Annotated in this window: 46 protein-coding genes (1 of these 46 running past the window's edge); 19 read left to right on the top strand and 27 right to left on the bottom strand. The window is 68.2% G+C overall.

What is annotated here, in order from left to right; all coding sequences use genetic code 11:
- Positions 1-74 precede the first annotated feature (74 nt).
- Complete coding sequence (locus tag U4Z31_RS25985) at positions 75-1,499, top strand: DHA2 family efflux MFS transporter permease subunit (RefSeq protein ID WP_257775311.1); 1,425 nt, start codon at positions 75-77, stop codon at positions 1,497-1,499.
- 255 nt (positions 1,500-1,754) lie between these two features.
- Here the strand turns inward: U4Z31_RS25985 and U4Z31_RS25990 are convergent, their stop codons facing one another.
- From U4Z31_RS25990 to U4Z31_RS26000, 3 genes are all read right to left on the bottom strand, one after another.
- The gene (locus U4Z31_RS25990) at positions 1,755-2,498 is read right to left on the bottom strand and encodes a 2OG-Fe(II) oxygenase (RefSeq protein ID WP_321811804.1); all 744 of its coding nucleotides are present in this window, start codon (positions 2,496-2,498) and stop codon (positions 1,755-1,757) included.
- Between the two features lie 327 nt (positions 2,499-2,825).
- Positions 2,826-4,418, bottom strand: a complete 1,593-nt coding sequence (locus tag U4Z31_RS25995; RefSeq protein WP_321811769.1) for an inorganic phosphate transporter — start codon at positions 4,416-4,418, stop codon at positions 2,826-2,828.
- Positions 4,419-4,638: 220 nt separating this feature from the next.
- On the bottom strand, positions 4,639-5,547 hold the full coding sequence (locus U4Z31_RS26000; protein WP_124488697.1) for a LysR family transcriptional regulator: 909 nt from the start codon (positions 5,545-5,547) through the stop codon (positions 4,639-4,641).
- 127 nt (positions 5,548-5,674) lie between these two features.
- Between U4Z31_RS26000 and metE the strand changes: the two genes are divergently transcribed.
- Positions 5,675-7,969, top strand: coding sequence for a 5-methyltetrahydropteroyltriglutamate--homocysteine S-methyltransferase (metE, locus tag U4Z31_RS26005; RefSeq protein WP_321811770.1), 2,295 nt, complete (start codon positions 5,675-5,677; stop codon positions 7,967-7,969).
- Between the two features lie 173 nt (positions 7,970-8,142).
- On the opposite strand, the gene U4Z31_RS26010 is transcribed toward metE, so the two are convergent.
- Together U4Z31_RS26010 and speB are read right to left on the bottom strand one after the other, a co-directional pair.
- Positions 8,143-9,468, bottom strand: a complete 1,326-nt coding sequence (locus U4Z31_RS26010) for an MFS transporter (RefSeq protein ID WP_124523335.1) — start codon at positions 9,466-9,468, stop codon at positions 8,143-8,145.
- 53 nt (positions 9,469-9,521) lie between these two features.
- Complete coding sequence (gene speB / locus U4Z31_RS26015; RefSeq protein ID WP_257775306.1) at positions 9,522-10,478, bottom strand: agmatinase; 957 nt, start codon at positions 10,476-10,478, stop codon at positions 9,522-9,524.
- A gap of 149 nt (positions 10,479-10,627) precedes the next feature.
- Here speB and U4Z31_RS26020 point away from each other — a divergent pair, with 149 nt between their 5' ends.
- Entirely contained in the window at positions 10,628-11,539 is a 912-nt protein-coding gene (locus tag U4Z31_RS26020) for a LysR family transcriptional regulator (protein WP_044848789.1), read from the top strand.
- Between the two features lie 67 nt (positions 11,540-11,606).
- Here U4Z31_RS26020 and U4Z31_RS26025 read toward each other — a convergent pair whose 3' ends face one another.
- A complete protein-coding gene (locus tag U4Z31_RS26025) occupies positions 11,607-12,071 on the bottom strand; it encodes an Lrp/AsnC family transcriptional regulator (protein WP_044848788.1) in 465 nt (154 codons plus the stop codon).
- Positions 12,072-12,205: 134 nt separating this feature from the next.
- On the opposite strand from U4Z31_RS26025, the gene U4Z31_RS26030 reads away from it, so the two are divergent.
- From U4Z31_RS26030 to U4Z31_RS26040, 3 genes are all read left to right on the top strand, one after another.
- Positions 12,206-12,829 (top strand): LysE family translocator, encoded by a 624-nt coding sequence (locus U4Z31_RS26030; protein WP_044848787.1) that lies wholly within the window; start codon positions 12,206-12,208, stop codon positions 12,827-12,829.
- A 230-nt stretch (positions 12,830-13,059) separates the two neighbouring features.
- Positions 13,060-14,673, top strand: a complete 1,614-nt coding sequence (locus U4Z31_RS26035) for a S53 family peptidase (RefSeq protein ID WP_321811771.1) — start codon at positions 13,060-13,062, stop codon at positions 14,671-14,673.
- Between the two features lie 73 nt (positions 14,674-14,746).
- Positions 14,747-16,423, top strand: a complete 1,677-nt coding sequence (locus U4Z31_RS26040; protein ID WP_321811772.1) for a S10 family serine carboxypeptidase-like protein — start codon at positions 14,747-14,749, stop codon at positions 16,421-16,423.
- Positions 16,424-16,498: 75 nt separating this feature from the next.
- Here the strand turns inward: U4Z31_RS26040 and nadE are convergent, their stop codons facing one another.
- From nadE to U4Z31_RS26055, 3 genes are all read right to left on the bottom strand, one after another.
- Complete coding sequence (gene nadE / locus U4Z31_RS26045; protein ID WP_124667892.1) at positions 16,499-17,347, bottom strand: ammonia-dependent NAD(+) synthetase; 849 nt, start codon at positions 17,345-17,347, stop codon at positions 16,499-16,501.
- Positions 17,348-17,626: 279 nt separating this feature from the next.
- A complete protein-coding gene (locus U4Z31_RS26050) occupies positions 17,627-18,496 on the bottom strand; it encodes a DMT family transporter (RefSeq protein WP_124488688.1) in 870 nt (289 codons plus the stop codon).
- A 253-nt stretch (positions 18,497-18,749) separates the two neighbouring features.
- Positions 18,750-18,935: a hypothetical protein gene (locus U4Z31_RS26055; protein WP_006752380.1), complete on the bottom strand. Its 186-nt coding sequence runs from the start codon at positions 18,933-18,935 to the stop codon at positions 18,750-18,752.
- A gap of 205 nt (positions 18,936-19,140) precedes the next feature.
- Between U4Z31_RS26055 and U4Z31_RS26060 the strand changes: the two genes are divergently transcribed.
- Both U4Z31_RS26060 and U4Z31_RS26065 read left to right on the top strand, forming a co-directional pair.
- Positions 19,141-19,899, top strand: coding sequence for a DeoR/GlpR family DNA-binding transcription regulator (locus U4Z31_RS26060; protein ID WP_044848782.1), 759 nt, complete (start codon positions 19,141-19,143; stop codon positions 19,897-19,899).
- Between the two features lie 104 nt (positions 19,900-20,003).
- A complete protein-coding gene (locus U4Z31_RS26065) occupies positions 20,004-21,827 on the top strand; it encodes a phospholipase D-like domain-containing protein (RefSeq protein ID WP_321811773.1) in 1,824 nt (607 codons plus the stop codon).
- A 139-nt stretch (positions 21,828-21,966) separates the two neighbouring features.
- Here the strand turns inward: U4Z31_RS26065 and U4Z31_RS26070 are convergent, their stop codons facing one another.
- The 3 genes from U4Z31_RS26070 to U4Z31_RS26080 form a co-directional block, all read right to left on the bottom strand.
- Positions 21,967-22,641: a TetR family transcriptional regulator gene (locus U4Z31_RS26070; protein WP_044848780.1), complete on the bottom strand. Its 675-nt coding sequence runs from the start codon at positions 22,639-22,641 to the stop codon at positions 21,967-21,969.
- A gap of 115 nt (positions 22,642-22,756) precedes the next feature.
- Entirely contained in the window at positions 22,757-24,025 is a 1,269-nt protein-coding gene (locus U4Z31_RS26075; RefSeq protein ID WP_124488686.1) for an NAD(P)/FAD-dependent oxidoreductase, read from the bottom strand.
- Between the two features lie 136 nt (positions 24,026-24,161).
- Positions 24,162-25,742, bottom strand: coding sequence for an amino acid permease (locus U4Z31_RS26080; RefSeq protein ID WP_415750302.1), 1,581 nt, complete (start codon positions 25,740-25,742; stop codon positions 24,162-24,164).
- A 642-nt stretch (positions 25,743-26,384) separates the two neighbouring features.
- On the opposite strand from U4Z31_RS26080, the gene U4Z31_RS26085 reads away from it, so the two are divergent.
- On the top strand, positions 26,385-27,896 hold the full coding sequence (locus U4Z31_RS26085; protein ID WP_321803353.1) for an aldehyde dehydrogenase family protein: 1,512 nt from the start codon (positions 26,385-26,387) through the stop codon (positions 27,894-27,896).
- A gap of 142 nt (positions 27,897-28,038) precedes the next feature.
- On the opposite strand, the gene U4Z31_RS26090 is transcribed toward U4Z31_RS26085, so the two are convergent.
- Positions 28,039-30,498 (bottom strand): DUF3772 domain-containing protein, encoded by a 2,460-nt coding sequence (locus tag U4Z31_RS26090; RefSeq protein ID WP_124488684.1) that lies wholly within the window; start codon positions 30,496-30,498, stop codon positions 28,039-28,041.
- Between the two features lie 422 nt (positions 30,499-30,920).
- Here U4Z31_RS26090 and U4Z31_RS26095 point away from each other — a divergent pair, with 422 nt between their 5' ends.
- Together U4Z31_RS26095 and U4Z31_RS26100 are read left to right on the top strand one after the other, a co-directional pair.
- Positions 30,921-32,339, top strand: coding sequence for an MFS transporter (locus U4Z31_RS26095; protein ID WP_044848774.1), 1,419 nt, complete (start codon positions 30,921-30,923; stop codon positions 32,337-32,339).
- A gap of 329 nt (positions 32,340-32,668) precedes the next feature.
- Positions 32,669-34,030: a hypothetical protein gene (locus U4Z31_RS26100; protein ID WP_321811774.1), complete on the top strand. Its 1,362-nt coding sequence runs from the start codon at positions 32,669-32,671 to the stop codon at positions 34,028-34,030.
- Positions 34,031-34,150: 120 nt separating this feature from the next.
- Here the strand turns inward: U4Z31_RS26100 and U4Z31_RS26105 are convergent, their stop codons facing one another.
- The 3 genes from U4Z31_RS26105 to U4Z31_RS26115 all read right to left on the bottom strand — a co-directional run bounded on the left by U4Z31_RS26105 (position 34,151) and on the right by U4Z31_RS26115 (position 38,554).
- Positions 34,151-34,597, bottom strand: a complete 447-nt coding sequence (locus U4Z31_RS26105; RefSeq protein ID WP_321811775.1) for a nuclear transport factor 2 family protein — start codon at positions 34,595-34,597, stop codon at positions 34,151-34,153.
- A gap of 98 nt (positions 34,598-34,695) precedes the next feature.
- On the bottom strand, positions 34,696-36,894 hold the full coding sequence (locus U4Z31_RS26110) for a penicillin-binding protein 1A (RefSeq protein WP_321811776.1): 2,199 nt from the start codon (positions 36,892-36,894) through the stop codon (positions 34,696-34,698).
- 97 nt (positions 36,895-36,991) lie between these two features.
- Entirely contained in the window at positions 36,992-38,554 is a 1,563-nt protein-coding gene (locus U4Z31_RS26115) for a PLP-dependent aminotransferase family protein (RefSeq protein ID WP_321811777.1), read from the bottom strand.
- Positions 38,555-38,680: 126 nt separating this feature from the next.
- Between U4Z31_RS26115 and U4Z31_RS26120 the strand changes: the two genes are divergently transcribed.
- Entirely contained in the window at positions 38,681-39,319 is a 639-nt protein-coding gene (locus U4Z31_RS26120; protein ID WP_321811778.1) for an FMN-binding negative transcriptional regulator, read from the top strand.
- A gap of 49 nt (positions 39,320-39,368) precedes the next feature.
- On the opposite strand, the gene U4Z31_RS26125 is transcribed toward U4Z31_RS26120, so the two are convergent.
- A complete protein-coding gene (locus U4Z31_RS26125; RefSeq protein WP_044847430.1) occupies positions 39,369-39,959 on the bottom strand; it encodes a thioredoxin family protein in 591 nt (196 codons plus the stop codon).
- 227 nt (positions 39,960-40,186) lie between these two features.
- On the opposite strand from U4Z31_RS26125, the gene U4Z31_RS26130 reads away from it, so the two are divergent.
- The gene (locus U4Z31_RS26130; RefSeq protein WP_044847429.1) at positions 40,187-40,927 is read left to right on the top strand and encodes a response regulator; all 741 of its coding nucleotides are present in this window, start codon (positions 40,187-40,189) and stop codon (positions 40,925-40,927) included.
- On the top strand, positions 40,924-42,246 hold the full coding sequence (locus U4Z31_RS26135; RefSeq protein ID WP_321811779.1) for an ATP-binding protein: 1,323 nt from the start codon (positions 40,924-40,926) through the stop codon (positions 42,244-42,246). Before U4Z31_RS26130 ends, U4Z31_RS26135 begins: the two co-directional genes overlap by 4 nt.
- A 61-nt stretch (positions 42,247-42,307) precedes the next feature.
- On the opposite strand, the gene U4Z31_RS26140 is transcribed toward U4Z31_RS26135, so the two are convergent.
- From U4Z31_RS26140 to U4Z31_RS26155, 4 genes are all read right to left on the bottom strand, one after another.
- Positions 42,308-42,919, bottom strand: a complete 612-nt coding sequence (locus U4Z31_RS26140; protein WP_044847427.1) for an alpha/beta fold hydrolase — start codon at positions 42,917-42,919, stop codon at positions 42,308-42,310.
- 52 nt (positions 42,920-42,971) lie between these two features.
- Entirely contained in the window at positions 42,972-43,706 is a 735-nt protein-coding gene (locus tag U4Z31_RS26145; protein WP_321811780.1) for a metallophosphoesterase family protein, read from the bottom strand.
- Positions 43,707-43,805: 99 nt separating this feature from the next.
- Entirely contained in the window at positions 43,806-44,342 is a 537-nt protein-coding gene (locus tag U4Z31_RS26150; protein ID WP_321811781.1) for a GNAT family protein, read from the bottom strand.
- Positions 44,343-44,456: 114 nt separating this feature from the next.
- The gene (locus U4Z31_RS26155) at positions 44,457-45,089 is read right to left on the bottom strand and encodes a LysE family translocator (protein ID WP_321811782.1); all 633 of its coding nucleotides are present in this window, start codon (positions 45,087-45,089) and stop codon (positions 44,457-44,459) included.
- Between the two features lie 317 nt (positions 45,090-45,406).
- On the opposite strand from U4Z31_RS26155, the gene U4Z31_RS26160 reads away from it, so the two are divergent.
- The 3 genes from U4Z31_RS26160 to U4Z31_RS26170 all read left to right on the top strand — a co-directional run bounded on the left by U4Z31_RS26160 (position 45,407) and on the right by U4Z31_RS26170 (position 49,181).
- Positions 45,407-46,600 (top strand): porin, encoded by a 1,194-nt coding sequence (locus U4Z31_RS26160; protein ID WP_044847424.1) that lies wholly within the window; start codon positions 45,407-45,409, stop codon positions 46,598-46,600.
- 4 nt (positions 46,601-46,604) lie between these two features.
- Positions 46,605-46,961, top strand: a complete 357-nt coding sequence (locus tag U4Z31_RS26165; RefSeq protein WP_321811783.1) for a hypothetical protein — start codon at positions 46,605-46,607, stop codon at positions 46,959-46,961.
- A 297-nt stretch (positions 46,962-47,258) separates the two neighbouring features.
- Entirely contained in the window at positions 47,259-49,181 is a 1,923-nt protein-coding gene (locus U4Z31_RS26170) for an SMP-30/gluconolactonase/LRE family protein (protein WP_321811784.1), read from the top strand.
- A 34-nt stretch (positions 49,182-49,215) separates the two neighbouring features.
- Here the strand turns inward: U4Z31_RS26170 and U4Z31_RS26175 are convergent, their stop codons facing one another.
- From U4Z31_RS26175 to U4Z31_RS26200, 6 genes are all read right to left on the bottom strand, one after another.
- The gene (locus tag U4Z31_RS26175) at positions 49,216-50,142 is read right to left on the bottom strand and encodes a c-type cytochrome (protein ID WP_415750303.1); all 927 of its coding nucleotides are present in this window, start codon (positions 50,140-50,142) and stop codon (positions 49,216-49,218) included.
- An 11-nt stretch (positions 50,143-50,153) separates the two neighbouring features.
- Complete coding sequence (locus tag U4Z31_RS26180) at positions 50,154-50,840, bottom strand: c-type cytochrome (RefSeq protein ID WP_321811786.1); 687 nt, start codon at positions 50,838-50,840, stop codon at positions 50,154-50,156.
- 46 nt (positions 50,841-50,886) lie between these two features.
- Positions 50,887-51,939: a substrate-binding domain-containing protein gene (locus U4Z31_RS26185; RefSeq protein WP_321811787.1), complete on the bottom strand. Its 1,053-nt coding sequence runs from the start codon at positions 51,937-51,939 to the stop codon at positions 50,887-50,889.
- 8 nt (positions 51,940-51,947) lie between these two features.
- Entirely contained in the window at positions 51,948-52,739 is a 792-nt protein-coding gene (locus U4Z31_RS26190) for a transcriptional initiation protein Tat (protein WP_321811788.1), read from the bottom strand.
- A gap of 201 nt (positions 52,740-52,940) precedes the next feature.
- Entirely contained in the window at positions 52,941-54,236 is a 1,296-nt protein-coding gene (locus tag U4Z31_RS26195; RefSeq protein ID WP_124488660.1) for an MFS transporter, read from the bottom strand.
- A gap of 135 nt (positions 54,237-54,371) precedes the next feature.
- Positions 54,372-55,835 (bottom strand): mannitol dehydrogenase family protein, encoded by a 1,464-nt coding sequence (locus U4Z31_RS26200; RefSeq protein ID WP_321811789.1) that lies wholly within the window; start codon positions 55,833-55,835, stop codon positions 54,372-54,374.
- Positions 55,836-55,992: 157 nt separating this feature from the next.
- On the opposite strand from U4Z31_RS26200, the gene U4Z31_RS26205 reads away from it, so the two are divergent.
- A complete protein-coding gene (locus U4Z31_RS26205; protein ID WP_257775278.1) occupies positions 55,993-56,724 on the top strand; it encodes a GntR family transcriptional regulator in 732 nt (243 codons plus the stop codon).
- A gap of 21 nt (positions 56,725-56,745) precedes the next feature.
- A protein-coding gene (gene manD, locus U4Z31_RS26210; protein WP_321803313.1) for a D-mannonate dehydratase ManD crosses the window boundary here: on the top strand, positions 56,746-57,671 show its 5' portion. It continues 283 nt past the right edge of the window; 926 of the gene's 1,209 nt are visible here — the first part of the coding sequence; its start codon is at positions 56,746-56,748; its stop codon lies beyond the right edge, outside the window.

The following is a 57,671-nucleotide window of genomic DNA, read 5'->3' on the forward strand; positions in this document are numbered from 1 at the left end:
ACTCGTCCCGATTACCGGCCTCGTCTGCACCTGCTGGAACTCGGCATCCTCGTATTCCGTCTCCTGTACCGTTCATGACTGACAGCCCTGCCCAAGGTGGTCGGACGACCGACTTCCTGCCGTACCTCGTCGCCGCAACGTTCTTCATGGAGTATCTCGACACGACCGTGATCGCGACCGCGTTGCCGCAGATGGCGCGCTCGTTCGGCGTCGGGCCGAACGCGTTGAGCCTCGGGATGACAGCCTACATGCTGGCGCTCGCGGTGTTCATCCCGATCAGCGGCTGGATCGCGGATCGCTATGGCTCGCGTACGGTGTTCGCCACGGCCATCTTCGTCTTTACCGGTGCGTCGGTGCTGTGCGGGCTGTCCGAGGGCGTGGTGACGTTCACGGCCGCGCGACTGCTGCAGGGTGTCGGCGGGGCGATGATGGTGCCGGTCGGACGGATGATCGTCGTGCGCAGCACCGAGAAGGCCAGGCTGATGCGTGCGATCGCGACGATTACGTGGCCGGGCATCGTCGCGCCGGTCGTCGGGCCGCCGATCGGTGGCTTCATCACGACCTACGCGTCATGGCGATGGATCTTCCTGTTGAATGTCCCGTTCGGCATCGCCGCGCTCGTCTGTACCTGGCTGATCGTCCGGAATACACGGGCCGATGAGCAACGGCCGCTTGACTGGGTCGGGTTCGTGCTGGCCGGCGGAGCGTTGACCTGTCTGCTGATCGGTACCGAAGCGGCCGGCCAGCAGGACGTCGACTTCGCGCGCGCGGGCATTCTGGTGGGGGCGAGCGTGCTGTTCGGCATCGCCGCGTGGATGCACGCGCAACGCTGCGCCCACCCGCTGCTCGATTTCACGACGCTGAAGGTGCCGACGTTCTCGGTGACGGTGATCACCGGCTCGATCACGCGGATGGCGATCAACGCCGTGCCATATCTGCTGCCGCTGCTGTTCCAGATCGGCTTCGGGCTGTCGCCGTTCCAGTCCGGCCTGCTGCTGCTCGCGAGCGCGCTCGGCAATCTCGGGATGAAGGCGGGAACGTCGTGGATCCTCGACCGCTTCGGTTTCCGGCGCGTTGCGCTCGTCGACGTGACGATCGTCGGAATTTTCACGATCGCGTGCGGCTGGCTGACCGCGTCGACGCCGCTGGCGATCACGCTGTTCGTCGTATTCGTCTACGGGCTCACGCGGTCGATGCAGTTCACGACGCTCGCGACGCTGGCGTATGCGGATATCCCGGCCCGGCAGACGAGCGCGGCCAGCACGCTGTGGAGCGCCGCGCAGCAGATGACGATCGGGATGGGGATCGCATTCGGTGCGTTGTCGCTGCGGCTCGCGGCGTTGGTACGTGGCGACGCGGCCGGCGTGCACTACGTACTCGACGATTTTCGCTGGGCGTTCGTTGCGGCGGGCGTGCTCGCGCTGCTGACGTTGCCGGGCTATGCGCGGCTGGCTTCCGATGCTGGCGACCGCCTGCGGGCAAATGTGGCCCGAGGGTAGGCCGGATCTCGCGTTGCCTTGGCGTCGCGACAGGTGAGGGCCGTGGCTTTTCGTTGCTCACCTGAAACATCGATCGGTCGAGGCGACGATGGTCCGAAGGGCGGCACAACCCGTTTTCCGTTACCGCGGGTGATGAGCGGACCGTACGGCGACGCCACGGTGCAACGAGCCTCGAGCACCGACGTGCGGTGCCGGTTGCACGACCCCGTCCGCGGGCCGAATGGCGCGACAGCGTCATGTTCGTTCCGCGGGCCGTCACTGTGCGTCATGGAAGATGATGCCGACCGTGTGGCGGTGGCCGCTTCGAATTCTGCTCACTCCATGGCGCAAGTTGACGCGGTAGACGCCGCGCGTTCCCTGCACGGGCCTGCCGTGCACGGCGAAGATCACCGCGTCGCCTTGCATGAGCGGCACCACTTCCGCGCGTGACTGCATGCGTGGCCGCTGTTCCGTCAGCACGAACTCGCCGCCCGTGAAATCCCGCCCGGGTGCCGACAACAGGATCGCGACCTGGAGCGGAAAGACATGCTCGCCATACAGGTCTTGATGGAGACAGTTGTAGTCGTCCGGCCCGTATTGCAGGATCAGCGGCGTCGGGCGTGTCTGCCCCGCCGCGTGGCAGCGATCGAGGAAGGTCCGGTGCTCTTTCGGATAGCGGACGTCGATCCCGAGTGCCTGGTTCCAGCGATTCGCGATCGGCGCGAGATGCGGATAGAGCGTCGCACGCAACTCGGCGACGACCGCGGGCAGCGGGTACGCGAAGTATTTGTATTCGCCGCGCCCGAACCCGTGCCGTGCCATCACGACGCGTGAACGGTAGAGCGCATCCCGCGCATAGAGCGAGGCAAGCGCATCGCACTCGCTTGTGGAAATCAGACCCGGTACCCGCGCACATCCGTAGCGATCGAGCTCGACATCGACGGTCGACCAGTCGATTGCGTCGACGCGTTGCGCGATGTCCGTCGATTCGACGGCAGGTTGCAGATCGGCGATATTCACGGGCATCCCTCGGTTCGTCAGCAGTGTGGCGCCGTACGGTCGCGCGAAATACTCGCCAGCGTCGCGTGCACGGTTGAAGCCACGATGAAAGTCGATGAACCCAGTCTAGCGGCGTCCGCGTGCTGGCGCGCTCCAGATCTTGCGCTTCAATTCGGAAGGGAGGGGAGGGGAGGAGAGAAAGTTGGGAGCGCGGCGCGGACACATCGGATGCCGCGATGTGTCGGAGCGGAGAAGCGCAGAAGCGCAGAAGCGCAGAAGCAGAGAAGCGACTGAGGAACCTTCCACGGCAGGCGACCGGTTTTCACCGGCCACGCGCCGCTTCCCCGATCAAGCCACCGACCGGAACAACCAGTAGAGCCCGCCAGCCAGTACGATCGACGCGGGCAACGTCAGCACCCACGCGAGCACGAGGCTGCGGACCGTGCTCCACTGCAACCCGGATCCGTTCGCCGCCATCGTGCCCGCGACACCCGACGACAGCACGTGCGTCGTCGACACGGGCAGCCCGTACACGTCGGCGGCGCCGATCGTCAGCATCGCGACGAGTTCGGCCGACGCGCCCTGCCCATACGTCAAATGCTGCTTGCCGATTTTCTCGCCGACGGTCACGACGATCCGTTTCCAGCCGACCATCGTGCCGAGGCCCAGTGCGATCGCGACAGCCACCTTCACCCACGTCGGAATGAACTTGGTCGCGTGGTCGAGCTGCTTGCGATAGTTGTCGATCGCGAGCTTGTCGTCGGCGGCGAACGCGGGCTGCCCCGACTTCTCGATCAGGCGAATGGCTTCGGACACCAGATACATCGTGTTGCGCACGTTGTCGACGTCGCGTTGCGGCACCGCCGCCATCGACCCCGACGCGCCGACCGCGTTCGCGAGCGACGCGGACAGCTGCTGCACGGCCGGCAGCACCGCGGGCGTCAGTTCACGATGCTGCACGTAGTGTTCGATGTCGGCACGCGGGTTCGCGGACGGCGCGACGCCGTTCGTGTACTTCCCGAACGTCGCGGCAGCCTGGTTCGCGACGGCGACGAAGGTCTGCGTTTCGGCCGGCGTGACGGCCTTGTTCAGCGCATACGCGGTCGGCACCGTGCCGATCAGGATCAGCATGATGAGGCCCATCCCTTTCTGCCCGTCGTTCGACCCGTGCGCGAACGACACGCCCGTGCAGGTCAGGATCAGCAGGCAGCGAATCCAGAACGGCGGCGGCTGATCCTTCGGCGGCTCCTTGTACAACTCCGGAACCCGCACGAGCGCCTTCAGCACGAGAAGCAGCAGTGCCGCGCACAGGAAGCCGATGATCGGCGAGAACAGCAGCGACTTGCCGACGCCGAGCGCCTGGGCCCAGTCGACACCGCTCGTGCCCGAAGGCCCGTGCATCAGCTGGTTCATCAGACCGACGCCGATGATCGACCCGATCAGCGTATGCGAGCTCGACGACGGCAATCCGAAATACCAGGTCGCGAGGTTCCACACGATCGCGGCGATCAGCAGCGCGAACACCATCGCGAAGCCTGCGCCGCTGCCGACTTGCAGGATCAGCTCGACCGGCAGCAACTGCAGGATGCCGAACGCGACGGCGCCGCTCGAGACCAGCACGCCGAGGAAGTTCCACATGCCGGACCAGATCACCGCGACGTTCGGCGTCAGCGAGTGCGTATAGATCACGGTGGCGACCGCGTTGGCCGTGTCGTGGAAGCCGTTGACGAATTCGAAGCCGAGCGCGATCAGCAGCGCGGCGCCGAGCATCAGGTACGGAAACAGCGAGCCTTCGCGGACCGGCGACAGGTCGGCGATCAGGTGCGTGGCGATATAGAGGGCGCCGAACGCGAGCACCAGCAGAAAGACGGCATAGCCGACCTGCCTGGTGCGTTCGACGGAACCCGAATTGTTCGGTGCGGACGAAGCAGGTTGATTCATGACGGCATCTCGTAAGGGAACCGCGTCCGATCCTAGCTTTCGCTACCAGTCAGTTTGATGACAGTCGGGACGTCGAATCATCGTCTTACGGATGTGTAAGGGGAGGGTGCCGTGACGTCGAATTGCGACATGTCGTGCCGGTTCGCGTCGTCATCCATTTCGTGAACAGGCCCGCGCACCGGCATGCGGGCCGCGGGAAGCGCGCACGGCGCGAGCGCCGCTAGCGCAGCATGCGCGGCGCGCTCCATGTCGATTCACGCGCCAGCGCGACGAATGCGGCCAGATAGTCGATCGACGCATCCGCCTCGCGGATGCCGAGGAAGATCTGTTTCGCGATCCCTTTCTTGCCGAGCTTGACCGGCACGACCGGCATCCGGTCCGCGTATTCGTCTGCAAGCCATCTTGGCAGCGCGGCCACGCCGCGCCCGCTCGCCACCATCTGCAGCATGATGTCGGTCGTCTCGATCGACTTGTGACGCCGCGGCACGATGCCGGCCGGCGTCAGGAACTGGTTGTAGATGTCGAGCCGGTCGGTCTCGACCGGGTAGGTGATCAGGATCTCGTCGGTCAGCTGCTCGGGCGTCACGTAGTCGGCGTTCGCGAAACGGTGCGCGTCCGCGACCACCAGCACCTGTTCGTAATCGAACACGGGATCGAAGCGCAGGCCCGGCTTGTTCAGCGGGTCGGGCGTCACGAGCACGTCGATGTCATGGCCGAACAGCGCACCGATGCCGCCGAACTGGAAGCGCTGCTTCACGTCGACGTCGACGTCCGGCCAGCGCGACAGGTACGGCGACACGACCTTCAGTAGCCACTGGTAGCACGGATGGCACTCCATCCCGATGCGCAGCGTGCCGCGCTCGCCCTTCGCGTACTGCTTCATGCGCTCCTCGGCGAGCTCGAACTGCGGCAGCAGCCGGTTCGCCAGCTTCAGCAGATACTGCCCGCCCTGCGTGAGCCGCAGGCCGCGGCCTTCGCGGTCCCAGATCGGCGTGCCGAGTTGCTGCTCGATTTTCCGGACGGTATGGCTGAGCGCCGATTGCGTGAGATGCAGCGCGTTGGCGGCCGCGGTCAACGAGCCCTGGCGCTCGACTTCGCGGATCACGACGAGATGGAATCGTTCCAGCATGGGTATCGCTTGCCCGACAGATACATGAACATATTTAATGGATGAATGAAATAATGCCATTTTATTTCATGGGATGAAATCCCTATGATGGCTGCCGGATCGACTATTTCTTCAGGACGGCAGCTTCATGGTTACGACCCACAACCTCGGTTTTCCGCGCATCGGCGCGAAGCGCGAACTCAAGTTCGGTCTCGAACGCTACTGGAAGGGCGAGTCGTCGCGCGACGCGCTGAAGGCGCTCGGCGCCGAACTTCGCCAGCGCCACTGGAACGACCAGCGCGACCTCGATCTCGTGCCGATCGGCGATTTCGCGTTCTACGATCAGGTGCTCGACATGAGCTTCACGCTCGGCAACCTGCCGAAACGCGTGCAGGACTTCCATGGCGATGCGCTCGACAACTATTTCCGCGTCGCGCGCGGCCGCTCGGCGCAGTCGGCGGAAGCACACGCGGCTTGCTGCGGCGGAGTCGCGGCCGGTGAAATGACGAAGTGGTTCGACACGAACTATCACTACATCGTCCCGGAATTCCATGCGGATACGAACTTCTCGCTCGATCCGTCGCGCCTGCTCCAGCAACTGGCGGAAGCGCAGGCGCAAGGCGTCGCCGCGAAGCCGGTGATCCTCGGCCCCGTCACGTATCTGTGGCTCGGCAAGGCGAAGGACGATTCCGATCGTCTCGCGCTGCTGCCGAAGCTGCTGCCGGTATATGGCGCGCTGCTCGACACGCTGACCGCGCAAGGCGTCGAATGGGTGCAGATCGACGAGCCGATCCTCGTGACCGAGCTCGACGCCGCATGGCGCCAGGCGCTGCGCACGGCATACGACGCGCTCGAGACGCGCCGCATCAAGCTGCTGCTCGCGACGTATTTCGGCCAGCTGCAGGACAACCTGGCGCTCGCGGCTTCGCTGCCGGTCGACGGGCTGCATGTCGACGCGATCAACGCCCGCGACGAAATCGACGCACTCGTGCGCGAACTGCCGGCCGGGCGCGTGCTGTCGGTCGGCGCGATCAACGGACGCAACATCTGGAAGACGGACCTGAACGCAGCGCTCGACTGGCTCGAGCCGCTCGCGAAGCAACTGGGCGAGCGCCTGTGGCTCGCGCCGTCGTGCTCGCTGTTGCACGTGCCGGTCGATCTCGCGAGCGAGGAGACGCTCGACGAGGAGATCCACTCGTGGCTCGCGTTCGCGCTGCAGAAGCTCGACGAACTGAAGCTGCTCGCGACCGCGCTGAACGAAGGCCGCGACGAGGTGGCCGACGTGCTCGCCGCGAACGCGGCCGCGATCGGCTCGCGCCGCCGCTCGCCGCGCGTGAACAACCCGGCGGTGAAGGCCGCGATCGCGCGCATCGACGCGCAGCTCGGCAACCGTGCGAGCCCGTACCCGCAGCGTGCGCCGAAGCAGTCGGCGCGCCTGAACCTGCCGGCCTTCCCGACGACGACGATCGGCTCGTTCCCGCAGACTGCCGAGATCCGCCAGGCGCGCAGCCGGTTCAAGGCCGGCGCGCTGGATGAAGCCGGCTACCGCGCAGCGATGCAGGCGGAAATCGCGCGCAGCGTGCGCGAACAGGAATCGCTCGAGCTCGACGTGCTCGTGCACGGCGAAGCCGAACGCAACGACATGGTCGAATACTTCGGCGAGCAGCTCGACGGCTACGCATTCAGCCAGTTCGGCTGGGTGCAGTCGTACGGTTCGCGCTGCGTGAAGCCGCCGATCCTGTTCGGCGACATCAGCCGCCCGAAGGCGATGACGGTCGAATGGATCACGTACGCGCAGTCGCTGACGAACAAGCCGATGAAGGGCATGCTGACCGGCCCGGTGACGATCCTGAACTGGTCGTTCGTGCGCGACGACCAGCCGCGTTCGGTGTCGTGCCATCAGCTCGCGCTCGCGATCCGCGACGAAGTGCTGGATCTCGAGCAGGCCGGCGTGCGCGTGATCCAGATCGACGAGGCCGCGCTGCGCGAAGGGCTGCCGCTGCGTCGCGCGCAATGGGGCGCGTACCTGAAGTGGGCGGTCGAGTCGTTCCGCATCGCCGCGAACGGTGTGCGGGACGATACGCAGATTCATACGCACATGTGCTATTCGGAGTTCAACGACATCATCGCGTCGATCGCCGACATGGATGCGGACGTGATCACGATCGAGACGTCGCGCTCGGACATGGAGCTGCTCGACGCGTTCGACAGCTTCAGGTATCCGAACGAGATCGGGCCGGGCGTGTACGACATCCATTCGCCGAACATCCCGACGCAGGATCACATCGTCGGCATGATGAAGAAGGCGGCGGAGCGGATTCCGGCGGAGCGCCTGTGGGTGAACCCGGACTGCGGGCTGAAGACGCGTCAGTGGGCGGAAGTGCTTCCGGCGCTGACGAACATGGTCGCCGCGGCGAAGACGCTGCGCAGCCAGGCGCAATGACGCGCGAACGCTGCGCGCCGGCCGTCCCGATCGACGATCGGGCGGCAAACAAGCGGCCCGCATGGGCGGGCCGTTTGTCGTAGTGAATGTTCGGGGCGAGGCGGGGGTAGCGGCGTATCGCCCGACGCCCGATGCAAACGGGCAGGCGATGTCGCCTGCCCGTTTGCGTGAGGTTACGCGGTACGCGCACCGCGCGGCAGCGCTTCGTCCGCCCTGCCGGGCGCGCCGGCATCGTCGATGCTGACGCGGCGCGAGATCAGCCACACGCATACCGACGACAGCACGGCGGCGCTCGTGTACTGGATCGCGAGCGGCCACCATTGCGGCGCAGTGTTCTGCGCGATCAGCGTGGCGACGAGCGGCGTGAGACCGCCGGCGAGCGCGCCGCACACCTGGTACGCGATCGAGATCGCCGTATAGCGGATGCGCGCGATGAAGATGCCGCTGACGAAACCCGCGACCACCGAGTAGTAGCCCGATTCGGCGAGCGTCGCGAGGCCGACGCCGACCGTGATCGACAGCGGCGTGCCCAGGTGCACGAGCGGCAGCATCACGAACGGCACGATCGCGGCCCATGCGCCGGTGATCAGCAGCACGCGCGTCGTGCCGAAGCGCTGCGCGAGGAACGCGGCGGCGAGTTGCACGACGAACTGCAGCACCGCGACGATCGTCATGCAATGCAGCACCATCGACCGGTCGAGCGACAGGAACTGCGTCGCGTAGCTGATCATGAAGATGTTGCTGAAATACACGCCGGCGATCCCGTACACGTTCGCGCCGATCGCGAGCAGCAGCAGCGGCCAGTACTTGAGTGCTTCACGCAGCGGCTTTTGCGCGATGTTGCCGCTCTTCCTGACTTCCTCGAACTCGGGCGACTCGGATACGCTCGCGCGGATCACGAAGCCGACCGCCAGCAGCACGGCGCTCGCGAGGAACGGCACGCGCCAGCCCCAGCTCATCATGTCGTCCTTCGACAGCGTGCTGATCGCGCCGAACGCGAGCATCGACAGGATCAGGCCGCTCGCGCTGCCGAGCTGCGCGAACGACGCGAAGAACGTGCGCTTGCCTTCGGGCGCATGCTCGCCGGCGAGCAGCACCGCGCCGCCCCATTCGCCGCCGACCGCGATGCCTTGCAGCACGCGCATCAGTACCAGCAGGATCGGCGCGATCACACCGGCCTGCGCATGGGTCGGCAGCAGGCCGATCGCGACCGTCGACACGGCCATCAGCATCAGCGTCGCGAGCAGCGAGCGCTTGCGGCCGAAGCGGTCGCCGAGATAGCCGAACATCACGCCGCCGAGCGGCCGCGCGAAGAAGCCGACCGCGAACGAGCCGAACGACGCGAGCAGGCTGACGAAACGGCTTTCACCGGGGAAGAACAGCGGCCCGAACACGATGGCGGCGGCGGTCGCGTAGCTATAGAAGTCGTACCACTCGATCGTGGTGCCGACGAACGAAGCGAGCGCCGCCCGCTTCGGTTGCTTGATGGCAGTCCCCATCTGTTATGTGCTCCTCTGGAATCCTCTGATTTGGAATAGGTCGTGTGCCGGAATCAGTCGCGATAGGCGACGCCGGGCAGCACGCACAGCAGCTCGTACGCGAGGTTCGCGCCGAGCAGGGCCGTGGTGCCGAACGGGTCGTACGGCGGCGCCACTTCGACGAGATCGCAGCCGACGATGTTCAGCCCCTTCGCGCCGCGGATGATCTCGAGCGCCTGCGGCACCGTGAGGCCCGCGATTTCCGGCGTGCCGGTGCCCGGCGCGTAGGCCGGGTCGATGCCGTCGATGTCGAAGCTGATGTAGACGGGCGTATCGCCGATGCGCGCGCGCACTTCTTCCATCAGCGGCGCGAGCGACTTGTTCCAGCATTCCTCGGCCTGGACCACGCGGAAGCCCTGCTCGCGGCACCAGTCGAAATCCTCGGCCGCGTAGCCGGTGCCGCGCAGGCCGATCTGCGTGACCTTGTCGCCGTGCAGCAGGCCTTCCTCGACCGCGCGGCGGAACGGCGTGCCGTGCGCGATCTTTTCGCCCATCATCGTGTCATTCACGTCGGCGTGTGCATCGACGTGGATCAATGCAACCTTGCCGTGCTTGCGGTGGATCGCGCGCAGGATCGGCAGCGCGATCGTATGGTCGCCGCCGAGCGTGATCGGCTTGCAGTCGTGCTCGAGAATCGCGTCGTATGCAGCCTCGATGCGCGCGATCGAATCGTGCAGGTTGTACGGGTTGATCGCGACGTCGCCGATATCGGCAACCTGCAGCGAATCGAAGGGCGCGGCGCGCGTGGCCATGTTGTACGGGCGCAGCAGCACGGATTCCGTGCGGATCTGGCGCGGGCCGAAGCGCGCGCCGGTGCGGTTGGAGGTGCCGAGGTCGAACGGCACGCCGACGAAACAGGCGTCGAGGCCGGCTGCGCTCGCCACGTGCGGCAGGCGCATCATCGTCGCGATGCCGCCGCTGCGCGGCATTTCATTGCCGCCGAGCGGCTGGAAATGGGTGTGGTCGTTCATGGGCTTGTCTCTTCCGATGTGGGGTTGCCGTATCATTCGACGCGGCCTGGCACATAGTTTTACGCGTCCGGCCGGAAAGAAGAATGCGAAGATATCGACGTAAACATCGATTTCCATCGATGTATGGAAGGGAACAAAAGGGGAATAGCGTGCTGGGGAATCTGTCGACCCTCGATCTGCGGTTGATCCGCGTGTTTCTCGCGGTCACGGACGCGGGCGGCGTGTCGGCCGCGCAGGCGATCCTGAACGTCGGCCAGTCGACGATCAGCGCGCAGCTGTCGTCGCTCGAGACACGGCTCGGCTACCGGCTCTGCGAGCGCGGCCGCAGCGGCTTCCGGCTCACGCCGAAAGGCGAGCGGTTCCACGCGATGAGCCGCAAGCTGCTCGCCGCGCTCGACGAATTCGGGATCGCGGCGCGGCACATGGACCGCCAGCTGGTCGGCACGTTGCACATCGGCCTGATCGGCCATACGCCGGTCAGCCAGAACGCACGGATCGCCGAGGCGATCGCCGCGTTCCGCACGCGCGACGAGGCCGTGCGCTTCTCGATCTCGGTGCGCGCGCCGGGCGATCTCGAGGAAAAGCTGCTGAGCAACGAGATCCAGATCGCGGTCGGCTATTTCTGGCACCGCGTGCCGTCGCTGCACTACACGCCGCTGTTCATCGAGCGGCAGGTGGCGTACTGCGGGCGCGGCCATCCACTGTTCGAACGCGCCGGCGCGCTGACGCCGGCCGACGTCGCGGGATTCGAATGGGCGTGGCGCTCGTATCCGCTGCCGGAGGCGCAGATGTCGACGACGCCCGATCGCGTGACGGCGACCGCCGACAACATGGAGGCCGTCGCGCTGCTGATCCTGTCAGGCCATCATCTCGGCTATCTGCCGCAGCACTTTGCGGCGCCGTATGTCGCGCAGGGGCTGCTTGCGCCGCTCAATCCGGACCAGCTGCACTACGACGTCACGTTCCACATGGTCGTGGCGCGCGACGGGCGCGGTGATCCGCTCGTCGAAGCGTTTCTCGAGGATCTCGAGCGCGCGCATCAATCGCCCGATGTCGTGTGAGGTCGCGTGAGGTCGCCTGAGGGCGGCAACGTGAACGAATGTCACGCCGGAGAGGGTCACTGCCGCGTCACGGCACCGGCAACCCCGCATCGTGCTTCACCTCGCGCAACGACAACGCCGATTCGATCGACGTGACGCCCGGCAGCATCCGCAGCGAGTCGCGCAGGAACGTACCGTAGTCGTCGAGATCGCGCGCGACCACCTGCAGCAGGTAGTCGGCCGTGCCCGCGACGTTGTGGCACGCGAGGATCCGCTCGATGCCGAGCACTTCCCGTTCGAACCGGTCGGCGACCTTGCGGTCGTGCGTCGCGAACCGCACGAGCACGAATGCGACGACGCCGAAACCGAGCGCCTGGCGCGACAGCTGCGCGCGGTAGCGCTCGATGTAGCCGTCGTTTTCGAGACGCTTCAGGCGCCGTGCGCACGGCGTCTCGGACAGGCCGACGGAATCGGCGAGACGCGCGATCGGCAGGCGGCCGTCGCGCTGCACCGCGGCGAGGATCGCGCGGTCGGTTTTGTCGAGTTCGGTCATGTTGGCGGAATCCTTGTCTGGATTCCGTGATTGTGGCGGATTCCGCTATGTAGCGCCAATTTCGAGCCAAAGATGGCCAATAATCGCTCTCCCTTCAGCGGCAACATATCGTCACTGAAGAACGGGGGCAGACCATGATTTCCACGCATTTGCTGTTGATTTATCTCGCCGCGCTGGCGGCCATCTACGCGGTGCCCGGGCCCGACATGGCGCTCGTGCTGCAGACCAGCATCGGCCGCGGCGTGCGCCCGGGCATGGCGGCGGCGGCCGGCCTGTCGCTGTCGCGCACCGCGCACGTGACGCTGTCCGCCTGCGGCGTCGCGGCGCTGATCCGCAGCGCGCCGTGGCTGTACGAAGTGATCCGCTACGGCGGCGCGCTTTATCTCGCTTACGTCGCGATCCAGGTGTTCCGCTCGCCGGTGTTCGCGCTGGGCGACGGCGATGCGGCGGCGCCGGGCGAACTGCGGCAGTCGTTCTTCAAGGGGCTGCTGACGAACCTGCTGAATCCGAAGGCACTGCTGTTCTGCTCGGTGCTGCTGCCGCAGTTCGTGCGCCCCGAGGCAGGGCCCGTCGTGTGGCAGATGTTCGAGCTCGGCGCGCTGCTCGTCGCGGCCGGCGTGTGTTTCGACCTCGCATGCGTGTTCGGCGCGTCGCGCATCGCGGCGTGGATGCGCGCGCATCCGCTTGCGCAGACGGTCCAGCGCTGGACGTTTTCCGCGGCGCTGATCGGGTTCGCGCTGCGCCTGTCGATGGATTGAGCCGCTGCATCGCAGCACGGCCGTGATGCGCTGCCGAACGCGGGTCGTGCGCCCTGCCGGGGCTTCGCGCGCATGCCTTGGGGCGGAAGGGCGCGCGCGTAAATCATCTGACTGATCTAAACTCCGTTTAACTTCGCGCTTTCGCGAACCGACTGACCGAACGGAACCGACTTCCGCCGGCTATGTCCGATTTCCTGGCTGTGCAACGCGGTACCAAGGAGGGTCTGAACATGGCAAGGCATCTTCACGCCGACCGTGAACCCCGGATCGTCGCCGAGTCGAAGTGTCTCGGCCCCTGCGATCCGGCAGAACGTATCCACGTCACGATCATGTTGCGGCGGCAGGAAGAAGGGCAACTCGACACGTTGGTCCAGCAGCTCGCCACCGGCGACGCACAGGCGAAACCGCTGTCGCGCGAAGCGTTCGCGCAGCGTTTCTCCGCCAATCCCGACGACATTCGCAAGACCGAGGACTTCGCGCGCCGTCACCAGCTCACGGTCGATCGCGTCGATCCGGTCGAAAGCGTCGTCGTGCTGTCCGGCTCGATCCAGCAGTTCGAAGCGGCATTCAGCGTGAAGCTCGAGCGTTTCGAGCATCGTGCGATCGGCCAGTACCGCGGCCGCTCGGGACCGATCGCGCTGCCGGACGAGCTCGGCGATGCCGTCACGGCCGTGCTCGGCCTCGACAGCCGTCCGCAGGCGCGGCCGCACTTCCGGCTGCGTCCGCCGTTCCAGCCCGCGCGCGGTGCGCCCGCCGTCACGTTCACGCCGATCCAGCTCGCGTCGCTGTACGGCTTTCCGGCCGGCGACGGTGCAGGGCAATGCATCGCGATCGTCGAACTCGGCGGCGGCTATCGCGCGGCCGATATCCAGCAGTATTTCCGCGGGCTCGGCATCAAGACGCCGCCGACGCTCGTCGACGTGAACGTCGGCACCGGCCGCAATGCGCCGACCGGCGAGGCGAACGGCCCGGACGGCGAAGTCGCGCTCGACATCGAGATCGCCGGTGCGATCGCGCCCGCCGCGAAGCTCGCCGTCTATTTCGCGCCGAACAGCGACGCGGGCTTCATCCAGGCCGTCAACGCGGCCGTCACCGACAAGACCAACCGGCCGTCGGTGATCTCGATCAGCTGGGGCGGGCCGGAAGCGATCTGGCAGGCGCAGTCGGCGCATGCGTTCAACCGCGTGCTGCAGGCGGCCGCCGCGCAGGGGATCACGGTGTGCGCGGCGTCGGGCGACAGCGGCTCGGGCGACGGGCTGCAGGACGGCACGGATCACGTCGACTTTCCGGCGTCGAGTCCTTACGTGCTCGGCTGCGGCGGCACGCAGCTCGATGCGCTGCCGGGGCAGGGCATTCGCAGCGAAGTCGCGTGGAACGACGAGGCGGCCGGCGGCGGCGCGGGCGGCGGCGGTGTCAGCACGCTGTTCGACCTGCCGGCGTGGCAGCAGGGATTGACCGTCACGCTCGCCGACGGCAGCACCACGCCGCTCACGAAGCGCGGCGTGCCGGACGTTGCCGCCGATGCATCGCCGCAGACGGGCTACGAGGTGTCGGTCGCCGGCACGGTCGCGGTGATGGGCGGCACGAGCGCGGTCGCGCCGTTGTGGGCCGCGCTGATCGCACGGATCAATGCGGCGGCGAGTGCGACGGCCAGTGCGGCGGCGAGTGCATCGGCCGGCTGGATCAACCCGGCGCTGTACAAGAATCCCGGCGCGTTGCGCGACATCACGAAAGGCTCGAACGGCACGTATGCCGCCGCGTCCGGCTGGGATGCGTGCACGGGCCTCGGCAGCCCCGACGGCGCGAAACTCGCGGCGATCCTCGCGCGCAAGCCGTCGAGCTGACGCGCCGGCGCCGGCCTTTCCACGCGACGCGGGTTTCCTGCCCGCGTCTTTTTTCACCTCGAGGAGCAGCACGATGGGCATCGATTCCGCATCTTCCGGCGGCGTGTATCCGCTGCATCACGGCGACCACAATTCGCATGGCGTGCCGCCGACCATCAGTCCGGTCGCGCTGAGCCACGGCCGCGACCAGCCGTTCTTCGATCCGGTCGCGTACGGCAACGGTCCCGACGACTCGGTGACCGACACGACCGAAGCGGCCGCGATCACGCATCACACGATCCTGATCGACGGCAAGCGCATCGCGTACACGGCGACGGCCGGCCACCTCGTGACGGTCGACCCGAGCAGCTCGCTGCCGGCCGCGAAGCTCTTCTACGTCGCGTTCACGGCCGACGGCGCGAAGGAGGAAACGCGGCCCGTCACGTTCTTCTACAACGGCGGGCCCGGATCGTCGTCGGTGTTCGTGCTGCTCGGCTCGTTCGCGCCGAAGCGCATCAGGACGTCGATGCCGGGGTTCACGCCGCCCGCGCCGTATCAGATGGAAGACAATCCGGACAGCATGATCGACCACAGCGACCTGGTGTTCATCAACCCGGTCGGCACCGGTTATTCGGCGGCCGTCGCGCCGAACAAGAACCGCGATTTCTGGGGCGTTGACCAGGATGCGGATTCGCTGAAGCAGTTCATCAAGCGCTACCTGACGAAGAACAACCGCTGGAATTCGCCGAAGTACCTGTTCGGCGAGTCGTACGGCACCGCGCGCAGCTGCGTGCTCGCTTACAAGCTGCACGAGGACGGCGTCGACCTGAACGGCGTCACGCTGCAGTCGTCGATCCTCGACTACCGGCAGGCCGGCAACCCGGTCGGCGCGCTGCCGACCGCGGCGGCCGATGCGTGGTATCACAAGAAGCTCGGCGTCACGCCCGCGCCGACCGATCTCGGCGCGTTCGTCGAGGAAGTCGCGCAATTCGCGCGTACCGACTACCTGAAGGCGCTGCGCACGGTTCCGCATGCGGACCCGGCCGCCGTGCAGAAGCTGTCGCGATACACGGGTATCGATACCGCGACGCTGCAGTCGTGGAGCCTCGACATCGCGGGCTACGACACGCGCGGCAATTCGCTGTTCCTGACGACGCTGCTGCACGCGCAGGGGCTCGCGCTCGGGTCGTACGACGGCCGCGTGACCGGGATCTCGTCGGGCATCGCCGGCAAGATCGATCCGAACTCGGGCGGCAACGATCCGACGATGACGGCCGTGACGGGCGTCTACACGGCGATGTGGAACAGCTACCTGAACGAGCAGCTGAAGTTCACGTCGAACTCCGCGTTCACGGACCTGAACGACCAGGCGTTCCGGAACTGGGACTTCAGCCACATCGACCCGACCGGCGCGCAGCAGGGCATCGATGCGCAGGGGAACCTGATCCTCTACACGGCGGGCGATCTCGCCGCGGTGATGGCGCTGAACGTCGACCTGAAGGTGCTGTCGGCGAACGGCCTCTACGATTTCGTCACGCCGTTCTACCAGACCGTGATCGACCTGCAGCAGATGCCGCTCGAGGATCAGAAGGTGCGGCAGAACCTGTCCGCGCGTTTCTATCCGTCCGGGCACATGGTGTATCTCGACGGCGGTTCGCGCACCGCGCTCAAGCGCGATCTCGCGACGATGTACGACGCGACGGTCAGCGATACGGGCGCGCGGCTGCGGATTCGCGCGCTGCAGGCGAAGAAGGCGGGCGGGCACGCGTAGCGCTGCCCGTCGCGCAGGCGCCGCGCGTAACCGCCAGGGTTCGCGCGGCGCGGTGTTGCGGCTGAACGAGCCGGCTTACGCGGCCGGCCAGTCGAACGGCGTGTACGGCAGCGCGCGCTTGTGGCGCGAACCGTCGTAGAAGCGCAGCACCGTTTCGTACACGTTGTCGGCGACGGGTTTGCCTTCGAGGAAATCGTCGATTTCGTCGTAGGTGACGCCGTAGGCGTGCTCGTCGGGGCGCAGCGGACGCAGTTCCTCGAGGTCGGCCGTCGGCACCTTCATCACGATCAGTTCGTCGCCGCCAAGCGCGCGGGCGACCGCACGCACGCGGCGCTTGCTCAGGCCGGCGAGCGGCAGCACGTCCGCGCCGCCGTCGCCGAATTTCGTGAAGAAGCCCATCAGCGATTCGGCCGCGTGGTCGGTGCCGATCACGATGCCGCGCCGCGCGCCGGCCACCGCGTACTGCGCGATCATGCGCTCGCGCGCCTTGATGTTGCCGTGCACGAAGTCCTGCTGGGCCGGGTTTTCGAATGCGTGGCCGGACGCGACGAGCGATGCGAGCATCGCGTCGGCGGCGGGCTTGACGTCGACCGTGAACGTTTCGTCCGCGCGCACGAACGCGAGCGCGCGTTGCGCATCGGCTTCGTCGTTCTGCACGCCGTTCGGCAAGCGCATCGCGATGAAGCGGGCGTCGTAGCCGCCGGCGCGCAGCTGTTCGACCGCCAGCTGCGCGAGCCGTCCGGCCGTCGACGAATCGACGCCGCCGCTGATGCCGAGCACGTAGGTCCGCAGGCCGGTCGAACGAAGGTACTGCGCGAGGAAATCGACGCGGCGGGCGATTTCGGCATCGGCGTCGAAGTGCGGGGCGACGTTCAGTTCGGCAATGATCGCGCGTTGGCGGCTGGCGTAATCGGCGGATGTCATGAAGGTGGTTCCGGAACGAAATGCAAGGCGCCCATCATAAGCGCAATCGCGGCCCGGCGCCGCGCCGGGCATGCGATCCGGCGGCCGCGCGTTGCATCGGCGAGACGCGATGCATCGTCATGGTGCGGCGCGCGGAGCGGCGTCCCCCGGCGTGCGCGCGGATGCTTCGTTTCGAGGCATGGCGGGGTGCGCGACGACGAACCACGAGGCGCGGCGCCCGGCGGCGGCGCGACGCCGCGCATGGCGGGGCGCTGTGACGAACCCGCGCGCTCGCCCGCGTCAGCGCCGCGCGAGCACGACGCCCGCCAGCGCGAGCGCGAAGCCGGCGAGCTGGACGGTCGCGAGCGTTTCGCCGAACAGCAGGTAGCCCTGCAGCGCGGCGAGCGGCGGCGCGAGGAACAGCAACGACGTCGCGCGCGCGGCGTTGCCCCGCCGCAGCATCCACATCAGCATCGTGACCGCGCCGCCGGACAGGAACACGACGCCCCACACGAGCGAGATCCACAGCGCCGGTGCGCCGATCCAGCGCGTTTCGTGCAGCAGCACGACGAAGACGGCCGCGACGATCGCCGCGCCGAGGTTCTGCACGGCGACGGCCGTACGCAGGTCGTTCTGCGCGAGCTTGCCCTTCTGGTACAGCGAGCCCGCGGTGATCGAGCCGACCGACAGGATCGACACGGTCACGACGAACCACGCGGGCGCGGCGCCCGCCGGCGGCGCGACGCCGCCCGCGACCTTCGGTGCGAGGACGAGCGCGACGCCGGCGAGCCCGAGCGCCATCCCGAGCCAGCCGCGCGCGGGCAGCCGCTCGTTGAACAGCGGCACCGCGAGCACGGCGGTGGCGAGTGGCTGCAATGCGCCGAGCAGCGCCATCACGCCGGCGTTCAGCCCTTGCGCGACGGCCCAGTAGCTGGCGCCGAGGTAGACGCCCTGCAGCAGCGCGCCCGCGATCAGGTGGCGCGGCCATTCGCGGCGCGCCGGCCACGGCGCGCGCGCGGCGAGCGCCACCGCGCCGAACAGCACGGCCGTGCCCGCGAAACGCGCGAGCAGGAACAGGTTCGGGTCGGCGTAGGGCTTGATTGCCCGGGCGACGATGAAGCCGGTGGACCACAGCGCGACGAAAGCCGCGGCGACGAGCGAGGTAAACATGCGTGGCGGGCCGCGATACGGCCGGACGAATCGTGAGCCGGCCAGTATCGGATGAAGCGGTGCGGCCGTCTTGTCGGATTCTGCAGTCGCGCGTGGCGCGTGCGGAACACATGCAGCAGCGGTGCGCGGCACGTCGGCCGCGGGCGTGATCCGCCACGAGCGCGGCAGCGCGCCGGGCTGTCCGGCTAGCGGCCGTCCGGGCGCAGGCGCCGCGGCATAAAAGCGCGCCGTGGCGCGCGCAGAGGAACGGGGATCAGTCGAGCGAAAACGTGTCGAGCGGCTGGTTCGCGCGCGCATCGGTCGCGAAGCGTGCGGCGAGCTGTTCGTACAGCCGGCGGGCCTCGTCGAGCGTCAGGTCGATCCAGTACGGATCGCCGGCCCCGTCGTTGAGCCGTTCCGGCGAAAACTGGATTTCGAGCACACTGCCTTTGCGGTACATGACGCAAGCCCCTTGATGGTCTGTCGTTCGGCGAAACGCAGAGTGTAGCAACCGCTTGCCACGCCGATTCGCGCGCATCGGGCAATACAGAATTTCGCTTTCGTGAAACGTGGCCTCGGCCGGACGCGCCGCCGTCAAATGGCGGTCAAACGGCCGTAATACAATGGTCGGCCTACCCATTACCAGTCGCCTCGGGCGCATTGCGATGCTGGCGGAACAACGTCATCAATACATTCTGTCGGAGCTCGGACGATCGGGCGCGCTGTCGGTCGCCGAGCTCGTGCGCTCGCTCGACGTGTCGCGCGAGACAGTACGGCGCGACCTGAACGCGCTCGCGGCGCGCGGCCTGCTCGTGATGACGCACGGCGGCGCGCTGGCGGCGGATCGCCGCGAGCCGAGCCTGTCCGAGCGTGAGGCGGCGAATGCCGAAGCGAAGCGCACGATCGGGCGACGCGCGGCCGAATTCGTGCCCGACGACGCCTCGGTGCTGATCGACTCGGGCAGCACGCCGCATGCGGTCGCGCTCGCTTTGGCCGACCGGCACCGGCTGTCGATCTACACGAACGACTGGCGCACCGCGTTCGTGCTCGCGCGGCGCAACGGCAATCGCGTGACGCTGCTCGGCGGCGAACTGTCCGACGACGAGGATGCGACGTTCGGGCTCGATACGATCCAGCAGCTCGCGCAGTACCACGTCGATTTCGCGTTCGTCGGCGCGGGCGGCATCACGGCCGATGGCGACTGCACCGACTACTCGCGGCTCGCCGCCGAAGTGCGCAGCCGGATGATCGCGGCGGCCGGCACCGCGATCATCGTCGCCGACCATTCGAAGTTCGGCCGCGTGACGCCGGTGCGGATCAACGGCGCCTCGGCCGCGCGCTATCTCGTCACCGAACGCACGCCGGACAAGGCCGTGCGCCGCGCGCTGACCGCGCGCGGCATCGAGCTGCTCGTGTGCGACTGACGCGGCTCCGACATACAAGGTTCATCGAACGGTCATCGCACGGGAAGATGCGCGTTCGACACTGACTCATTCCTTTCGACCGGCCGCCGCGGCAGGAGCAAAGAATGACCGTCAGCGTACGCAGCTATCTTTCCCCGACCCTGGTTCTCCTCGCTTTCGACTGGCCCGACGCGGGCTCGCGCACCGACTTCCTCGGCTTCGCGATCCGACGCACGCCGGGCTTCTGGTCGGCCGACGGCAAGACGCGCGCGCCGAACAGCTGGCTGCCGAACCGGCTCACGTTCGACGGCCCGGCCGCCGGCACGCTGGGCGACGCGCCGACCGACCAGGCACCGATCCAGAAATTCATGTGGTGGGACGCGCGCATCGATCCGCAGGATCGCGATGCGTCGTTCCGCTATGACGTCTATCCGGTCGTCGGCACGCCGGAGAACCTGAAGGTGCTCGATGCGCAGGCCGGCGTGTGCGATGTCGTGCTGCCCGCGCACATCGTGGACGGCGTCGGCACGTGGTTCAATCGCGCGGTGGTCAGTTCGCAGGCGTTCGCGAAGCAGGTCGCGGCGCTGGGTCTCGCGCCGCATGCGGCGCCGAGCGCGGACCAGGCGTTGAAGCTGCGCACGTGGCTCGCGAACGACATGGAACAGGTATTCGCGGAGATGCTCGACCCCGCGTCGCGCGCGGTCTCGGCCGTCTATCACCTGACGGACACGCTGTGGGCGTTGCCCGCATTCGAGGCGTTCGGACGGCAGCACGGCGAAGCGTCGCTCGCGATCGTCTACGACGCGCACGTGACCGCCCGCAAGGGCAAGCCGCCGCTGCCGTCGCCGAACCAGCCGGCCGTCGACGCGCTGCAGGGCCTCGCGACGCGCGCGCCGCGCGACAGGACGCACATCATGCACGACAAGTTCATCGTGACCGACGCACCGGCGAACGGGACGACTGCGCCGACGCCGGCGCGCGTGCTGACCGGTTCCGCGAACTTCACGACCGAAGGGCTGACGGAGCAGGCGAACGTGCTGCACGCATTCGATTCGCCGGCGCTCGCGGCGCTATACAACGCGCGTGCGCAGGCGCTGGCCGCGAATCCGCCGATCGCGGAGACGGCGAAGTTGTCGCCGGGCTGGTCCGAGCCGCTGACGATCGGCAGCGCGCAGGTGCGCGTCGCGTTTTCGCCGGAGCCGGCGGGGCAGCGCACCGAGATCGATACGATCGTCGCCGCGATCGCGGCCGCGCAGCATTCGGTGTCGTTCTGCCTGTTCATGCCGACCGACGCGGCGCTGCGCGACGCATGCTTTGCCGCCGGCGACCGCGGCCTGATGATGTTCGGCCTGGTGAACCGCATCAACGCCGGCAGCGCGACGCAGGCCGATGCCGCGCAGCACGACGGCCGGCCGCTCGATGCGGCGACGCTCGCGAATCTCGAGCTTTACCATCGCCGGCGCGATCATCACGACGTGATCGACGCCGCGTATTTTTCACCGGCGACGGTGCCGCAGGGTTTCGAGCCGGAACTGCGCCTCTTTCCGGGCGAGCCGGCGCCGGCCTATCCGCCGGTCGTGATCCACCACAAGTTCATCGTGATCGATGCGGAAGGCGCGAACCCGATCGTCTACACGGGCTCGGCGAACATGAGCCGCAATTCCGAGCAGTACAACGACGAGAACCTGCTGGAGATTCGCGACGCGCGGATCGCCGCGATCTATCTCGCCGAATTCCTGCGGCTCTACGAGCACTATCGCGCACGGGCGCTGTCGATCGAGTCGCAACGGCAGGGCACCGATGCGCACCGGCACCTCGCGCTCGCGCCGGATTCGAGCTGGGCGAAGAAGTATTACGTGGCGGGCAGCCCGGAAGAGAAGGCGCGGATCGCATTGGCGTCGGCGCCGACGGACTGGCACGAGGCGGACGTTCGGCCTGAGGCGGCCTGAGCGGCGCGAGCGGCTTGAAGGGACCCGCCGCGTGAATCCGGCTCATGCCGGTTGCAAGCGTCGTAGTGCCAGTCGGGAGAGGGCCGGGTGGCGGGTTCGGCGCTCGTCGCCGGCCTTCGGATGAAACCGCGCGATGCGCTTACGCGGCGACATAGCGCAGCACGGAATCGGCGATCGTCTCGCGATGCCGCGCGCGCAGCCGCGGCGCCGACGGATCGCGGCCGAACGCGGCGCCGAACGTATAGCGGTTCGACACGCGGTGAAAGCAGAACGAGCTGATCAGCAGATGCAGGTCGAACGCGTCGATGTCCTTGCGGAACGCGCCGCTCGCCGCGCCGCGCTCGAGCAGTTCCTCGAGCGTCTTGATGATGCTGACGTTGCGGTTCTTGAACGACTTCAGCTGTTCGAGATACTTCGCGCCGTGGATGTTCTCGATCGACACGAGGCGGACGAAGTCGCGATGCTTGTCGTGATAGTCGAACGTGAATTCGACGAGCCGGCGCATGCCTTCGCGCGGCTCCATGTCGCCGACGTGCAGTTCCTGCTCGAGCGCGCGGATGTCGCCGTACACCTTCTCCAGCACGGCCTCGTACAGGCCTTCCTTGCTTTCGAAGTAGTAGTAGAGCATCCGCTTCGTCGTGTTGGTACGCTCGGCGATCGCGTCGACGCGCGCGCCGGCGAGGCCCATCGCGGAAAACTCCTGCGTGGCGACGTCGAGGATGTTGCGCTTGGTTTGCTCGGGATCGTATTTGCGCCGCGCATCGGTCGCAAGCGCGCGGCTTTCGGACGTGGCGGCCTTGCTTCCAGCTTTCATGTGACTTTGTTGTGGGTTCGCGGCGGCATGAAGAAATCATTCTAGCATGCGGGAAATCGCCGCCCGGCCGACCTTCTGCTCTAATCGGCCGCGCGGTTTCGGCGGCCGTCGCCGCTCAGCGCCGGCACGACGCGAGCGCGTCGCGGGCCTGGTACGCAGTGTACGTGAGCTGCGCGGCCGCGAGGCCGGCGAGCCCGAACGTGCGCGTGAGCCCGAACGCGGCGAAGCCTTCCGGCACCGGCTGCTCCCCAGCCAGCGCGGCGGCGAGCGCTTCGCCGGCGACGGTGGTGGGCGCCATCCCGTGACCGCCGAATGCGATCGCGTGCCACACGCCGTCCGCATCGCGGCCGATCTGCGGCATCTTGTGCCGCGCGTAGCTCATCAGCCCGCCCCATGCGTACTCGACCTTCACGCCGTCGAGTTGCGGATACACGCGCAGCAGGTCGCGTCGCAGCAGCCGCGCGATCGCGTCGGGGCCGCGGTCGAGCACCGAGATCCGGCCGCCCCACAGAATCCGCGTGTCCTTCAGCGGCCGGTAGTAGTCGAACGCGAAACGCGTGTCGTAGATCGCGTAAGGTGCGTCGATCGCGTCCGGCAGCCGCGTGCCGAGCGGCTCGGTCGCGATCACGTAGGTCGCGATCGGCAGCACCGCGCGCTCGATGCGCGGCGACACGCCGCGCGCATAGCCACCGCCGGCGAACACGACGTCCTTCGCGCGCACCGTGCCCTGCGCCGTGCGCACGACGTAGCCGGCGCCCTCGCGCGCGATGCCGAGCGCGGCCGAGCGTTCGTACACGCGTGCGCCGCCGCGCGAGGCGGCCGCCGCGACGCCGAGCACGTACTTGAGCGGATGGAAGTGGAACGCGTTCGGCTCGAACAGGCCGCCGTAATAGCGCTGCGTCTTCAGCCGCGCGCGCAGCGCGTCGGTCGCGACCGGTTCCCAGTCGACGTCGAATTCCTGCTTCATCAGCGTGCGCACGCCGTCGAGCCGCGACGGATCGTCGAACCAGTTGGCGAGCATCACGCCCTCGTCGACGATGTCGCAGTCGATGCCGTAGCGGGCAATCCGCGCGCGGATCAGGTCGACCGCATCGACGGTGAGCCGGTACAGGCGGCGGCCTTCGTCGCGGCCGAGCGTGCGCAGCAGGTCCGCGTTGTCGAGGCTGTAGCCGCCGAACACGAAGCCGCCGTTGCGGCCGGACGCGCCGAAGCCGACCCGTTCGCCGTCGAGCACGACGACATCCCGCACGCCGCGCTCGACGAGGCCGAGCGCCGTGCACAGGCCGGCGAGGCCGCCGCCGACGATACAGACCTGCGTGTCGATCGTGCCGGTCAGTTGCGGGTAGGGCTGGCGGGTAACGGTGGCTTCGTAGAAGTTCTGCATGCGGTTTTCGATGACTCGTGACGACGGAAAAACGGACGGCGCGCGTCGATCTTGCCTGAACGCGCGCGCCGCGTCGAATGGGGTGTTCAGCGCACCGGCCGCCGCGGTCGGGCGGCGGCCGGTGCGCGACCGGGCATCACGCGCCCGGCGTCGGGTTGGCCGGAGCGGCGACGTAGGCCGGATAGCCGGCGTCGGTCTTGACCGTGGCGTCGGGCGCCGCGTTGCGCTCGATCCACGGCGCGATTTCCATGTCCTCGTAGCGGACGAGGCGGCATTTGCGCACCAGCGCGTAGCCGAGCCAGATCGCGAGGAAGAACGGCAGGCCGATGTAGGTCGCGGCGATGCCGGCCCAGTCGATCCTGTCGGCGAGGAACGCCTGGTAGTCCTGGCCGAGCGCGACGATCGCGCACAGCGCGAACGCGAACAGCGGGCCGAACGGGAACCACTTCGACCGGTACGGCAGCTGGTCGAGCCGGTAGCCCTGCTTCAGGAAGCCCTTGCGGAACCGGTAGTGGCTGACCGCGATGCCGAGCCACGTGATGAAGCCGGCCATGCCCGACGTGTTCAGCAGCCACAGGTAGACGGTCTTATCGCCATACAGCGACGTGAGGAAGCACAGCGCGCCGACGGCGGTCGTCGCGTACAGCGCGTTGCGCGGCACGCCGCCCGGCGACAGCTTCGCGAACAGCTTCGGCGCGCGGCCCTCGACCGCGAGGTTGTAGAGCATCCGCGTCGACGCGTACATGCCCGAGTTGCCGGCCGACAGCACGGCCGTCAGGATCACCGCGTTCATCACGCCGGCCGCGAACGCGAGGCCCGCGTGGCGGAACACGAGCGTAAACGGGCTCACGCCGACGTCGGTCACGTCGCTCTTCAGCAGGCTCGGGTCGGTGTACGGAATCAGCACGCCGATCACGAAGATCGCGAACACGTAGAACAGCAGGATGCGCCAGAAGATCTGGCTGACCGCGCGCGGGATCGTCGTGCGCGGGTTCTCCGATTCGCCGGCCGCGACGCCGATCATTTCGGTGCCCTGGAACGAGAAGCCCGCGATCATCGCGACGCCGAGCATCGTGGCCCAGCCGCCCGCGAACGGTGCGTCGCCGATCGTGAAGTTGCCCCAGCCCGCGCTCGGGCCGCCCTGCATGATCCCGAAGATCATCAGCAGGCCGACGCCGACGAACGCGAGCACCGTCAGCACCTTGATCAGCGCGAACCAGTATTCGGCTTCGCCGAAGCCGCGCACCGACAGCGCGTTGAGCGCGAAGATCAAGGTGAGGAAGATCGCGCTCCACCAGACGCCCGGCACGTGCGGAAACCAGTAGTGCATCACGAGCTGCGCGGCGACGAGTTCCACCGCGAGCGTCACGGCCCAGCTGTACCAGTAGTTCCAGCCGAGTGCGAAGCCGAAGCCTTCGTCGACGAATTTCGCGCCGTAGGTCGCGAACGAGCCCGACACCGGCATGAACGCGGCCATTTCGCCGAGGCTCGTCATCAGGAAATAGACCATCAGGCCGATCAGCATGTACGCGACCAGCGCGCCGCCGGGGCCGGCCTGCGAGATCGACGCGCCGGACGCGACGAACAGGCCGGTGCCGATCGAGCCGCCGATCGCGATCATCCGCAGATGGCGCGCCTGCAGGCTGCGGTGGAGGGACGGCTGCGCGGGCGGCGAGCCGGACGAACGGGGCGAGTCGGGGCGGGCATCTGAATGCATGGCGGGTGCTGGGCGCTGTCTCCGGGATTGTTTTTTGGTTACGAAGGGCGGCGCGTTGCCGGCCGCCGGCCGGGCGGCGGCACTGCTTCGCGGGGCTGGTCCGGATCGACCGGGACCGCCGGGCCGCGACGCGTGTTGCCTTCGTCTGTCGTCGGCCGCCCGTTGGGCGGCCGTCGGCGCGCCGGGTGCGGTGCACCTCGACGCCGCCCCGATTGTGGGTGCCGGCCGCAAGCGCGGCAAACGATATTTCCGCACAGGGTGATGCAACTTTGTCATCAACTTGCCGCGCATCGGGACCGCCCCGGCGGCCCGGCCGTCGGCCTTGGATACGTCCCATGCCGGTGCCGAAACGGGCGGATTCGTCCCGCTGGGTTGTTGCGTTTTGGGAATGAAGTCGTGAGTTAATATCAATAGCGGCCGGACTTGTGGCCATCGACAATGTGTCTCATGGATCGTGCCTCGCGAGGCGGGGGCGCGCCGCCCGGCCGGGTTTCCGGCGGCGGCGCCGCGCGATGCGCCGTGCGGCGCACCGGGCCTGCCGAGCTGCGCATCCGCTTGCACAGGGCGCGCGAACGCGCTCCAATCGAATCACGCGGGCGGCGTCGCCGCCGCACCGATCAATCTGTCCCTGAAGAGGAAGTGATGCAATTCAACGACATTCTTGCTGCGCTCGACATCGATCTCGCCCAGTGGAAAGGCAATGCGCTGACCGCGCGTTCGCCGCTCGACGGCGCGACGCTCGCGACGCTGGCGGTCGACTCGCCCGCCGACGCCGAGCGCAAGATCGACGCCGCGCACGACGCATTCCTCAAGTGGCGCACGGTGCCGGCGCCGGTGCGCGGCGAGCTCGTGCGCGTGTTCGGCAACGTGCTGCGCGAGCACAAGGCCGAGCTCGGCCGCCTCGTCACGCTCGAGGCCGGCAAGATCACGTCGGAAGGCCTTGGCGAAGTGCAGGAAATGATCGACATCTGCGATTTCGCGGTCGGCCTGTCGCGCCAGCTTTACGGCCTGACGATCGCGTCCGAGCGCCCGGGCCACCGGATGATGGAAACGTGGCACCCGATCGGCGTGTGCGGCGTGATCTCGGCGTTCAACTTCCCGGTCGCGGTGTGGGCGTGGAATGCGGCGCTCGCATTCGTGTGCGGCGATTCGGTCGTGTGGAAGCCGTCCGAGAAGACGCCGCTGACGGCAATCGCGTGCCACGTGCTGCTCCAGAAGGCGATCCGCGAATTCGACAAGACGCATCCGGGTGTCGCGCCGGCAGAGCTGAGCCAGCTGGTGCTCGGCATGCGCGATGTCGGCGAGGTGCTGACGGCGTCGAAGAAGGTGCCGGTCGTCAGCGCGACGGGCAGCGTGCGGATGGGCCAGGAAGTCGCGAAGGTGCTGAGCCAGCGTCTCGCGCGCGGCATCCTCGAGCTCGGCGGCAACAACGGGATGATCGTCGCGCCGAGCGCGGATCTGGATCTCGTCGTGCGTGCGGTCACGTTCGCGGCGGTCGGCACGGCCGGCCAGCGCTGCACGACGCTGCGCCGCCTGATCGTGCATCGCAGCCTGGTCGAGCAATTGCTGCCGCGCATCGAGAAGGCCTACACGTCGGTGAAGGTCGGCAACCCGCTTGAAGAAGGCACGCTGGTCGGCCCGCTGGTCGATCGGGCGTCGTTCGATGCGATGCAGAAGGCGCTGGGCGACGCACGCGAGCAGGGCGGCGAGGTGAAGGGCGGCGAGCGCGTCGACGTCGGTCACGCGGATGCGTACTACGTGCGCCCGGCCATCGTACGGATGCCGAAGCAATCGGCCGTGGTCGAGCGCGAGACGTTCGCGCCGATCCTGTACGTGATGGTGTACGACAACTTCGACGATGCGATCGAACTGCACAACGCGGTGCCGCAAGGCCTGTCGTCGGCGATCTTCACGAACGACATGCGCGAGGCCGAGCAGTTCATGTCGGCAGCGGGCAGCGACTGCGGGATCGTCAACGTGAACATCGGCACGAGCGGCGCGGAGATCGGCGGTGCGTTCGGCGGCGAAAAGGAAACGGGCGGCGGCCGCGAGTCGGGTTCGGATGCGTGGAAGGCGTATATGCGCCGGGCGACGAACACGATCAACTACAGCCGTCAGTTGCCGCTGGCGCAGGGCGTGAAGTTCGACGTCTGACGGAGCGCGTCCGGGAGGGCGCCGCGACGGTCGAATCGATCGAATGACAAGGGCCGGTTGCCGCGAAAGCGGTAACCGGCCCTTGTCGCTTGCGGCGAAGCGTGCGCGCCGATGCCCGATCGGCGTATGCCCGCTCGATCGCTTACTCGTGCGGGGCGGAAGCGTCGCTTGCCGGCATGTTCTGCACGACCAGCATCTGCGGCGTCGACAGCGTGATCTGCGCCGCCCGCAACTGCTTGAGGATCTCGAACAGCAGGTCGCTCTTCGTCGAGCTGGCGATCCGCGGGCTCGCCACGTAGCCCGTGACGCTCAGCGTGATCCCGTCCGGCGCGAGCTGGCTGAACGTGACCGACGGCGCCGGCTTGTCGAGAATCGCCGGGTGCTCGCGATACGCGTCGAGCAGCAGGTCGCGCACCTGCTCGGGGTCGGTGTTCAGCGGGAACGTGAGCATCAGCGTCGCGACGCCCTGCGTGCTGTTGCCCATCGTCACGTTGCGCACGTTCTGCGAGATCAGCTGCGAGTTCGGCACGATGACGGTCGAGCGGTCGCTGAGCTGGATCTCGGTCGCGCGCACGTTGATGCGGCGGATGTCGCCTTCGACGCCCGCGATGCTGACCATGTCGCCCACCTTCACCGGCCGCTCGGTCAGCAGGATCAGCCCCGACACGAAGTTCTTCACGATCTCCTGCAGGCCGAAACCGATACCGACCGACAGCGCGCTGACGATCCACGCGAGGTTGCTCCACCTGACGCCGAGCAGCCCCAGCGTCATCAGCACGAGCAGCACGTAGCCGACGTTGGTGAACAGCGTGATCAGCGACACGCGCATCCCCGCGTCCATGCCAAGTGCCGGCATGAACTCGCCGTCGAGCCAGCGGCGCACCGAGCGCAGCAGGTAGAAGCCGATCGCGAACCCGATCACCGCGTTCAGGATCCGGTCGGGCATGATGTTCAGGCTCTGCAGCCGCTGGCCGCCGATCATCGCGACCGCGCTGTCGAGCAGGTCGCTCGGCGTCGTGCCGAAGCCGCCCGTCAGCAGCGCGATCGCCGCGATCAGCATCAGCAGGCTCGTGCCGAGGCCGGACACGACGGTGTGGGCCTGGTCGAGATGCCGGTCGTCGAGCGCGAACAGGTGCTTGATCTGCTTGCCGGTCGACAGGTTCGCGGAGAACAGGCTTTCGCTCGCGTCGCGCGTCAGCTGCGTCAGGATGTAGACGCTGCACACCACGATCTCGAACCAGACGAGCTCGTACGTGATGAAGCGCGCGACCGTGATGTAGCCGATCAGCAGCGCGACCAGCGACACGACGATCGCCAGCGTGACGCCGGCGTGAATCAGCCCGGCGAGCGTCGAGCGTTGCTCGGGCGCCTCGCCGGATGCCGCCAGCGCGGTGCGGACGCGATTCGCGCGCAGGATCGACGCGCCGACGGTCAGCGCGACGACGAGCGAGACGATGCCGCGGCCGAACAGCGTGACGGACAGGCTGGTATCGACGATCCGGTTGATCGACTCGAGCGTGCCGGACATCAGCAGCAGCGCGGCCAGCACGCCGGGGAACGGCTTCATCGCGAGCGCGACGGGATCGGCGAGCGCCGGCAGCCGCCATGACGGATGCTTCGTGCAGAGCAGCGCGCGGCCGAGGCCGGCGATCAGCGCGCAGGTCACGGCGAGCTTCGCGAACTGGTCCCACAGATCGGTCATCGAAGACGTGAGCTCGGAGTGGCGGGCGAGCGCGAGATAGAGAATCTGTACGGCGACCGCGGTCGCGAGCAGCGTCGAGAACGCCGTCGCCAGCGCCAGCGCGCTGCGGCGCAGCCGGGTGGGCGGCAGGCGGTTCAGGCAGAACCACGCGAGCCCGCGTTCGACGACGCGGCGGCCGCCGAGCCACGCAGCGAGCGCGGCGATCAGCAGCAGCGTGGTGATGGCGCGCTGGCCGGGTGTCCAGGACGAGCGCAGCATGTCGCGCAGTTCGTCGTTGAAGTCCTCGAGCCGCTGGACGTCGTCCGGCGACAGGTGGAACAGCGGCAGCCAGAACTGCGCACCGAAGATGCTGCCCGAACGGAACGCGAGCTGGTTCTTCAGCAGGCTGCGGTGCAGTTTCGCAAACTGGTCGTTCAGGTTCGCGAGGTTGGTCTTCTGGTCGGCGGCCTGTTTCAGCGCCGCGTCGATCTGCGCCTTGCGCGCGTTCAGCGTCTCCCGCTGCTGTTCGACGGCAGGCGTTTCGGGCGATGCGCCCGGGGCCGGCGGCGGGCCGAGCACGTCGAGCTGCGCCTGGACTTGCGTGCGCTGCGGCGCGAGCTGGCTCTGCAGCTTGTCGACGTCGGCGCTCAGTTCCTGGGTCGCGTCGCCGAGCTCGTCGAGCTCCTTGCTGTTGGTCGCGTTCGACGTCTGCTGCTTGATGCGGTCCTGTTGCACCTGCATCTGCTTGAGCCGCGCAACCGCGTCGTTCAGCGAAATGGTCGGCACGGGGACGCCGACGCCGCTCGCGCCCGGTGCGGACGCAGCCGTCGGAAACGCCGACGCGGTCGCGATCGCCGCGAACTGCAGCAGTGCGAACAGCGCGATCCGGCGTGCGTACGTGGAGAGTCGTTGTATGAACATGGAATGCTTACGTTTTGCCGACAATGCCGGGTGCCGAAAGGCGCCCGGAAGCCGGGAGTTGGCCCGGTAGCATGTTACCGGGGCGTGGCGGCGGCGGCGCTGCCGATTGCGCACGTTGCCTGTCGTGTCCCGCGGTGCCGGCGCGGGCGCGCGACGGCCCGGCAGCCCCTTGCAGACGGGGCCGTGCCGGTTTCGGATGCGCGCGAGTGGCAGACGATCGCGATGCCTTCGAACCTTACAGATTCGACAGACAGTTACGCAAGTTACACATGGTCCCGCGCGAAAGTGGGGTGTCCGAACCGGTTCGCCACGCGACGCGGCGCGCGCGGCGTGCCGGTACAATGCGACGAATCGCCCGACGGCGGCCGGGCCGATCGGCCGCCGGACAACAACACACGACACGATCAGGAGACACGACCCAGATGGTCTCAACGGACAGCTTTCCCCAGGCAGCCACCTCGTCCTCTTCCATCGACGCCGGCTCGATTTCAGCCCGCCTCGACCGCCTGCCGCCGACCCGCAGCGTCTGGAAGCTCGTCGTGCTGCTGAGCCTCGGCTTCTTCTTCGAACTCTACGATCTGCTGTACAGCGGCTACGTTGCGCCGGGCCTCGTGAAAAGCGGGATCCTGTCCGCGACGACGCACGGCCTGTTCGGCACCACGGGCGTCGCGAGCTTCATCGCCGCGCTGTTCTCCGGCCTCTTCATCGGCACGATCGCATGCGGCTTCCTCGCGGACCGCTTCGGCCGCCGCGCGATCTTCACGTGGTCGCTGCTGTGGTACACGGCCGCCAACGTCGTGATGGCGTTCCAGGACACGGCAGGCGGGCTGAACTTCTGGCGCTTCGTCGTCGGTCTCGGCCTCGGCGTCGAGATGGTGACGATCGGCACGTACATCTCCGAACTCGTGCCGAAGCAGATCCGCGGCCGCGCGTTCGCGTGCGAGCAGGCGGTCGGGTTCGTCGCGGTGCCGGTGGTCGCGTTCCTCGCGTACCTGCTCGTGCCGCACGCACCGTTCGGCCTCGACGGCTGGCGCTGGGTCGTGCTGATCGGCGCGCACGGCGCGCTGTTCGTGTGGTGGATTCGCCGCGCGCTGCCGGAGAGCCCGCGCTGGCTCGCGCAACAGGGCCGCGTCGACGAAGCCGACCGCATCATGCGCGCGCTCGAGGCGAAGGTCGAAGCCGAATACGGCCGGCCGCTGCCGCCGCCCGCGCCGGCCGAGCCGGTGCCGCCGCGCGGCAGCTTCCGCGACATGTGGGTGCCGCCGTATCGCAGCCGCACGATCATGATGACGATCTTCAACGTGTTCCAGACGGTCGGCTTCTACGGCTTCGCGAACTGGGTGCCGACGCTGCTGATCAAGCAGGGCATCACGATCACGTCGAGTCTCATGTATTCGAGCGTGATCGCGCTCGCGGCGCCGCTCGGCCCGCTGATCGGCCTCGTGATCGCCGACCGTTTCGAGCGCAAGTCGGTGATCGTCGCGATGGCGGCGGCGATCGTCGTCTGCGGGCTGCTGTTCAGCCAGACGACGGTGGGCGCGTTCCTGATCGTGCTCGGCATCGGCCTCACGCTCGCGAGCAACATCATGTCGTACAGCTTCCACGCGTATCAGGCCGAGCTGTTCCCGACGTCGATCCGCGCGCGCGCGGTGGGCTTCGTCTACTCGTGGAGCCGCTTCTCGGCGATCTTCTCGTCGTTCGTGATCGCGGCCGTGCTGAAGGGTTTCGGCACGTTCGGCGTGTTCGCGTTCATCGCCGGCGCGATGGTGATCGTGATGGCCGCGATCGGGTTCATGGGGCCGCGCACCAAAGGCATCGCGCTCGAAACCATTTCGAAGTAGACGGTGGTTGCGCGCTCGCGTGCCGTATGCCGCACGCGCGTGAATTTCCGGGCGTTTCGTGTTGCCGGACACGCCCGGCGAAGCAACCTGCCATGCAGCGGCGCATCAAGCGGCAATGAGTTGAAACAAAGTGTGACGAAGCGCAAAACCGCGGCGAAACCGGGGAAGCGGGCCCTGCCGATTCGTGTCCGCGCGGGTAGAATGAAAGACCTGACGACTCATTAGCCGCCATTGGACCGAACGCGTTGTACTGCGAACGACTCCACCGCGAAGAGGCGTCGGCGCCGGGCACATGCGTGCGGCCGGCGTGTCGATGGCTCGCGCGGGAGATGCGCCGTTCGCAACGTGCGGCGGCCGGTTCGGCCGATGGCTTCGATCGCATGATGCTCTCCGACCTGACGCGGCGGTTGTACAAGCCGCGTTGCCGTACCCTCGCGGTCGCCACGCATGTGTGGCTCGCGGCCGTTCTCCCGATCTCCGTGCTTGTCGCGCGGCCCGCCTTTGCCGCGTCCGACGTGCCGTCGGCAACTGCTACGTTATCCTCATCAATGGCTTCGGCCGTGCATTCGGCTTCGTCGGCGCATGGGTCGTCGGGAGTCGCGTCGTCATCCGCGGCTTCGGCCGCGCATTCGGCTTCGTCGGCGCATGGGTCGTCGGGCGTCGCGTCGTCATCCACGGCTTCGGCCGCGCATCCGGCTTCGCCGGCGCATGTGTCGTCCGGAGTCGCTCCGTCATCCGCGGCATCCGCCGCGCATCATGCGTCGCCTGCCAGCGGGGCATCCCCGGCTTCCGCCGCATCGGCAGCATCGGAGGCATCGCCTGCATCGGCAGCATCCGGCACGCCGGCAAGCGAAGCCGAAGCACCCGCACCGACGCCGCCGCGCCGGCACCCGCCGCTGTCGGCCGACGAAGCGAAGAGCGCAACCGCGCGTGCGATCGACATGCGCAAGCGCTTCACGCAGGAAGTCACGCGACGCCTGAACGTGCCCGCGAGCGAGCAGCGCGCGTATGGCGTCCGTCTTCAGCAGGCGCTCGCCGATGCAGACCTCGGCGACCTGGCCGGCGAATACGTCGCGATCGTCGACCGCGCGCCGAACGTGCAGGCGCTGTTCATCTACTTCCGCGCGACGCCGACCAATGCGTGGCTGATGATCGGCGCGTCGCCGGTCGGCACCGGCTGGCCCGGCAAATACGATCACTTCCTGACGCCGCTCGGCGTGTTCCACCACTCGCCCGACAACATGGATTTCCGCGCGGAAGGCACGACGAACGACAACGGTATTCGCGGCTACGGCAAGCGCGACATGCGCATCTACGACTTCGGCTGGGTGGACGGCGAGCGCGGCTGGGGCAAGGGCGGCAAGTCGCCGATGCGCTTCCAGATGCACGCGACCGATCCCGATCGCCTCGAGCCGCTGCTAGGCATCCGGCACTCGAAAGGCTGCGTGCGGATTCCTGCTTCGCTGAACGCGTTCCTGGACCAGCACGGCATCCTCGACGACGACTACGAGGCGCGCGTCGAGGACGGCAAGTCGTTGTGGGTGCTGCGCCGCGATCGCGACGTCACGCCGATCGCCGGGCGCTACCTGGTCGTGATCGACAGCGCGCGCAAGACGCGTCCGGCATGGTCGCCGGCGCCGGGACGCAACGCATGGTCGAAGCTGCCGAAGAGCGGCGACACGGCGGACTGACGACAGCCGGTCCGCCGGCGCGACGAAGGGTGCGCGGCGTGGGCGCCGGAGTTCGACGCACTGGCCGCGACGCTCGCGGCGGCCTGAGCGCATTGCCGGCCGCGTTCGCCGGCCGGCGCGTCAAGCGGCCGGCGCATCGTTCAGGTGGCGACGCAGGTCGCCCGCGAAATCGAACAGCGTGTAGTCGCGGAACGCGAAACGCCATGCGCCGTCGACGCGCTCGAACGCGTCGTGATAGCGGCCCGCCGCGATCGGCTGCAGCGCGAGGCCGTCGACGGCCTGCAGCACCGTGTAGTACGAGCGAGCCGTCGCGCGATGCGCGGCTTCGTCGATCTCGATGAGCGGATTCGTGATTACATGCTTCGTGCGCGGCGTGCCGCACGCGTAGCGCTTCACGCGCGCGTCGAACAGCGCGAGCAATTCATCGGCGCCGATCGTCGGCGCCGCTTCCTCGATCTTGATCCGCGCATGCCGGAACAGCGCCGCCATCCCCGGCAGGTCGCCGGCGTCGAGCAGCTCCGCGTAGCGGTACAGCAGGTTCGCGATTTGGACAGCGCTGTGGGTCATGCGGCCTCCGGCATCGATGGACGGGTTGCGTCGATGATGCGTGGTGTGGGCCGGGATCGCTTCGTCCGGGTGGACGAAGCGTCTTAGTCGTGCCGCGCTCAGCGGAAAATCTTCAGCCAGTCGAACAGGCCCGGATGCGGACGCCGCCTCGGTGCCGGCGCCGGCGCGCTGCGCGGCCGGAAGTCGGGCGAGAACTGCACATGCGGGTCGATCGCACGCGCACGCAGCGCCGCATCGTAGAACGAGCCGACGATCGGCAGCGCGCTGTGCGCGCCCGCGCCCCAATAGTCGCTGCGCAGCGTCACGTTGCCGTCGTCGAAGCCGACCCAGGCGCCGGCCACCAGTTGCGGATGCATCAGGATGAACCAGCCGTCCGTGTTGTCCTGCGTCGTGCCGGTCTTGCCCGCGACGTCGATGCGAATCCCGTAGCGCGAGCGGATGTCGGCACCAGTCCCGTAATCGACGACGCCACGCATCACGTCGACCAGCGTCTGTGCCGCGGCCACCGGCATCGCGCGTTCAGGCGGCGCGCTGCCGAACGCGGCGAGCACCTTGCCGTCGCGATCCTCGATGCGCGTGATCATCTGCGGCGCGACGTACACGCCGCGGTTCGCGATCGTCCCGTACGCGGACACCATTTCCTTCAGCGTGACGGGGCTCGTACCGAGCGCGAGCGACGGCACCGCGTCGAGCGGGCTTTCGCGCACGCCCATCGCACGTGCGAGCTGTGCGACCCTGGGCGCGCCTTCGCGCTGCATCACCTGCGCGGTGATGCGATTGCGCGACAGGGCGAGCGCGTCGCGCAGGGACATCGGCGCGTCCGTCGGCGGTTCGGCATCGGTCGGACGCCACACCGCGTGCGCGCCGATCGGGATCGCCACCGGACGATCGACGAACGTATCGTCCGGCCGCATGCCGTCCGCGAACGCGGCGCCATAGACGAACGGCTTGAACGTCGAGCCCGGCTGGCGTCGCGCCTGCACGACGTGATCGAACGGCTCGTTGCCGAAGTCGGGGCTGCCGACCCACGCGCGAATCGCGCCGTTGCGCGGATCGAGCGCGACGAAGCCGGCCTGTACCTGCGTCTTGCGCTCGCACAACGCGCGCACGAACGCGCGATTCGCGCCGAGCTGCTTCAGCGCGGCCGCGTCGGCGAGCCCGGCGGCGCGCGCGTCGCGATAGTCGGGCGTCTGCCGGATGAAGCCGCGGAACAGGTCGTTGCGCAGCCCGCAGCCGGACGGGTTGTGCCACGCGTCATCGGCGATCGCCTGCAGGCGATCGGTTTGCTGCGTCAGCGCTTGCGTCGCCATGTCCTGCAGCTGCGCATCGAGCGTCGTGCGCACGACGAGGCCGTCCGAGTAGAGGTCGTAGTTGTTGCGGTCGGCCCAGGCGATCAGCCACTTGCGCAGCTGCACCGCGAAGTGCGGGGCCGGGCCGGGTTGCGCGGTCTGCGGCTCGAAGTCGACGCGCAGCGGGCGGCGCTGCAGTTGCGCGAGCTGCCGCGGCGACAGCATGCCCATCGCGGCCATCCGCGCGAGCACGATGTTGCGGCGCTGGACCGCGCGCTCCGGATTCAGCACCGGGTTGTAGTAGCTGTTGCCCTTCAGCATCCCGACGAGCGTCGCGCTTTCGACGATGTCGAGCTGGTCCGCCGATTTGCCGAAATAGGTGCGCGCGGCCATTTCGACGCCGTACGCGTTGTACAGGAACGGCACGGTGTTCAGGTAAGTTTCGAGAATCTCGTCCTTGCTGTACACCGCCTCGATCTTGAACGCGGTGATCAGCTCCTTCACCTTGCGCGTGAGCGTCGGCGCGCGGCCGACTTCGTCCGGATACAGATTGCGGGCGAGCTGCTGCGTGATCGTCGAGCCGCCCTGGCGGCTGCCCGAGAATGTATGCAGCCCCGCCGCGAGCGTGCGGCGCCAGTCGATGCCGTGATGCGCGTAGAAGCGGTGGTCCTCGGTCGCGATCAGTGCGTCGACCATGTGCGGCGAGATCTGCTTGAGCGGCACCCATTCGCGGTTCACGGGCCGGAACTCGGCGATCAGCTGGCCGTCGGCCGACAGCACGCGCGCCGGACGGTCGATGCGCGCCTTGCGGATGTCGCCGATGCTCGGCGTGAACGGCACGAACGCGAGCAGGACCAGCAGGCCGAGCACGGGGATCGCGGCAAGCGTCAGCGCGACGCCGCGGCGCGTCGGATGGCGCAGGCGATGCCACGCGCCGGCGCCGAGCGCGCGTGCGCCGGTACGGCAGCGAAGCCACAGATCTCGAAGATACGGCACGAAGCGATTCACGGCGGCAGGAGCGCGAGCGGAAAAGGCGCGATCCTAGCAAACCGCGCAGCGTCACCTGTGGCCAAAACGCCGGTTTTCCTGCAGGCGTTACAGACGATTACGTTTGTTGCCCGCGGACAACTTTTGGTCGCGTGCGCCGCCGCGATTCCTCCGACGAATCGACGCCGGCGGCTTCGCCGACTACATCCGCGAGCCGCTGCGCGGCCGCTTCCATCCGTGCGCGATCGAACCCGCCGAAGCCGAGCACGAGGCCCGGACGCGCGGTGCCCGGCGCGAACATCGGCGACACCGCGCGCACCGCCACGCCCGCCTGCGCGGCGCGCGCCACCACGTCGAGATCGTCGATCCCTTCCGCGAGCCACAGCACGACGTGCATCCCCTGATCGCCCGGCTGCACCCAGGCGCGCTCGCGCGGCAGCCGCTTGCCGAGCGTGTCGATCAGCAGCGCGCGCTGTTCCGCGTAGACGCCGCGCACGCGGCGGATGTGGCGGTCGAGATGGCCTTCCGCGATGAAGGCGGCGAGTACGTGCTGATCGGCGGTCGGCGCGTGGCGATCCATCAGCACGCGCGCGCCGCAGAACGCGGGCACGAGCTCGGCGGGCGCGATCACGTAGCCGAGCCGCAGCGACGGGAACAGGATCTTGCTGAACGTGCCGAGATAGATCACGTGTTCCGGATCCAGGCCTTGCAGCGACGGGAACGGATAGCCTTCGTAGCGCAGCTCGCTGTCGTAGTCGTCCTCGACCACCCATGCGCGATGCGCGCGCGCCCAGCCGAGCAGCGCGTTGCGGCGCGCCATGCTCATCGGCATCCCGAGCGGATACTGGTGCGATGGCGTGACGAACGCCGCGCGCGCGTCCGGCGCGAGATGGATGCCGGCCTCGACGTCGATGCCGTCCGCGTCGACCGGCACGCGGACCATCGCGTCGCGCCGCCCGGTGCTCTCGAGCAGCGCGGTGATGCCGCGATAGGCGGGATTCTCGACCCACGCGCGATCGTTCGGGCCGAGCAGGACCTGGCTCGCGAGGTGCAGGCCCTGTTGCGTGCCGCTCGTGATGACGACCTGCTCGGCGCTGCAGCGCACCGAGCGCGAGCGGCGCACGTAATCGGCGATCGCTTCGCGCAGCGGCAGCGCGCCTTGCGGATCCGCATAACCGGACGGCGCGCCGGCGCCGCGGGCGCGCAGGCGGTTGCCGAGCCGGCGCCAGATGTCGTCGGGCGCGGTGAGCCCGACCGGCACCGAGATCGCGAACGGCGCGGCCGGCAGCGGACGGAATTCGCGGGCGATCCGCGCGAACGTCGCGGCCGGTTCGGGCAGGCCGGCATGGGCGGCGCGCTGGCGGGCGGCGGGCGGTCCGCCAGCCGGCGGCGACGGCTCGGCCAGCGCGTTCGCGACCCGCGTGCCGGCGCCGCCGCGCGACTCCAGGAAGCCTTCGGCGACGAGTTGCGCATACGCGTCGACGACGGTGCCGCGCGAGACCTGCAGCGACGCCGCGAGCAGCCGCGTGGACGGCAGCGTGTCGCCGGGCCGCACGTCGCCGCGGCGCACTGCGTCCCGCAACGCCTGCGCGAGCTGGCGGCTCAGGTCGCCGGCCGCGCGGTCGAGCGCGCCGAGCGCGCCGAGCGACGGGATTTCGACGATCCGGGCGGTCCTGGCCATGATTCTGGTCTGCTGAAAATGTTCTAAACCGGCTCTACAGCATAAACCAGTTAGCGATCACAATCGGGGCATGACGGGCCGGTTCCGACCCGTTCCCTCCCAACTCTGTCCGACCGTGGAGCCGCCATGTATGTCCCCGCCGATTTCGCCGAATCCCGTCCCGACGTGCTGCGCGAACTGATCGTCCAGCATCCGTTCGGCACCCTGGTCACGCGCGGGAACAGCGGGCTCGACGCGAACCACCTTCCGTTCGAACTGCTGCCGGGCGACGGCGGCCTCGGCGAACTGCATGCGCACGTCGCGCGCGCGAATCCGCTCTGGCAGGACGTCGCGGACGGCGACGAGGTGCTCGTGATCTTCCGCGCCGGCGACGCGTACATCTCGCCGAACTGGTACCCGAGCAAGCACGTCGCGCATCGGCAGGTGCCGACGTGGAACTACGTGGTCGTGCATGCGCACGGCCGCATCACCGTGCGCGACGACGAGAAGTTCGTGCGCGGCGTGGTCGCGCGGCTGACGCGCACGCACGAGGCGTCGCAGCCGGCGCCGTGGAAGATGGCCGACGCGCCGAAGGACTATCTCGACACGATGCTGCAGTCGATCGTCGGGCTGCAGATCGAGATCACGCGGCTCGTCGGCAAGCGCAAGCTCGGGCAGAACAAGGCGGTCGACGATATTCGCGGGGCGGGCGACGCGCTGATCGCGGACGGGACTCTCGCGATCGGGGAGGCGATGCTGGCGGAAGCCGACGCGAAGCGCGGGTGAGTCACGGTGAATCGCACGGGGGCGCATGTGGCGCCCGCGCCGGCGCACGCTACTGCGTACGCGTCGCGCCCTTCGTCCCCATCGTTCCTTCTGCCGCCTGCGCCAGCGCCCCCCGAATCGCCGCTTCCGTCTTGTCATACCCTCCCTCGCCATACCGCGTATAGACGACCTTCCCGTTCGCGTCGATCAGGTACAGCGCGGGCCAGTACTGGTTGCCGTACGCGCGCCACGTGTCGTAGCGGTTGTCCTGCGCGACCGGATACTGGATGCCGAAGCGCTTGACCGCATCGGCGACGTTCTTCGCATCGCGTTCGAACGGATACTCGGGCGTATGCACGCCGACCACGACGAGCCCCTGGTCGCGATACTTCCGGTACCAGTCGTTCACGTACGGAATCGTATGAATGCAGTTGATGCACGAGTACGTCCAGAAATCGACCAGCACGACCTTGCCGCGCAGCTGGTCGAGCTTGAGCGGCGCGCTGTTGTGCCAGCGCTCGATGCCGGTGAAGTCGGGCGCCGGCGTGCCGGCCAGCGAGGCGGTCATGCCCGCGTCGTCGCGGGTGCCGGCGAACGCGGCGAGCCCGGCCGTGGCGGCGAGGGCGATCACGAGGGCGGCGGTCTTGAGTCTGGTCGGCATGGCGGTTCTCCGGTTCGGCCGGCCGCCGGGCGGGGGCGGCGGCCGGACAGGTTTCGACAGCCCTCATTGGGCCGCGCCGACGTATCTGCGATGTGTCCGGCCGGCCGTGCGTGTGCAATGTTGTGTGTCGTCACGGCGGCGCGATACATTGGGATACAAACGGGTGCCCGCGGTGGGGTATAAAAGCGGACATCGCCAGCCGGAACATCACGCCAACGACACCGCCCATGGACAAGATCGACCACGTACTGATCGTCGACGACGATCGCGCGATCCGCGAACTGATCGCGGACTACCTGGAGAAGAACGGCATGCGCGTGTCGCTCGCCGCGAACGGCCGCGAGATGCGCAACGCGCTCGACGACGGCGCGCCCGACCTGATCGTGCTCGACCTGATGATGCCCGGCGAGGACGGCCTCACGCTGTGCCGCGATCTGCGCGCGGGCAAGTTCCGGACGGTGCCGGTGCTGATGCTGACCGCGCGCGGCGAGGAAACCGACCGCATCATCGGTCTGGAGATGGGCGCCGACGACTATCTTGCGAAGCCGTTCGCGGTGCGCGAGCTGCTCGCGCGGATCCGCTCGGTGCTGCGCCGCGCGCGCATGCTGCCGCCCGGCATGCAGGTGACGGAGTCGGCCGCGATGCTCGCGTTCGGCGAATGGCGGCTCGACACGACGGGGCGTCACCTGCTCGACGCCGAAGGCACGCTGGTCGCGTTGAGCGGCGCCGAATACCGGCTGTTGCGCGTGTTCCTCGACAATCCGCAGCGCGTGCTGACGCGCGACCAGTTGCTCAACCTCACGCAGGGCCGGCAGTCCGATCCGTTCGACCGGTCGATCGACCTGCTCGTGAGCCGGCTGCGCCAGCGCCTGCGCGACGGCGCGCGCGAGCCGCGCTACATCAAGACGCTGCGCAACGAGGGCTACGTGTTCTCGTCGGCGGTGACCGCGGTCGAAGGCGACGCATGAGCGCGCGCACCCCGTGGCACTGGCCGCGCTCGCTGTTCGCGCGGCTCGCGCTGATCCTGTGCGTGGGCCTCGCGCTCGCGCAGACGCTGTCGTTCTGGCTCACGGTCACCGAGCGCGACCAGGCGACCACCAACCTGATGATGGGCTACATCGAACGCGAGGTCGCGAGTTCGGTCGCGCTGCTCGATCACCTGCCGCCCGACCAGCGTGCCGCGTGGCTGCCGCGTCTCGCACGGCGCAGCTACGCGTTCATCCTCGGGCCCGGCGAGACGGGCACGCCGCCGGAGGCGCGGCTCTCGGCGCGCGTCGAGCGCTCGATCTCGGACGGCATCGGCGGCGACTATCCGCTGACGGCGAACGCGATCCCCGGCGATCGCGAACATCTGCAGGTGCATCTGCGCCTGACCGACGGCTCGCCGCTGACGATCGACATCCACCCGATGTCCACGGTGCCGCTGTCGGGCTGGCTGCCGGTCGTGCTCGCGCTGCAGCTCGCGGTGCTGGCCGCGTGCTGCTGGCTCGCGGTGCGGCTCGCGACGCGGCCGCTGAAGCAGCTCGCGCAGGCGGCCGACGCGCTCGGCCCCGACCTGAAGGGCGAACGCCTGAACGAGGACGGGCCGTCCGAAGTCGCGCGTGCCGCGCGCGCGTTCAACGCGATGCAGGACCGCATCGCGCAGTACATGGCCGAGCGCATGCAGATCCTCGCGTCGATCTCGCACGACCTGCAGACGCCGATCACGCGGATGCGGCTGCGCGTCGACGTGATGGACGACGACGCGCAGGGCGCGAAGCTGCGCCAGGACCTGCTCGAGATGGAGCATCTGGTGAAGGAAGGCGTCGCGTATGCGCGCACGCTGCACGGCACGGAAGAGGCCGCGCGCCGCATCGATCTCGATGCGCTGCTCGACAGCATCGTGTGCGACTACACGGATGCGGGGCAGGACGTCGCGCTGCATGGCGGCGGCCCGCTCGCGCTTGTCACGCGGCCGAAGGCGCTGCGCCGGATCGTCGGCAACCTCGTCGACAACGCGCTGAAGTTCGCGGGCGCGGCCGAGATCGACGTGCAGGCGGTGCCGGGCGGCGGCGCGGTCATCGCGGTGCTCGATCGCGGGCCGGGCATTCCGGACGATCAGCTCGACGCGGTGTTCGAACCGTTCCGGCGCGTGGAGACGTCGCGCAATCGCGAGACGGGCGGCACGGGGCTCGGCCTCGCGATCGCGCGGCAGCTTGCGCTCGCGATGGGTGGCACGCTCACGTTGCGCAACCGGCCGGACGGCGGTGGACTCGAAGCACGGTTGACGCTGGTGAACGCGACCTGACGCGACGCCGTGTAATGCGGCGTCGAGCGCGTCGCGGGCTTCGGGGTCGAAGCGGGCTGCGTCACACGCGCTGCAGATGCGCGTCGACGAGCGGCGCGAGCGTTTCGGCATGCACGGCCGCGAGATCGTGCCGGCCGCCCGGCACCACGTGCAGCCGTGCATCGGGCAGCCGTTCGAGCAGGCGTTTGCCGGCCGCGACCGGGCTGATCGGATCGTCGTCGCCCCACAGCAGCAGCGTCGGCTGCGCGATGCGGCCGATGCCCTGCGACAGGTCGGCGCGCAACGTCAGGAACCAGTCGGGCAATTGCGGGTTCGCTTGCGCGAAGCCGGCGCGCCAGTCCTGCGCGCCGAGCCCCTGCATGTCGAGGCCACCCGACGTGACCGTCAGCACCAGGTGCGTGACGAGCGGCGCACGTTCGAGTGCCGCGCGCATCGCGATCACGCCGCCCATCGATTGCGCGATCACGGCGGTCGGCCGGTCGATCGCGCTCAGCACATGGCGCACGAGACCGTCGAAGTCGTCGACGGCCGGATCGCGCGGCGTGTCGCCGAAGCCCGGATAGCCGACGATCCGACGCTCGGCCGGATGCGCGAGGCGGCTCGCGAGCGGTTGCCAGAAGGCGGTGCTGCCCGATGCGCCGGGCAGAAACAGCAGTTGTGACGGAACGGGCATGACGGATTGGTGTTCTGGTGAACGAAGCGGGTGAATGGAAGGCGGCGATGCGTCAGCACCGGCCGGTGCGCAGCGCGACGCTCCAGTCGTCGCGGCCGCGCGATGCCGCGGTGGCGGCGGCCGTATGCCAGTCGTATTCGACCGCATGGAATTCGGCGTGCCAGCCGGCCGGCGTGCGCGACACCATCGCGTAGCGCGCATGCGGCGAACCCGTTTCGATCCGGTGCGGGTGCGGTAGATCGTCCACGTACGCCTGCAGCCCGACACTGCCGGGGTTGACGATCAGCCGGCCGTCGTCGAGTTTCGCGAGGCGCGGCACGTGCGTATGGCCGCACAGAATCAGCGAGGCCGTCTCGTCGCCCGCGCGCTGCGCGATTTCATCGGGCGTCGCCGCACGGCAGCCGTCGGGCGTGACCGTTTCGAGGAAGTAGACGAGGTCGCTGGCAGGCGTGCCATGCACCATCAGCACATCGTCGCCGAGCGTCAGGCGCTCGGGCAGCGCGGCGATCCATGCGCGCTGGTCGTCGCGCAGCGTGTCGTGCGCCCAGCGGTCGGACAGCCGCATCGTGTCGCGATCGCCGGTCAGCAGTTGCCGTTCGTGATTGCCCTTGATGGTCGGCAGGTCGAGCGCGATCAGGCGGTCGGCCGTTGCGGCCGGATGGAGCGCGCCCGACACGATGTCGCCGAGGTTGACGATCACGTCGGCGCCGCGGCGGCGCACGTCGTCGAGCACCGCGTCGAGCGCGGCGAGGTTGCCGTGGATGTCGGACAGCGCGGCGATTTTCATGGCGAAGGAGTCGAAGCGGGGAACGGCGATTGTCGCGAATTCGCCGCGGGTCGTCCATTCGCGTCGACGGCGTGCGGATCGGCGCGTCGCGTCGGCCCGTCAGTCGGTCGCGAGGCGCGCGTACAGCGCGAAATCGCCCGGCGCGCCGCGCACCATCCGGTATGCGCGCAGCAATCCTTCGTACCGGTAGCCGCATTTCTGCAGCACGCGCGCGGAGCCGGCATTGCTGGTCAGCACGACGCCCTGGATCCGCATGAAGCCGCCTTCGGCGAACGCCCATGCGGTGACGCTCGCGCACAGCGCGCTCGCGATGCCGCGCCCCCAGTGCGATGGCGCGAGGTCGTACGCGATCTCGGCCGAGCGGTTCGTGGTGGATACCGTATGCAGCCCGATGGTCCCGGCGAGCACGCCCGACGCGTCATCGACGATCGCGAGGCGGCGGATCGAATCCGGATGAGCCGATTCGATGCCGTCGAACAGCGGCAGCAGATCGTCGCGCGCATGCAGGTTCCAGCTCGTGTGGCGGACGACGTCGGGGTTCGACAGGTACGCGAACCACGTATCGAGATCCGCGCGGTCGAGCTGGCGGAGCGACAGGCCGGGGAAACCGGAGCGGGGAGGGACATCGATTCTCATCGCGAGCCTGTTGAGACCGTTGCGGGCAATGCGACCCGCGCGAACGGCGCGCCTGAAGCGCCCGAAGCGCCCGAAGCACCCGAAGCACCCGAAGCACCGCGCATGCCGATGCCCCTACGCAGCATGCCGCCGATACAGCGCGAGCGATCCCGCCAGCGCGAGCAGCATCGCACCGCACGTGCGTTCGAGCCACAGCGCGCCCGAGCGCTTCAGCAGCCGCATAGCGCGCGCGCCGAGCAGCGCGTAGCCGAACATTACGGCGCCGTCGAGCAGCGCGAACGTGACCGCGAGCGCGACGTATTGCGGCGCGAGCGGGGCGGCCGGATCGAGGAACTGCGGCAGGAACGCGGAGAAGAACAGATAGCCCTTCGGATTCGTCACCGCGGTCAGGAAGCTCTTCGCGAAGATCGACGCGTTGCGTTCGTACGCCGCGCCGCCATGCGCGACGGCGACGTCGAGCGAGCCCTTCGACGTGAGCAGCCGGATGCCGACGTACGCGAGATAGGCGGCGCCGAGCCATTTCACCACCGAGAACCAGAACGCCGAGGCCATCAGCAGCGCGCCGAGGCCGAGCGCGACCGCGACGATCAGCACGAAGTCGGACAGCATCGCGCCGGCGAAGCCGTAGGCCGCGCGGCGCATGCCGTAGCGCGAGCCGTTGGTCAGGGCGAGCAGCACGGTCGGGCCGGGCGTCGCGATCCCGACGAACGCGACGGCGGCGAAGATCAGCAGGGTCGAGTGATGCATGCCGAAGACTCCCGGTGGAAGGCGGGTGCCCGATTATCGGGCGCGCGGCCTCGCGCTGTACAGGGACGTCCGCCGCGCGGCTGATTATCTCGATTTTGGCAAGAAGCTGTTTTCATTATTGCGCTATCGACCGGAACCGGTTCCAACTACCATGGCGGCCGCGGCGGGCATGCTGGCCGCGACGTCGCGCGCGCGTTTCGCATGCGCGCGTTCCCGTGTGCGGACGCCGCCGGCCTCGCCATGCCGGTGGATCTCGCCGACCGCGCGCGCTACTCGCATAGAACAACGGGTTCACCGCCCGGAGACGCTAAAAAATCATGAACAAGCAACTGATCGCAGCACCGCTGCTGCTCTCGCTCGCGGGCATCGCCTCCGCGCAAAGCTCCGTTACGCTGTACGGCATCGTCGATGCGGGCGTGACCTACCGCAGCAACGAACGGGTCGGCTCGCCGGGCGCCTATACGGGGCACTCGGACGTCGCCCTGACTACCGGCAACCTGTCCGGCAGCCGCTGGGGCATCAAGGGCGCCGAGGATCTCGGCGGCGGGATGCGCGCGCTGTTCGTGCTCGAGAACGGCTTCGACATCACCAACGGCACGTCGGGCCAGGGCGGCCGCCAGTTCGGCCGGCAGGCGTTCGTCGGCGTCGGCAGCGACCGCTACGGCACGGTCACGCTCGGTCGCCAGTACACGTCGCTCGACGACTTCGTGAGCCCGGTCGGCCCGTCGTCGTTCATCGGCGGCTTCGGCGCGCATCCGGGCGACATCGACGACCTCGACCAGACCGCGCGCGTCGACAGCTCGATCAAGTATACGAGCGCGAACTACGCGGGCTTCACGTTCGGCGCGCTGTACGGCTTCGGCAGCCAGCCGGGCAGCATGAAGCAGCGCAACACGTGGAGCGTCGGCGCGGCGTACGCGGCGGGGCCGCTGCGCGTGGGCGTCGGCTACGAGCGTTCGGACAACAGCAAGACGGGCGCGACCGACCCGACCGCCGGCAAGTGGCGGAGCACCGACGACGGCCTGTTCAACTCGTCGATCAACGAAGGCTATGCGAGCGCGCAGTCGCAGCAGATCATCGCGACCGGCGCGACGTACGACTTCGGCCCGGCCGTGGTCGGGGTGAACTACAGTAACGTGCAGTACCGCAGCGGTGCCCAGTCGCTGTTCAGCGGTCATGCGACGTTCAACGTCGCGGGCGTGTTCACGCGCTGGAACGTGCAGCCGCAGACGCAACTGTTCGCGGGCTACAGCTACACGCGCGGCAGCGACGTCGACGGCATCGACAACCGCGCGCAGTATCACAACGTCACGCTCGGTGCGGTCTACGACCTGTCGAAGCGCACCAGCGTGTACCTGCTCGGCGCGTACCAGCATGCGTCGGGCACGACGCTCGACGCGCTCGGCCGGCCGGTGGCGGCGACCGCATCGGTGTCGGACAAGGCGAACGGCCACTCGTCCGACTCGCGATCGCAGGCGATCGTCAGCCTCGGGCTGCGTCAGAAGTTCTGATGGCATGCGCAGCCAGTGGCCCGCATTCGATGCGGGCCGCTGGCTGCACGATGCGTACCCAATCCTGTCGTATCCGGGCGGCTTGGACGGCGCGATGCCCGACGGCCCGCACCGGAGCGCATCGCCTTCACGTTCGGCCGGCGCGCGGCCTTCCCGGTTGACCTGCGGCCGTGTCTTCTTCCGCCGAATTCTCGGCACCTCTTCCGTGCCGCCTGCATCGGCGACGGCATTCCGTCGCGCATCTCTTATTTCACTTCTTCACGATTTCCCGGCAATACGGTATGCGGCCCGCGCGTCCGGTGACGTGATGTCGTATGCACCGAACAATATTTTTTTCTTTCATTTTAATTTCGATTTGTAATCATTGAATCGACTTGCCGGCGATGGAAATTCAATGCGTTTGAATCAGAAAAAATGACGTATTTGTATTGGGCGATTCGGAATAAAGTGCCGAAAACCGCGGATCGCGAGAGCGCTGCCTGGCGGGGATCCGCGGTGCGACTTCCGGATCGGTCCATCTTCAGTCAGGCGGCGTCGCGCGGTAAAGGAACGCAATGAACAATTCGACATGCAATTGAACCGGTTTTTTAAAAAATCACCGATATTTCATACGCGGCGAATTAGAGTGTCGAAAAACGATCGTCCGGGAGCATCATTCATGTTATCGAAACAAATTCGCGCGGCATTGCTTGGATTGTGCATGGCAATGCTGGCGCCGGTCAGTCACGCACAAGCGCAATACACGACGGACTGGCTCGCGAACACGTTCGGCACGCTCGCCGCGCACGTCGGCAACGGCGCGCGCTCGCTGTGGGTCGCCCCCGAGGGCGTGATCTATACGGCGTCGCGCTGGGACGAGAACGCGGGCGGCGTCGCGATCTACCAGAACGGGCAGACGCTCGGCACGATCGGCATCCATGACGAATTCCAGGGCGGCGCGATCACCGGCAACGCGAACGCGCTGTTCGTCGCGCTCGGCTACAACCGCACGTTCGGCAGCGGCTCGGTCGGCCGCTACAACCGCAGCACGAACCAGCGCGACCTGCGCATTCCGGTCAGCACGTGGACGGGCATCCAGTACGCGGACGTGATCACGGGCCTCGCGACGGCGGGCAACCTGCTGTACGCGAGCGACTTCTACGGCAACCGCGTGCGCGTCTACACGACGGACGGCGTGTGGCAGCGCGACATCGGCGTATCGGGGCCCGGCGCGCTGGCGCTGGACGGGGCCGGCAACCTGTGGGTCGCGCGCAAGAGCGCGGGCGTCGTCGCGCAGTTCAGCCCGACGGGCACGGCGATGAGCACGATCCAGATGGCGGCCCGTGCGCGGCCGGCATCGCTGTATTTCGATGCGCCGCGCGGGCAGTTGCTGGTGGGCGACGAAGGCCCCGACATGAACATCAAGATCTACGCGCTCGTGGGCCAGCCCGTGCAGGTCGGCACGTTCGGCGTGCAGGGCGGCTATCTCGACACGACGTCGGGCATCAAGGGGCAGGTCGGCGACAAGCGCTTCACGCGCGTCGCAGGCATCGGCAAGGACGCGGCCGGCAACCTGTACGTGCTGAACAACGCGTGGGGCGGCGGCTGGGATCTCGGGCGCAACGGCAGCACCGACCTGCATTCGTACAACCCGACGGGCGCGCTGCAATGGAAGCTGCAGGCGCTGAACTTCGAGGGCGCCGCCGCGCCCGATCCGGCGACCGACGGTGCGTTCTTCTACAGCGGCAACAACGTGTACACCGGCACCGCGGGCGGCACGTTCGTCGCGAACACGATCGATCCATTCAGCTATCCGAAGGACCCGCGCCTCGACATGAACGACTACCAGCGTGGTCAGCATTTCGGCCAGCTCGCGCTGGTAAAGGGCACCCGGATGCTCGTCGCGACCGGGCAGAACCCGGGCAACTACAACCTCTATCACTTCAACGGCGCGAGCGGCTACATCGCGATTCCGGACGGCTCGATTCCCGGCAAGCCGTTCAACACGACGCTGCAGGTAACGGCCGGTTTCGCGCTCGACGACAACGGCGACGTGTGGGCCGGCCTCGATCGCACCAACAACATCTCGCACTATCCGATGGCAGGTTTCGACGCGGCCGGGAAGCCGACATGGGGCAAGCCGGTGCAGATTCCGATTCCGCGCACCGTGCTGCCGCTCACGCGGATCATCTACCAGGCCGACAGCGACACGATGATCCTCGCGCAGGGCATCTCGGGCAGCTGGGACTGGACCGCGATGAACGGGCACATCGAGGTCTATCGCGGCTGGAAGGCCGGCAACACGAGCACGCCGAACGTGGCGATCAACCTGACGAGCGCGAATCCGAAATCGATGGCGGCGGCCGGCCACTACCTGTTCGTCGGCTACGTGCACACGGTACCGAACGTCGACGTGTTCGACCTGAACACCGGCAGCCTCGTCACCACGCTGACGAACTCGAACACGTCGGCGATGGACGTCGGCAACGACGTCGACTCGATGTACGGCATCCGTGCGTACCTGCGCTCGACCGGCGAATACGTGATCACGAAGGACAACTACAACGGGTCGAGCCTCGTCGTGTATCGCTGGCGTCCGTGATGGTGCAAGCGGCGCCGCCCGCGCCGGCCAGGTCTCATGGCGCGCCGAGCACGCGGCCGTTCACCTCGCGTCCGTACATCGAGTCGGGCGTGTCGTGGAATTTTGCGCGGGTGTCCTGCACCGAGCCGGTGAAGCGCGGGTCCTGCGGGCGTTCGTGGCTGTCCATGAAGGTCGCGACGTCCCATGCTTCCTGATCGGTCAGCGTGCCGCCGAGCCCGAGCGGCATGTTGGCCTTCACGAAGCCGGCCGCGTTGCGGATGTCGCCCATCCCCGCGCCCCAGTTGAACGAGCGTGCGCCCCAGAGCGCCGGAAAGACCGGCTTGCCGCCGCTCGATTGTCCCTGGCCGTCCGCGCCGTGACACAGCGCGCAGTGCTGCGTGTAGACGGCGGCGCCGCGCGCGTAGTCGGCTTTTTGCGCGGGCGGCGGCAGTTTCGGGAAACCCTGGCCGGGCAGTTTCGCGCCGACCGGCGCGCCCTGCGCGAGCCAGTACGAATAGGTTTCGAGCGCAACGAGAATCGGATCGCCGGCCGGCGGCGCCTTGCCGTTCATGCTGTATCTGAAGCAACCCTGCAAGCGTTCGGCGAACGTGTTCACGTGGCCGTTCTTGATGCGGTAGGCCGGGTACAGCAGGTAGGCGGCCCACATCGGGCTCGAATCGGGCCGGCGGCCCGCGTCGAGGTGGCAGCTCGCGCAGGTCAGCTTGTTGCCGACGTACTTGCCCGCGAGCTCGGGCGTGTGCAGGAAGATCTGCTCGCCGAGCTTCACGGTCTTGCCGAAGTCGTCGGCGGGTATCGCGGATTCGGGCGGCGGCGTGAATGGCTTCGCCGTCGTCGTCGCGGGAACGGTGGCCGCGGCGGAGGCGGAAGCGGCGGCCGGGGCGTCCTGCGGCGCGGCCGCGCACGCGAGCGCGGGCAGCCAGGCCGCACCGAGCAGCGCGGCACGCGCGCCGCGGACCACCATCGAGCGGTCGATCATCGTTGTTCTCCGTTCGCGGCGCCGCCGCGCGCATAGTAGGCGGCCACCGCGTCGATATCCGCGTCGGACAGCTTGCCGGCAATCATCGGCATCAGCGCCATCGGGCCGGGCGCGCGCGTGCCGCGCTTCCAGCCGTTCAGCTGGCCCGCGATGTACGTGGCCGGCTGGCCGGCGAGCGGCGGAAACGCGGTGCCTACGCCGAGGCCGCCCGCGCCGTGGCATTGCGCACAGGCGGGCAGGCCCTGCGACCAGCGTCCGCGCGTCGCGAGCCACGCGCCGGTGTTCGCCGGGTCGATCGATGCGGCGTCGGAAGCGGCAATGGCGGGCGGCGCGGGCAGGCTCGCGAAGTACGCGGAGACCGCGTCGCGATCGCGCGGCGACAGCAGTTTCGCGAGCGGCTGCATGACCGGATTCTGGCGGCTGCCGTCGGCGAACGCGGCGAGTTGAGCCGAAAGATAGGCGGCATGTGTGCCGGCGAGCCGCGGAAAGCCTGCGGCCGCGTTGCCTTCGCCCTGGGCGCCGTGGCAGCCGATGCATGCAGCCACGCCCGTCGTCGTGCCCCGGGTGGCGATGGTCTTGCCGAGCGCGACGTCGTCCGCGCGCGCATTGCCGGCCAGGAGCGCTGCCGCGGCGAGCAGCAGCGGCGCGAACCGGCGTCGCGGTGTGTCGACCGAATCGTTCACGGGTCCCCTCCTCATTGTCTGTCTTGTGGCGTGCGCAATTGCGCGATCAACCCGCGTCGGGCCGGTCCTGCCGTGGCGCAAGCTGCGGTGTCGGTGCCGTCGCGTCGTATTGCCCGAAGCCGTAGCGCGCGAAAATCCCGATCGCCTCGGGCGACTGGATGTACGCGAGCCACGCGCGTGCGGCTTCCGGATGCGGCGCGTGCTTCACCATCGCGCCTGCATAGATCGCCGTCGTATTGTGCGCGGGCGGAATGTCGATGTGCATCAGCGGATGCCCGACCTGTTCCTGGAACGCCGCTTCCGATTGCCACAGCACGCCGGCGTCGGCGCGTCCCTGCATCAGGAACAGCGCGGTTTCCCGATGATGGATGTGCGTGAGCTCGGCCGTGCCGGCGCGCACCTTGTCGTCGTAGACGGTGCGAGCGAGCGTATCGCCGCCGGCTTTCACGAGCGATGCGCGGATCTGCCGCGCGACGCCTTCGAACGCCGGGTTCGGCATCGCGAGCTTCACGTCGGGCCGCGCGAGATCGCTCAGCGACGCGATGTGCTTCGGATTGCCCGCGCGCACCATGATCGTCAACTGGTTGGTCACGTAGGGCACGGCCGGACCGTCGAGCGTGCCGTCCGCGATCAGTTCGTCGATCTTGCCGAGCCCGGCGAAATACGCGTCGGGCTCGACCGTCCACGTCATGTTGCCGACGGTGATCGTGCCGCTGGCGTGAATCTGCTTCACGAGCAGGCCGGGCGGGATCGTTTCCCAGTAGATGCGGCCGCGGTATTCCGGATGGTCGGTCTCGAACTGCGCGACGAGCGGCGCCATCGCGAAGAAGTAGTTGCCGCCAACGTACAGCACGAGCTTCGGCGCGGTGAGGTCGCCGTGAAAATCTGCGAGCACGTCGACCTGCGGCACCGTGAATTCGAGGCCGCGGTTCGTCGCGTCGTTGTTGCGGCCGTCCTGCCATGGCGGAAAGACGATGTTTGAAGCATTGGCCGGGGCGGCGAGCGACAGCGCCGACGTGCAGCAGAGCGCGGCCAGCGTGGCGGAAAGCGCCGTGAGCCACCGGCGTCGCCACGGAGAACGCGTGCGGATCGATGTCATCGGGCGCCTCACTTCGCGTAAGTGAAACCGGCGTGCTGCAGCTCGGGCAGCGTACCGACCACGCCCGGCGTGACGATCGCCGACGGAATCACGTGGTTGGTCAGGTCGGCGGCGAGCGCGTCGAGCGGGAGATTGTCCGGATTCGCATTCGCGCGGTCGAGCCGTTCCGCGAGCTCCCAGATCGCGTTGTGGCATGCCAGGAACACGACGCCGCGCTGCTGCAGCGCGGCGATGCTGTTGTCGTGCGACGAGAACGCGCCATCAGGTAGTTCGTGATCCTTCGCGTCTTTCGACCGCGCGGGTTTCGCGGCGAGCAGCGTGTTGGTCGCGAACGCGGTGCCGGCGAATGTCGCGAGGCCGTATTTGTCCCACGCGGCCGGATCGAACAGCGCAAGATGCGCGGCGCCGTGCGTGGCCGACACGACGAGGAAGTCCGGGTGACCAAACCCCCAGACCTGCGCGTTCAGCGCATTGCGCATCAGGTTCAGCCACGGGCCGCCGAGCTCGGTGTTGTCCCACACCTGCTTCGGGCCGCCGCGATAGCCGATCACTTCCATGAGTGCCGCGTGATCCCATTGATCGGGGCGCTCGACGATCATCGGCACCGTCTTGAAGTCGCGTCGTCTCGGCGTGGCCGCGAGGCGGCGGGTGAGGTCGACGAGGCGCGTCGCGCCGCCGGCCAGCAGCGCGCCGGATTCGGGCGTCGCAGCCTGCGCGGTGCGCGCGGCGCCGAGCAGCGCCGTGGCGGCCGCGAGGCCGAGTGTCTTGAGCGCGCCGCGGCGCGCATCCCGGTCGGACATCGAACTCTCCCATATCGTTTTCGTGGGGGCGTGCCGCTGCGCAGCGTCGCCATCGCGTAGCCAGTCTAGAGGCGCGCGATCGACAGCGGAAATCGCGATATCGGATGGGAGATATTCGAGGGTGCGATGATTGGATGAAACGACAAGGCCGCGTGGTGCCGACTCATGCGGCGCCGCGCGGCCTTCGTCAGCCTTGAAAGGTCAGTGTGCGGTGCGTTCGCGCAGCACTTCCGACGGCCGTGCGTTGCGGACGAACACGCCAGCCAGCACCGCGCCCGCGAGTGCGATCGCGCCGGCCAGCACGAACGCGGACGCGAACGAGCCGCTGCGCTCGACGATGAAGCCGGTCACCGCCGGCCCGATCACGCCCGACAGGCTGCCCATGCAATGCAGGAAGCCGCTGACGCCGCCGACGCGCGCCGGATGCACGACGTCCTGCACGATCGCCCAATAGATCGCACCCGTCACGTACAGGAAGAACAGCGACACCGACATCAGCGCGACCGCGCCTTGGGTCGACTGCACGGCGCCCGCGACGGCCACGCACGCGCCGGCGCCGAGCAGGCAGGTGACGAGCACGATCCGGCGCGACAGCAGCAGGTTGCCGGTGAGCCGGTACAGCGCATCCGAGATCGCGCCGCCGCACGCGAGGCCGACCGTGCCGACGAGCCAGGGCACGACGGTGGCGACGCTCATCTCCTTGATGTTCAGATGGTGCGCACGCACGAGGTAGCTCGGGAACCAGCTCAGGAAGAAGAACAGCACGTAGTTGTAGCTGAAGAACGCGGCGGCCGTCGCGAGGATGCGCGGCTGGCGCACGTAGTGCGACAGCGTGTGTGCGGGCGTTGCGGGGCCGGCGGCGGCACCTGCGTGGGGGGGCGCAGCGGCGGGTGTCGCTGCGGGCGCACCCGCTGCGCCGCCGACCGGCGTGGCCGGACGGTCCGAGGTCGACATCATCCACACGACGACCCACACGAGCCCGATCGCACATACGATCCAGAACGCCGGTCGCCAGCCGAACTGCGCGGCCAGCAGGCCGACGATCGGCCCGGCGATCGCGCCGCCGAGCGGCGAGCCGGCGCTGAGCAGGCCCATCGCGGTCGCGGCGGCGTCGCGCGGCAGCCAGTTGTTGACCATCTTGTTCGCGGCCGAGCACAGCGGCCCTTCGGCCATACCGAACAGCAGCCGCACGATCAGCAGGCTCACGAAGCCGACGGTGAGCGCGGTCATTCCGCAGAACACTGACCACAGCCCGACCGACAGCACGTATACGAGCTTCGGCCCGAGCCGGTCGGACGCGAGCCCGCCGATGAAATTGAACAGCGCGTAGCCGATGAAGAACGTGCTGAAGACGAGGCCCATCTGCGCGGCGTCGATACCGAGATCGGTCTGCACGATCGGCGCGACGATCGACAGCGCGACGCGGTCGAGATAGTTGATGCCATACACCAGGAACAGCAGGAATACCGTGAACCACGCCTGCGACTTCTGCTTCATGTCCGTCTCCTTCGTGCCGGTGGGCCGGCTGTCATGGTTGTCTTGTCGATCGTTTGCCGCGTCGGCATGTGCGTCAGCGGGCAGGGGCACTGCGCGGTTCGCTCAGGAATCCTGCGAACCGGGGTAAGCGGTCGTTCAGCGCACGTACAACGGTGCGAGCAGCCCATCGGTGCCGCTCGCGCGAAGCGTCGAGAGATGGGCACCGATGCGCGTGATCACTGCATCCGGCCATGCCGCCGAACCGGCGAGCACGAGGCTGCCGAGGGCGGCCCGAACCGCGCTGGCGGCATCGCCGGCTGCCGACAGCGCCGCGCCGAGTGCGGCCGCGCCCGGATCGCCGACCGCGAGTGCGCGGCCCGATTCGTCGCGCGCGGTGGCGAGGTAGTGCAGCCAGAGCGCGAGCGCGCGTTCCAAATAGGGCCGCTCGACGCCGGCCCGCGCGCTTTCGGCGAGCGCGGGAAGCCAGCGCAGCGGCACCTTCTGCGTGCCGTCCATCGCGATCTGTTCGGTGCGATGCGCGAGCGTCGGATTGCGGAAGCGCTGCACGAGCGTCGCGCAATAGCCGTGCGCGTCGTATCCGGACGGCACGTCGACGGTCGCGAGCAGGTCGCGCGTCATCACGCCGTCGACGAGCGCCGCGATCGCCGGATCGGCCATCGCGTCGGACACCGTCGCGCGGCCGCGCAACTGTCCCGCATACGCGATCGCCGAATGCGAGCCGTTCAGCAGCCGCAGCTTCATCGTTTCGTAGGGCCGCACGTCGCCGACGAGGTGCGCGCCGGCGTCTTCCCAGCGCGGGCGCGGGCCGGCGAAGCGATCCTCGATCACCCATTGCGAGAACGGCTCGCAGACGATCGCAGCCGCATCGCGCGCGCCGAGATGGGCGTGTGCCCAGTCGAGCGATTCGGGCGTCGCGGCCGGCACGATCCGGTCGACCATGCTGTTCGGGAACGCGACGTCGTCGCGGATGCGCCGCGCGAGCGCGCCGTCGATGCGTTCCGCGTAGTCGATCAGCAGCGCGCGCAGCGTGTCGCCGTTCGACGTCATGTTGTCGCAGCAGACGACGGTCAGCGGCGCATGGGCCGGCCGCAGGCGCAGGCCGGCCGCGATCACGCCGAGCGCGGTGCGCGGCGTGTCGGGCGTCGCGAGATCCTGCCGGATCGCGGGATCGTCGGTATCGAGACCGCCGCCGGGGCGGCGGCAATAACCTTTCTCGGTGACGGTCAGGCTGACGATCGACACGGCCGGATCGGCGATCAGCGCCAGTAGCGCGGGCAGCGATTCGGGCGCGAACAGCGCGTCGTGCACCGCACCGACGATGCGCGCGCGCGCGCCTTGGCCATCGCGTTCGATCACCGTGTACAGGTGATCCTGCGCGGCGAGCAGGTCGACGGTATGGCGCCGCCGCAGTTCGACGCCGACGATGCCCCAGCGCAGGTCACCCTGTTCGAGCACCGTTTCCGTATGCAGCGCCTGGTGCGCGCGATGGAACGCGCCGAGGCCGAGATGGACGATACCCGTGCGAACCGCCTGCCGGTCATAACCGGGACGGCCTGTGCCGGGCGGCGCGGTGCGCAGAAAATCGGGGGCAGATAACATGACGGTCGGTAACGGTTTGTACCATGGTAGATACGGCAATGCCTGCAGGTTATTTCGAGTTTTACGGCGAAGTTATCGGTGTAAACGCTAGATCGCCTGAAATCGACTGCTTATGTACCATGGTAGACATCGATATCAAGTCGGATCCATCGCAACCATGAGCGAAACGGCAGCACTGGAAGAAGCAGACGTCGTGGTCACGGCGTTGCAGGGGTTCTCGCTGGACGAGAGCCGGTCGTATACGGAGCAGGTGCATGCGCTGCTGCGCCACGCGATCGTGCGCGGTGCGCTGCCGCCGCGCACCGCGCTGTCGGAGGCGGTGATCTCCACGACGATCAAGGTCAGCCGCACGCCGGTGCGCGAAGCGTTCGCGCAGCTCGCCGACGAGCGGCTCGTGCAGATCATCCGGAAGGTCGGCACGCTGGTCGCGCCGATTCCGGTGTCGATCCTCGAGGAAGGGCGCTTCGCGCGCAGCACGCTCGAATGCGCGAACCATGTCGAGCTCGCGCAGAAGATCACGCCGGCGCAGCTCGCGGAGCTGTCGCGGATCATCGACGCGCAGCGCGAGGCGGTGGCCGCTGGCGACGTCGAAGCGTTCTTCGATCTCGACGAGGCAATGCACGGCCGGATGTTCGCGTTCGCGGGCCGGCCGCACGTGTGGGAAATGCTGCAGCCGATGAAGCGCCAGTTCGACCGTGTGCGCTGGCTGCTGCTCGATCGCGTCGAGGATCACGCGCGCCGCGCGCTGCAGGAACACGAACAGATCCTCGCGCACATCGCGTCGCGCAACATGGCGCTGCTCGGCGCATCGGTCGCGGCGCACGTCGACCGGATCGGCTCGCATCTGCCGGAAGTGCGCAGCCGCGCGCCCCATTACTTTGTCGACTGAAACGCCCGCTGGAGGAGCGCAGTGAAAATCGAACGCTTGCAGACCATCGTCACGTGTCCGGGCCGGAATTTCGTGACGGTGAAGATCGTGACCGACGAAGGCGTCTACGGTCTCGGCGACGCGACGCTCAACGGGCGTGAGCTCGCGGTGCGCGCGTACCTGGAAGACCACGTGTTTCCGTGCCTCGTCGGACGCGACCCGCGCAACATCGAGGACATCTGGCAATACCTGTATCGCGGCGCGTACTGGCGGCGCGGGCCCGTGACGATGACGGCGATCGCCGCGATCGACATGGCGCTGTGGGACATCCTGGGCAAGCTCGCGGGCATGCCCGTCTATCGGTTGCTCGGCGGCAAGAGCCGCGACGGCCTGATGGTGTATGGCCACGCGAACGGGCGCGATCACGAGGAAGCGGTCGACGCGGTGCGCGCGCACATCGAGGCCGGCTATCGCGCGATCCGCGTGCAGTCCGGTGTGCCGGGGCTCGACAAGGTGTACGGTGTCGGCAAGACGGCCGGCGCGTACGAGCCCGCCGAGAAGGGGCTGCCGCCCGAGGAGCCGTGGGACACCGCGCTCTACCTGCGCCACACGCCGGAACTGTTCCGCAAGGTGCGCGACGCGGTCGGCGATGCGCCGCACCTGCTCCACGACGCACATCACCGGCTCACGCCGATCGAGGCCGCGCGGCTCGGTCGCGATCTCGAGCCGCATCGCCTGTTCTGGCTCGAGGACGCGACACCCGCGGAGAACCAGGACGCGTTTCGCCTGATCCGCCAGCACACGACGACGCCGCTCGCGGTCGGCGAGGTATTCAACTCGATCTGGGATTGCAAGGACCTGATCCGCGACCAGCTGATCGACTACATCCGCGCGACCATCGTGCACGCGGGCGGCATCACGCACGTACGGCGCATCGCCGACTACGCGGCGATGTACCAGGTGCGCAC

It is taken from the genome of Burkholderia sp. BCC1985 (assembly GCF_905339915.1).
In the GTDB taxonomy this organism is placed as follows: domain Bacteria; phylum Pseudomonadota; class Gammaproteobacteria; order Burkholderiales; family Burkholderiaceae; genus Burkholderia.

What these genes read in the sequence shown, in the direction of transcription:
- U4Z31_RS26025 (WP_044848788.1), bottom strand. Translation starts at nt 12,071, where the DNA reads ATGACCGAACTCGACAAAACCGACCGCGCGATCCTCGCCGCGGTGCAG.
- U4Z31_RS26070 (WP_044848780.1), bottom strand. Translation starts at nt 22,641, where the DNA reads ATGAAAGCTGGAAGCAAGGCCGCCACGTCCGAAAGCCGCGCGCTTGCG.
- U4Z31_RS25985 (WP_257775311.1), top strand. Translation starts at nt 75, where the DNA reads ATGACTGACAGCCCTGCCCAAGGTGGTCGGACGACCGACTTCCTGCCG.
- U4Z31_RS26175 (WP_415750303.1), bottom strand. Translation starts at nt 50,142, where the DNA reads ATGGTGGTCCGCGGCGCGCGTGCCGCGCTGCTCGGTGCGGCCTGGCTG.
- U4Z31_RS26075 (WP_124488686.1), bottom strand. Translation starts at nt 24,025, where the DNA reads ATGCAGAACTTCTACGAAGCCACCGTTACCCGCCAGCCCTACCCGCAA.
- U4Z31_RS25995 (WP_321811769.1), bottom strand. Translation starts at nt 4,418, where the DNA reads ATGAATCAACCTGCTTCGTCCGCACCGAACAATTCGGGTTCCGTCGAA.
- U4Z31_RS26190 (WP_321811788.1), bottom strand. Translation starts at nt 52,739, where the DNA reads ATGTCCGACCGGGATGCGCGCCGCGGCGCGCTCAAGACACTCGGCCTC.
- U4Z31_RS26115 (WP_321811777.1), bottom strand. Translation starts at nt 38,554, where the DNA reads ATGGCCAGGACCGCCCGGATCGTCGAAATCCCGTCGCTCGGCGCGCTC.
- U4Z31_RS26130 (WP_044847429.1), top strand. Translation starts at nt 40,187, where the DNA reads ATGGACAAGATCGACCACGTACTGATCGTCGACGACGATCGCGCGATC.
- U4Z31_RS26135 (WP_321811779.1), top strand. Translation starts at nt 40,924, where the DNA reads ATGAGCGCGCGCACCCCGTGGCACTGGCCGCGCTCGCTGTTCGCGCGG.
- U4Z31_RS26150 (WP_321811781.1), bottom strand. Translation starts at nt 44,342, where the DNA reads ATGAGAATCGATGTCCCTCCCCGCTCCGGTTTCCCCGGCCTGTCGCTC.
- U4Z31_RS26195 (WP_124488660.1), bottom strand. Translation starts at nt 54,236, where the DNA reads ATGAAGCAGAAGTCGCAGGCGTGGTTCACGGTATTCCTGCTGTTCCTG.
- U4Z31_RS26155 (WP_321811782.1), bottom strand. Translation starts at nt 45,089, where the DNA reads ATGCATCACTCGACCCTGCTGATCTTCGCCGCCGTCGCGTTCGTCGGG.
- U4Z31_RS26205 (WP_257775278.1), top strand. Translation starts at nt 55,993, where the DNA reads ATGAGCGAAACGGCAGCACTGGAAGAAGCAGACGTCGTGGTCACGGCG.
- U4Z31_RS26140 (WP_044847427.1), bottom strand. Translation starts at nt 42,919, where the DNA reads ATGCCCGTTCCGTCACAACTGCTGTTTCTGCCCGGCGCATCGGGCAGC.
- U4Z31_RS26100 (WP_321811774.1), top strand. Translation starts at nt 32,669, where the DNA reads ATGCGCCGTTCGCAACGTGCGGCGGCCGGTTCGGCCGATGGCTTCGAT.
- U4Z31_RS26200 (WP_321811789.1), bottom strand. Translation starts at nt 55,835, where the DNA reads ATGTTATCTGCCCCCGATTTTCTGCGCACCGCGCCGCCCGGCACAGGC.
- U4Z31_RS26000 (WP_124488697.1), bottom strand. Translation starts at nt 5,547, where the DNA reads ATGCTGGAACGATTCCATCTCGTCGTGATCCGCGAAGTCGAGCGCCAG.
- U4Z31_RS26050 (WP_124488688.1), bottom strand. Translation starts at nt 18,496, where the DNA reads ATGTTTACCTCGCTCGTCGCCGCGGCTTTCGTCGCGCTGTGGTCCACC.
- U4Z31_RS26090 (WP_124488684.1), bottom strand. Translation starts at nt 30,498, where the DNA reads ATGTTCATACAACGACTCTCCACGTACGCACGCCGGATCGCGCTGTTC.
- metE (WP_321811770.1), top strand. Translation starts at nt 5,675, where the DNA reads ATGGTTACGACCCACAACCTCGGTTTTCCGCGCATCGGCGCGAAGCGC.
- U4Z31_RS26160 (WP_044847424.1), top strand. Translation starts at nt 45,407, where the DNA reads ATGAACAAGCAACTGATCGCAGCACCGCTGCTGCTCTCGCTCGCGGGC.
- speB (WP_257775306.1), bottom strand. Translation starts at nt 10,478, where the DNA reads ATGAACGACCACACCCATTTCCAGCCGCTCGGCGGCAATGAAATGCCG.
- U4Z31_RS26120 (WP_321811778.1), top strand. Translation starts at nt 38,681, where the DNA reads ATGTATGTCCCCGCCGATTTCGCCGAATCCCGTCCCGACGTGCTGCGC.
- U4Z31_RS26060 (WP_044848782.1), top strand. Translation starts at nt 19,141, where the DNA reads ATGCTGGCGGAACAACGTCATCAATACATTCTGTCGGAGCTCGGACGA.
- U4Z31_RS26040 (WP_321811772.1), top strand. Translation starts at nt 14,747, where the DNA reads ATGGGCATCGATTCCGCATCTTCCGGCGGCGTGTATCCGCTGCATCAC.
- nadE (WP_124667892.1), bottom strand. Translation starts at nt 17,347, where the DNA reads ATGACATCCGCCGATTACGCCAGCCGCCAACGCGCGATCATTGCCGAA.
- U4Z31_RS26170 (WP_321811784.1), top strand. Translation starts at nt 47,259, where the DNA reads ATGTTATCGAAACAAATTCGCGCGGCATTGCTTGGATTGTGCATGGCA.
- U4Z31_RS26105 (WP_321811775.1), bottom strand. Translation starts at nt 34,597, where the DNA reads ATGACCCACAGCGCTGTCCAAATCGCGAACCTGCTGTACCGCTACGCG.
- U4Z31_RS26055 (WP_006752380.1), bottom strand. Translation starts at nt 18,935, where the DNA reads ATGTACCGCAAAGGCAGTGTGCTCGAAATCCAGTTTTCGCCGGAACGG.
- U4Z31_RS26185 (WP_321811787.1), bottom strand. Translation starts at nt 51,939, where the DNA reads ATGACATCGATCCGCACGCGTTCTCCGTGGCGACGCCGGTGGCTCACG.
- U4Z31_RS26165 (WP_321811783.1), top strand. Translation starts at nt 46,605, where the DNA reads ATGCGCAGCCAGTGGCCCGCATTCGATGCGGGCCGCTGGCTGCACGAT.
- U4Z31_RS26035 (WP_321811771.1), top strand. Translation starts at nt 13,060, where the DNA reads ATGGCAAGGCATCTTCACGCCGACCGTGAACCCCGGATCGTCGCCGAG.
- U4Z31_RS26010 (WP_124523335.1), bottom strand. Translation starts at nt 9,468, where the DNA reads ATGGGGACTGCCATCAAGCAACCGAAGCGGGCGGCGCTCGCTTCGTTC.
- U4Z31_RS26065 (WP_321811773.1), top strand. Translation starts at nt 20,004, where the DNA reads ATGACCGTCAGCGTACGCAGCTATCTTTCCCCGACCCTGGTTCTCCTC.
- U4Z31_RS26030 (WP_044848787.1), top strand. Translation starts at nt 12,206, where the DNA reads ATGATTTCCACGCATTTGCTGTTGATTTATCTCGCCGCGCTGGCGGCC.
- U4Z31_RS26085 (WP_321803353.1), top strand. Translation starts at nt 26,385, where the DNA reads ATGCAATTCAACGACATTCTTGCTGCGCTCGACATCGATCTCGCCCAG.
- U4Z31_RS26145 (WP_321811780.1), bottom strand. Translation starts at nt 43,706, where the DNA reads ATGAAAATCGCCGCGCTGTCCGACATCCACGGCAACCTCGCCGCGCTC.
- U4Z31_RS26125 (WP_044847430.1), bottom strand. Translation starts at nt 39,959, where the DNA reads ATGCCGACCAGACTCAAGACCGCCGCCCTCGTGATCGCCCTCGCCGCC.
- U4Z31_RS26095 (WP_044848774.1), top strand. Translation starts at nt 30,921, where the DNA reads ATGGTCTCAACGGACAGCTTTCCCCAGGCAGCCACCTCGTCCTCTTCC.
- U4Z31_RS26080 (WP_415750302.1), bottom strand. Translation starts at nt 25,742, where the DNA reads ATGCATTCAGATGCCCGCCCCGACTCGCCCCGTTCGTCCGGCTCGCCG.